The organism is Streptomyces sp. NPDC051364, from assembly GCF_040682115.1.
Classification (GTDB): Bacteria; Actinomycetota; Actinomycetes; order Streptomycetales; family Streptomycetaceae; genus Streptomyces.
In genome coordinates, this window is record NZ_JBFBAH010000005.1 from 1 (window position 1) to 56,760 (window position 56,760).

48 protein-coding genes (1 of these 48 only partly in view) are annotated in these 56,760 nt (G+C 72.4%); 17 read left to right on the plus strand and 31 right to left on the minus strand.

All coding sequences use genetic code 11. From position 1 onward, the window contains the following. Positions 1 to 367: 367 nt before the first annotated feature. Positions 368 to 1,375, minus strand: coding sequence for a stage II sporulation protein M (locus AB0M76_RS12085; protein ID WP_365952781.1), 1,008 nt, complete (start codon positions 1,373 to 1,375; stop codon positions 368 to 370). A gap of 111 nt (positions 1,376 to 1,486) precedes the next feature. Between AB0M76_RS12085 and AB0M76_RS12090 the strand changes: the two genes are divergently transcribed. Together AB0M76_RS12090 and AB0M76_RS12095 are read left to right on the plus strand one after the other, a co-directional pair. Further along, positions 1,487 to 2,488 (plus strand): RDD family protein, encoded by a 1,002-nt coding sequence (locus AB0M76_RS12090; protein ID WP_365952782.1) that lies wholly within the window; start codon positions 1,487 to 1,489, stop codon positions 2,486 to 2,488. After that, on the plus strand, positions 2,485 to 2,778 hold the full coding sequence (locus tag AB0M76_RS12095; RefSeq protein WP_365952783.1) for a hypothetical protein: 294 nt from the start codon (positions 2,485 to 2,487) through the stop codon (positions 2,776 to 2,778). The genes AB0M76_RS12090 and AB0M76_RS12095 overlap by 4 nt, the downstream gene beginning before the upstream one ends. Positions 2,779 to 2,824: 46 nt before the next feature. Here the strand turns inward: AB0M76_RS12095 and AB0M76_RS12100 are convergent, their stop codons facing one another. Together AB0M76_RS12100 and ahcY are read right to left on the minus strand one after the other, a co-directional pair. After that, complete coding sequence (locus AB0M76_RS12100) at positions 2,825 to 3,445, minus strand: hypothetical protein (RefSeq protein ID WP_365952784.1); 621 nt, start codon at positions 3,443 to 3,445, stop codon at positions 2,825 to 2,827. Between the two features lie 89 nt (positions 3,446 to 3,534). Next, positions 3,535 to 4,971 carry an adenosylhomocysteinase gene (gene ahcY, locus AB0M76_RS12105; RefSeq protein ID WP_365952785.1) on the minus strand — a complete coding sequence of 479 codons (1,437 nt, stop codon included), beginning with the start codon at positions 4,969 to 4,971 and terminating at the stop codon, positions 3,535 to 3,537. Positions 4,972 to 5,313: 342 nt separating this feature from the next. Here ahcY and AB0M76_RS12110 point away from each other — a divergent pair, with 342 nt between their 5' ends. Then, positions 5,314 to 7,407 (plus strand): fructose-specific PTS transporter subunit EIIC, encoded by a 2,094-nt coding sequence (locus AB0M76_RS12110; protein WP_365952786.1) that lies wholly within the window; start codon positions 5,314 to 5,316, stop codon positions 7,405 to 7,407. Between the two features lie 50 nt (positions 7,408 to 7,457). Then, positions 7,458 to 8,165, plus strand: coding sequence for a signal peptidase I (lepB, locus tag AB0M76_RS12115; protein ID WP_365952787.1), 708 nt, complete (start codon positions 7,458 to 7,460; stop codon positions 8,163 to 8,165). An 81-nt stretch (positions 8,166 to 8,246) separates the two neighbouring features. On the opposite strand, the gene AB0M76_RS12120 is transcribed toward lepB, so the two are convergent. From AB0M76_RS12120 to AB0M76_RS12145, 6 genes are all read right to left on the minus strand, one after another. Beyond that, positions 8,247 to 9,182 (minus strand): cation diffusion facilitator family transporter, encoded by a 936-nt coding sequence (locus tag AB0M76_RS12120; protein ID WP_365952788.1) that lies wholly within the window; start codon positions 9,180 to 9,182, stop codon positions 8,247 to 8,249. A 93-nt stretch (positions 9,183 to 9,275) separates the two neighbouring features. Then, the gene (gene manA, locus AB0M76_RS12125; RefSeq protein ID WP_365952789.1) at positions 9,276 to 10,433 is read right to left on the minus strand and encodes a mannose-6-phosphate isomerase, class I; all 1,158 of its coding nucleotides are present in this window, start codon (positions 10,431 to 10,433) and stop codon (positions 9,276 to 9,278) included. A 43-nt stretch (positions 10,434 to 10,476) separates the two neighbouring features. Next, complete coding sequence (locus AB0M76_RS12130; RefSeq protein ID WP_365952790.1) at positions 10,477 to 11,610, minus strand: SIS domain-containing protein; 1,134 nt, start codon at positions 11,608 to 11,610, stop codon at positions 10,477 to 10,479. A gap of 201 nt (positions 11,611 to 11,811) precedes the next feature. Continuing rightward, a complete protein-coding gene (locus AB0M76_RS12135; protein WP_266666493.1) occupies positions 11,812 to 11,997 on the minus strand; it encodes a Trm112 family protein in 186 nt (61 codons plus the stop codon). 99 nt (positions 11,998 to 12,096) lie between these two features. Further along, complete coding sequence (locus tag AB0M76_RS12140; RefSeq protein ID WP_365952791.1) at positions 12,097 to 13,467, minus strand: phosphomannomutase/phosphoglucomutase; 1,371 nt, start codon at positions 13,465 to 13,467, stop codon at positions 12,097 to 12,099. 76 nt (positions 13,468 to 13,543) lie between these two features. Continuing rightward, positions 13,544 to 13,924: a DUF3499 domain-containing protein gene (locus tag AB0M76_RS12145; RefSeq protein WP_266666489.1), complete on the minus strand. Its 381-nt coding sequence runs from the start codon at positions 13,922 to 13,924 to the stop codon at positions 13,544 to 13,546. 138 nt (positions 13,925 to 14,062) lie between these two features. On the opposite strand from AB0M76_RS12145, the gene AB0M76_RS12150 reads away from it, so the two are divergent. Beyond that, complete coding sequence (locus AB0M76_RS12150) at positions 14,063 to 14,542, plus strand: metallopeptidase family protein (RefSeq protein ID WP_266666487.1); 480 nt, start codon at positions 14,063 to 14,065, stop codon at positions 14,540 to 14,542. Between the two features lie 53 nt (positions 14,543 to 14,595). Here AB0M76_RS12150 and AB0M76_RS12155 read toward each other — a convergent pair whose 3' ends face one another. The 3 genes from AB0M76_RS12155 to AB0M76_RS12165 all read right to left on the minus strand — a co-directional run bounded on the left by AB0M76_RS12155 (position 14,596) and on the right by AB0M76_RS12165 (position 20,234). After that, positions 14,596 to 16,074: a DUF5719 family protein gene (locus tag AB0M76_RS12155; RefSeq protein ID WP_365952792.1), complete on the minus strand. Its 1,479-nt coding sequence runs from the start codon at positions 16,072 to 16,074 to the stop codon at positions 14,596 to 14,598. Continuing rightward, positions 16,071 to 19,703, minus strand: a complete 3,633-nt coding sequence (locus AB0M76_RS12160; RefSeq protein ID WP_365952793.1) for a glycosyltransferase family 2 protein — start codon at positions 19,701 to 19,703, stop codon at positions 16,071 to 16,073. Before AB0M76_RS12160 ends, AB0M76_RS12155 begins: the two co-directional genes overlap by 4 nt. A 267-nt stretch (positions 19,704 to 19,970) precedes the next feature. Next, a complete protein-coding gene (locus AB0M76_RS12165; RefSeq protein ID WP_003983763.1) occupies positions 19,971 to 20,234 on the minus strand; it encodes a WhiB family transcriptional regulator in 264 nt (87 codons plus the stop codon). Positions 20,235 to 20,880: 646 nt separating this feature from the next. On the opposite strand from AB0M76_RS12165, the gene AB0M76_RS12170 reads away from it, so the two are divergent. From AB0M76_RS12170 to AB0M76_RS12180, 3 genes are read left to right on the plus strand one after another with little or no spacing between them, the layout of a single operon-like run. Then, on the plus strand, positions 20,881 to 21,390 hold the full coding sequence (locus AB0M76_RS12170) for a cysteine dioxygenase family protein (RefSeq protein ID WP_365952794.1): 510 nt from the start codon (positions 20,881 to 20,883) through the stop codon (positions 21,388 to 21,390). A gap of 53 nt (positions 21,391 to 21,443) precedes the next feature. Further along, positions 21,444 to 22,403: a 2-phospho-L-lactate transferase gene (gene cofD, locus AB0M76_RS12175; RefSeq protein WP_365952795.1), complete on the plus strand. Its 960-nt coding sequence runs from the start codon at positions 21,444 to 21,446 to the stop codon at positions 22,401 to 22,403. Beyond that, positions 22,400 to 23,731, plus strand: coding sequence for a coenzyme F420-0:L-glutamate ligase (locus tag AB0M76_RS12180; RefSeq protein ID WP_365952796.1), 1,332 nt, complete (start codon positions 22,400 to 22,402; stop codon positions 23,729 to 23,731). The genes cofD and AB0M76_RS12180 overlap by 4 nt, the downstream gene beginning before the upstream one ends. Before the next feature lie 11 nt (positions 23,732 to 23,742). On the opposite strand, the gene AB0M76_RS12185 is transcribed toward AB0M76_RS12180, so the two are convergent. After that, positions 23,743 to 24,801 (minus strand): DNA-3-methyladenine glycosylase 2 family protein, encoded by a 1,059-nt coding sequence (locus AB0M76_RS12185; protein ID WP_365952797.1) that lies wholly within the window; start codon positions 24,799 to 24,801, stop codon positions 23,743 to 23,745. 149 nt (positions 24,802 to 24,950) lie between these two features. Further along, a complete protein-coding gene (locus AB0M76_RS12190) occupies positions 24,951 to 26,375 on the minus strand; it encodes a peptidoglycan recognition protein (protein ID WP_365952798.1) in 1,425 nt (474 codons plus the stop codon). Between the two features lie 140 nt (positions 26,376 to 26,515). Between AB0M76_RS12190 and AB0M76_RS12195 the strand changes: the two genes are divergently transcribed. The 4 genes from AB0M76_RS12195 (at position 26,516) to AB0M76_RS12210 (ending at position 32,395) form a co-directional block, all read left to right on the plus strand. Further along, positions 26,516 to 27,268: a TIGR03089 family protein gene (locus AB0M76_RS12195; protein WP_365952799.1), complete on the plus strand. Its 753-nt coding sequence runs from the start codon at positions 26,516 to 26,518 to the stop codon at positions 27,266 to 27,268. A 204-nt stretch (positions 27,269 to 27,472) separates the two neighbouring features. After that, on the plus strand, positions 27,473 to 28,681 hold the full coding sequence (locus AB0M76_RS12200; protein ID WP_365952800.1) for an LCP family protein: 1,209 nt from the start codon (positions 27,473 to 27,475) through the stop codon (positions 28,679 to 28,681). A 224-nt stretch (positions 28,682 to 28,905) separates the two neighbouring features. Then, on the plus strand, positions 28,906 to 30,642 hold the full coding sequence (locus AB0M76_RS12205; protein ID WP_365952801.1) for an LCP family protein: 1,737 nt from the start codon (positions 28,906 to 28,908) through the stop codon (positions 30,640 to 30,642). A gap of 229 nt (positions 30,643 to 30,871) precedes the next feature. After that, entirely contained in the window at positions 30,872 to 32,395 is a 1,524-nt protein-coding gene (locus AB0M76_RS12210) for an LCP family protein (protein WP_365952802.1), read from the plus strand. An 89-nt stretch (positions 32,396 to 32,484) separates the two neighbouring features. Here the strand turns inward: AB0M76_RS12210 and AB0M76_RS12215 are convergent, their stop codons facing one another. Next, positions 32,485 to 33,513 (minus strand): glycosyltransferase family 2 protein, encoded by a 1,029-nt coding sequence (locus tag AB0M76_RS12215; protein WP_365952803.1) that lies wholly within the window; start codon positions 33,511 to 33,513, stop codon positions 32,485 to 32,487. A gap of 174 nt (positions 33,514 to 33,687) precedes the next feature. Here AB0M76_RS12215 and AB0M76_RS12220 point away from each other — a divergent pair, with 174 nt between their 5' ends. Continuing rightward, positions 33,688 to 35,211, plus strand: a complete 1,524-nt coding sequence (locus AB0M76_RS12220; RefSeq protein ID WP_365952804.1) for an LCP family protein — start codon at positions 33,688 to 33,690, stop codon at positions 35,209 to 35,211. 18 nt (positions 35,212 to 35,229) lie between these two features. On the opposite strand, the gene AB0M76_RS12225 is transcribed toward AB0M76_RS12220, so the two are convergent. Beyond that, complete coding sequence (locus tag AB0M76_RS12225; protein WP_365952805.1) at positions 35,230 to 35,781, minus strand: acyl-CoA thioesterase; 552 nt, start codon at positions 35,779 to 35,781, stop codon at positions 35,230 to 35,232. A gap of 106 nt (positions 35,782 to 35,887) precedes the next feature. Between AB0M76_RS12225 and AB0M76_RS12230 the strand changes: the two genes are divergently transcribed. Further along, positions 35,888 to 37,243: an LCP family protein gene (locus AB0M76_RS12230; protein WP_365952806.1), complete on the plus strand. Its 1,356-nt coding sequence runs from the start codon at positions 35,888 to 35,890 to the stop codon at positions 37,241 to 37,243. A gap of 63 nt (positions 37,244 to 37,306) precedes the next feature. Here AB0M76_RS12230 and AB0M76_RS12235 read toward each other — a convergent pair whose 3' ends face one another. Together AB0M76_RS12235 and AB0M76_RS12240 are read right to left on the minus strand one after the other, a co-directional pair. Next, positions 37,307 to 38,389, minus strand: a complete 1,083-nt coding sequence (locus AB0M76_RS12235) for an NDP-sugar synthase (protein ID WP_365953175.1) — start codon at positions 38,387 to 38,389, stop codon at positions 37,307 to 37,309. Between the two features lie 113 nt (positions 38,390 to 38,502). Continuing rightward, a complete protein-coding gene (locus AB0M76_RS12240) occupies positions 38,503 to 39,660 on the minus strand; it encodes an acyl-CoA dehydrogenase family protein (RefSeq protein ID WP_365952807.1) in 1,158 nt (385 codons plus the stop codon). Positions 39,661 to 39,887: 227 nt separating this feature from the next. Between AB0M76_RS12240 and AB0M76_RS12245 the strand changes: the two genes are divergently transcribed. After that, positions 39,888 to 41,231: a UDP-glucose/GDP-mannose dehydrogenase family protein gene (locus AB0M76_RS12245; protein WP_266666456.1), complete on the plus strand. Its 1,344-nt coding sequence runs from the start codon at positions 39,888 to 39,890 to the stop codon at positions 41,229 to 41,231. Positions 41,232 to 41,271: 40 nt separating this feature from the next. Here AB0M76_RS12245 and AB0M76_RS12250 read toward each other — a convergent pair whose 3' ends face one another. The 4 genes from AB0M76_RS12250 to AB0M76_RS12265 all read right to left on the minus strand — a co-directional run bounded on the left by AB0M76_RS12250 (position 41,272) and on the right by AB0M76_RS12265 (position 45,378). Beyond that, positions 41,272 to 42,420 (minus strand): dipeptidase, encoded by a 1,149-nt coding sequence (locus tag AB0M76_RS12250; protein ID WP_365952808.1) that lies wholly within the window; start codon positions 42,418 to 42,420, stop codon positions 41,272 to 41,274. A gap of 92 nt (positions 42,421 to 42,512) precedes the next feature. Next, positions 42,513 to 43,709: a dipeptidase gene (locus AB0M76_RS12255; protein ID WP_365952809.1), complete on the minus strand. Its 1,197-nt coding sequence runs from the start codon at positions 43,707 to 43,709 to the stop codon at positions 42,513 to 42,515. Then, positions 43,706 to 44,242, minus strand: coding sequence for a 5-(carboxyamino)imidazole ribonucleotide mutase (gene purE, locus AB0M76_RS12260; protein WP_365952810.1), 537 nt, complete (start codon positions 44,240 to 44,242; stop codon positions 43,706 to 43,708). Before purE ends, AB0M76_RS12255 begins: the two co-directional genes overlap by 4 nt. Beyond that, a complete protein-coding gene (locus AB0M76_RS12265) occupies positions 44,239 to 45,378 on the minus strand; it encodes a 5-(carboxyamino)imidazole ribonucleotide synthase (protein ID WP_365952811.1) in 1,140 nt (379 codons plus the stop codon). The genes purE and AB0M76_RS12265 overlap by 4 nt, the downstream gene beginning before the upstream one ends. A 224-nt stretch (positions 45,379 to 45,602) precedes the next feature. Here AB0M76_RS12265 and AB0M76_RS12270 point away from each other — a divergent pair, with 224 nt between their 5' ends. Beyond that, entirely contained in the window at positions 45,603 to 46,157 is a 555-nt protein-coding gene (locus AB0M76_RS12270) for a GtrA family protein (protein WP_365952812.1), read from the plus strand. Between the two features lie 52 nt (positions 46,158 to 46,209). On the opposite strand, the gene AB0M76_RS12275 is transcribed toward AB0M76_RS12270, so the two are convergent. Continuing rightward, on the minus strand, positions 46,210 to 47,475 hold the full coding sequence (locus tag AB0M76_RS12275; RefSeq protein WP_365952813.1) for an ATP-binding protein: 1,266 nt from the start codon (positions 47,473 to 47,475) through the stop codon (positions 46,210 to 46,212). Positions 47,476 to 47,487: 12 nt separating this feature from the next. Continuing rightward, positions 47,488 to 48,165, minus strand: a complete 678-nt coding sequence (locus AB0M76_RS12280) for a response regulator transcription factor (protein WP_030865957.1) — start codon at positions 48,163 to 48,165, stop codon at positions 47,488 to 47,490. Positions 48,166 to 48,659: 494 nt separating this feature from the next. On the opposite strand from AB0M76_RS12280, the gene AB0M76_RS12285 reads away from it, so the two are divergent. Next, entirely contained in the window at positions 48,660 to 50,153 is a 1,494-nt protein-coding gene (locus AB0M76_RS12285; RefSeq protein WP_365952815.1) for an oligopeptide:H+ symporter, read from the plus strand. Positions 50,154 to 50,231: 78 nt separating this feature from the next. On the opposite strand, the gene AB0M76_RS12290 is transcribed toward AB0M76_RS12285, so the two are convergent. The 7 genes from AB0M76_RS12290 to AB0M76_RS12320 all read right to left on the minus strand — a co-directional run. Continuing rightward, positions 50,232 to 50,582: a hypothetical protein gene (locus tag AB0M76_RS12290; RefSeq protein WP_365952817.1), complete on the minus strand. Its 351-nt coding sequence runs from the start codon at positions 50,580 to 50,582 to the stop codon at positions 50,232 to 50,234. A 144-nt stretch (positions 50,583 to 50,726) separates the two neighbouring features. Further along, positions 50,727 to 52,010, minus strand: coding sequence for a hypothetical protein (locus tag AB0M76_RS12295; RefSeq protein ID WP_365952818.1), 1,284 nt, complete (start codon positions 52,008 to 52,010; stop codon positions 50,727 to 50,729). A gap of 14 nt (positions 52,011 to 52,024) precedes the next feature. Next, positions 52,025 to 53,125, minus strand: coding sequence for a hypothetical protein (locus tag AB0M76_RS12300; protein ID WP_365952819.1), 1,101 nt, complete (start codon positions 53,123 to 53,125; stop codon positions 52,025 to 52,027). Further along, positions 53,122 to 54,108 (minus strand): hypothetical protein, encoded by a 987-nt coding sequence (locus tag AB0M76_RS12305; protein ID WP_365952820.1) that lies wholly within the window; start codon positions 54,106 to 54,108, stop codon positions 53,122 to 53,124. The genes AB0M76_RS12300 and AB0M76_RS12305 overlap by 4 nt, the downstream gene beginning before the upstream one ends. A gap of 17 nt (positions 54,109 to 54,125) precedes the next feature. Then, the gene (locus AB0M76_RS12310; protein ID WP_365952821.1) at positions 54,126 to 54,788 is read right to left on the minus strand and encodes an LPXTG cell wall anchor domain-containing protein; all 663 of its coding nucleotides are present in this window, start codon (positions 54,786 to 54,788) and stop codon (positions 54,126 to 54,128) included. A 180-nt stretch (positions 54,789 to 54,968) separates the two neighbouring features. Beyond that, complete coding sequence (hutI, locus tag AB0M76_RS12315) at positions 54,969 to 56,147, minus strand: imidazolonepropionase (protein WP_365952822.1); 1,179 nt, start codon at positions 56,145 to 56,147, stop codon at positions 54,969 to 54,971. 128 nt (positions 56,148 to 56,275) lie between these two features. Beyond that, positions 56,276 to 56,760, minus strand: partial view of a formimidoylglutamate deiminase gene (locus tag AB0M76_RS12320; protein WP_365952823.1) — the end only. Its footprint extends 856 nt past the window's final position; only the last 485 of its 1,341 coding nucleotides appear in the window; its start codon lies beyond the right edge, outside the window — the gene reads right to left on this strand; its stop codon occupies positions 56,276 to 56,278.

The window sequence follows — 56,760 nt, forward strand, 5'->3', positions numbered from 1 at the left end:
GTAACACTTACTGGGGCTTTCCTCCGGGCTTCGTTCTTCGTTTCCGACTCTATCAGACTCTTTCGTGTCCGATTCCCGGTCGAAGCGGGGTTCGCTTTCCAGGTCTTCGCTTTCGCGTTTCCCTTTCCGGCGATGCCGACTCTATCAGAAGTCTTCCACCGGATTTCCCGGCTTCGAATTCCTGGATGAGGAGTCGACTGTGCCCCAGCGGAATTCAATTCCTTGGGGGCGAGAGAGACATTAGACGATCGATGCCGAACTTGTCCAGTTCGAGGCAACCGTCTAAATCTACCTCCCCACGGCGCCTGTGTCAACAGTCGCTGCGGGACGACGAGGAGACTAGCAGCTCAGCGGGGTCGTACGCACATCAGGCCGCGGTCGGCAGCGTGGCCGTCTGGTCGGCGGCCTCCACGTCGCCCGCCTCGCCGGCTCGCGACGCCCGGCCGCCCAGGACGTAGACGTACGCCACGAACGCCGCCTCGGCGACGACGCCGATCGCGATGCGGGCCCAGGTCGGGAGGCCGGAGGGGGTTACGAAGCCCTCGATCAGTCCCGATATGAACAGGACCACCGCCAGGCCTATCGCCATCCCCAGCGCGGCGCGGCCCTGCTCGGCGAGGGCGACGCGGCGGGTGCGGGGGCCCGGGTCGATGACCGTCCAGCCGAGGCGGAGGCCCGTGCCCGCGGCGACGAAGACCGCGGTCAGTTCGAGCAGGCCGTGCGGCAGGATCAGGCCGAGGAACACGTCCAAGCGGTCGGCCGAGGCCATCAGGCCGATGCCGGTTCCGAGGTTGAGCATGTTCAGGAAGAGGATCCAGAGCACCGGAATCCCCAGGAACGCGCCCAGGACCAGGCACATCGCGGCCGCCTGCGCGTTGTTCGTCCAGACCTGCGCGGCGAACGAACCCGCCGGGTTGCTCGAGTAGTACGTCTCGTACCCGCCACCCGGCTTCGTGAGCGCCTTCAGGTCGTCCGGGGCCGCGATGGCGCTCTGGACCTCCGGGTGGGTGGCTATCCACCAGCCCATGAGCACCGCGATCGCGACGGAGACCAGGGCCGTCGGTATCCACCAGTGGCGGCTGCGGTAGACCGCGGCCGGGAAGCCGACGGTGAAGAAGCGGGCCGCATCGCGCCAGCCACCGCGGCGGGCGCCGGTCACCGTGGCACGGGCGCGGGCGACGAGCTGGGTCAGCCGGCCCGTGAGCCTGGGGTCGGGGGCGCTGGACTGGATCAGGGAGAGGTGCGTGGAGGCCCGCTGGTAGAGCGCGACCAGCTCGTCCGCCTCGGCGCCCGTCAGTCGGCGGCCGCGGCCCAGCAGCTGTTCGAGGCGGTCCCATTCCGCCCGGTGGGCCGTCACGAAGACGTCGAGATCCATCCGGTTACCGCTCCCCTGCCCCAGGACCCTGCTTCTGCACACTCCTACCGTGGTCAGCTTGGCAGACTGGACGACCTAGGGGCGGGTCCGGTCACGGGAAAGGTGTGCAGGGTGAGCGATCTGGTGACGGGGGACGCGGTCGTCCTGGGTTTGCGGCCGGCGAGGCTGCCGAGCCGGGCGCTGGCGATCTTCCTCGACCTGCTCTTGTACCTCACCGGGTACCTGATCATCTCGATCGGGCTGACCTTCGCGACCGCCTCGCTGGACGTGGCAGCGCAGGCCGCGGTGTCGGTGGCGAGCTTCGTCCTGGTGCTGGTCGGCGTACCGATCGCGGTGGAGACGCTGTCCCACGGGCGCTCGCTCGGCAAGCTCGCCTGCGGGCTGCGGGTGGTGCGCGACGACGGCGGGCCGATCCGCTTCCGGCATGCGCTGGTGCGCGGGGCGATGGGGGTCGTGGAACTGCTGGGGACCTTCGGGGCCGTGGCCTGTATCGCGTCGCTGGTGTCGGCGCGGGGACGGCGGCTCGGGGACGTGTTCGCGGGGGCGCTGGTTGTCCGGGAGCGGGTGGCGGGGGCGCCGGTGATGCCCATGCCTCCGCCGCCGCCGTGGCTGGCCGGGCGGTTCTCCGGACTGGATCTGTCGGCCGTGCCGGACGGGCTGTGGCTGGCGATACGGCAGTACCTGACGCGGATGAACCAGCTGGACCCGCAGGTGGGCGCTGCGATGGCGGCGAAGCTCGCCGACGATCTGGTGGCGCGTACGGGGACGCCGCCGCCGGTGGGGGTGCCGGCTGCAGCGTTCCTGATGGCGGTGGTGCACGAGCGGCAGACCCGGGACGCGGCCCGCGCCTTCGGCACCGGTCCCGGTGCGCCCGGGGTGCCCGGGGCGGTGGCGGGCCTGCCCGGGATGCCTCCGGGGATGCCCCCCGCGTGGGGGCACCCGGCTCCCGGGGCGTCCGCACCCCAGGCCGTACCGCAGGCCGTACCGCACGCGGGTCAGCCGGCCCCGGTCCCGGGCGGAGCACCCGCAGTGCCCGCCGCCCCGGTGGTGGCGCCCGCTCCGGCGGCTCCCGTGCCGCCGCGGCCCGCGACCGGGTTCGCGCCCCCGGCGTGATCGCCCAGTGCCGCGTCACGGGCATCGAGGACGAGGCCCCGGCGCGGCCGGGCGTCGAGGAGCTCCGGGAGCTGATGCGGGACGAGAGCATCGGGGGCCAGGTGAGCATCGGCATCGTGCCGGAGGGCGGCGGGCACGTCGTCACCGGCGGGACCGGCTTCCCGGTCTCCGTCAGCCGCGCCCACCTGTGGTGCCCGGAGTTCGAGGAGTCCCTCGCCTGGTACGCGAAGGAGGCCGCGCCTTCGGCGACGTGCGCGGTCGAGTGGAGCCACCCGGACGAGGAGCACTGACGCGGGGCCAGGGCCACGGAGCCGGGCCGGGGAGTGCCGGGCCGCTTCAGTCCTCGGGGAAGGCCGAGGGCGGGGTCTCCAGGTGTTCGAGCTCGATGCCCGGGGCCGCGAGGACCACGTCCCCGGCCAGGTGGATCGTGTGGACCTCGCCGGTGTCCAGAGCCGTCACCCGGTACTCGTCCACCACGAGCGGCCCGCTGTCCGTCGCGTGCTCGGCGCGCCCCAGCAGCGCCCAGGCCTGGTCGACCGTACGGGGGGCCAGCACCGGGTCGGTGAGTGCGACGAGCCGGACCCGGGTGGCGGGTGCGCCGGGGGTCAGGCGCAGGAGGCGGGCCGTCGCGACGAGGAAGGCCGGCGAGGTGCCGGTGAAACCCGCGGCGGGGACGTTGCCCTCGGTGGCCTCGGTGCCGGTGGGGTCCGAGCGCACCCAGGTGACTCCGTCGATGGCGGCGCCGCGGACCTGCCAGCTGGAGGCGTTCACCTCGAGGCGGATGGGGCGGCCGAGTTCGTCGACCGCCAGGTCGACCGAGCCGCGGTGGTCGCCGTCCGGGCCGGTGAGCTGGGAGACGTAGCGCCAGCCGGAGGGGCCGGGGGCGCAGTGGAAGTGCTCCTCGCCGAGGGGGGTGTGGTCGTGCGGGTCGTGGAGCGAGTAGCGGCCGCGGGGCATCGTGTCGGTCCTTGCCTGAGTACGGGGCAGGCCCCCGGCATCTCCGCCGGGGGCCTGCGTGACGTGCTGTCGCTACCGCCGCGTGGGGATCAGTAGCGGTAGTGGTCCGGCTTGTACGGGCCCTCGATCTTGACGCCGATGTAGTCGGCCTGCTCCGGGCGGAGCGTCGTGAGCTTGACGCCGAGGGCGTCGAGGTGGAGGCGGGCGACCTTCTCGTCGAGGTGCTTGGGCAGCACGTAGACGTCGGTCGGGTACTCCTGCGGCTTGGTGAAGAGCTCGATCTGGGCCAGGGTCTGGTCCGCGAACGAGTTCGACATCACGAACGACGGGTGGCCGGTCGCGTTGCCCAGGTTCAGCAGACGGCCCTCGGAGAGCACGATCAGGACCTTGCCGTCGGGGAACTTCCAGGTGTGAACCTGCGGCTTGACCTCGTCCTTGACGATGCCCTCGATCTTGGCCAGGCCGGCCATGTCGATCTCGTTGTCGAAGTGGCCGATGTTGCCCACGATCGCCTGGTGCTTCATCTTGGCCATGTCCGAGGCCATGATGATGTCCTTGTTGCCCGTGGTCGTGATGAAGATGTCCGCCGTCTCGACGACGTCGTCCAGCGTCGCGACCTGGAATCCGTCCATCGCCGCCTGCAGCGCGCAGATCGGGTCGATCTCGGTGACGATGACGCGCGCGCCCTGGCCGCGAAGGGACTCGGCGCAGCCCTTGCCGACGTCGCCGTAGCCGAAGACGACCGCGACCTTGCCGCCGATGAGGACGTCGGTGGCGCGGTTGATGCCGTCGATGAGGGAGTGGCGGCAGCCGTACTTGTTGTCGAACTTCGACTTCGTCACGGCGTCGTTGACGTTGATCGCCGGGAACAGCAGCGCGCCCTCGGCCATCATCTCGTACAGGCGGTGGACACCGGTGGTGGTCTCCTCGGTGACACCGCGGATCTCGGACGCGAGCTGCGTCCACTTCTGCGGGGTCTCGCCGAGGGTGCGGTTCAGCAGGGTGAGGATGTAGCCGTACTCCTCGGAGTCCGCCGTGGACGGGTCCGGGGCGGAGCCGACCTTCTCGAACTCGACGCCCTTGTGCACGAGGAGGGTGGCGTCACCACCGTCGTCGAGGATCATGTTCGGGCCGCCGGTGGGGGTGTTCGGCCAGGTCAGCGCCTGCTCCGTGCACCACCAGTACTCCTCCAGCGTCTCGCCCTTCCAGGCGTAGACGGGGACGCCCTGCGGGTTCTCCGGGGTGCCGTTCGGGCCGACGGCGATGGCGGCGGCCGCGTGGTCCTGGGTGGAGAAGATGTTGCAGGAGGCCCAGCGGACGTCGGCGCCGAGGGCGACCAGGGTCTCGATCAGGACGGCCGTCTGCACGGTCATGTGCAGGGAGCCGGTGATGCGGGCGCCGGCCAGCGGCTGGGCCTCGGCGTACTCGCGGCGGATCGACATCAGGCCGGGCATCTCGTGCTCGGCCAGGGTGATCTCCTTGCGGCCGAAGGCGGCAAGGGAAAGGTCTGCGACCTTGAAGTCCATGGGTGCTGCTCCTCATGGTTCGAGAGGGTGGGTACGGCTGAGCCGCGCATCGCCTGTGGGGACGGTGCACGGAGCACTCAGTCCGTCGGGGGCCCTCTCTCCCCTCGGCCGGTCGCGAGGACCGCCCGACCGCCATCAGCAGCGACGCCTGACACTGATGACGAATCTACACCGATCGGCGGAGCGCGCCCCAGTGGGCAGGGGAAGAAGTCGCTGCTTGGGCGGCCGTATCGACGGCCGGACGAACGGCCGCGCAAACAGGGGCCGTCGGCGGGCGATATTCAGGTCTTCGGTCTTTTGAACCGCCCCCAGCCTGTTGGACGATGCCGGAGGATCACTCGTATGCGCGTGGACGTGAAGGAGATTTCAGTGACCGCTCCGGCCGACTCTCCCGGTGACGGGACCGCAGGCGGGCGCAAGCGCCCGAAGCTGCTCGCCGTCACCGCGTGCCCCACCGGGATCGCGCACACGTACATGGCCGCGGAGAAGCTCCGGCAGGCCGCCGCGCGCCTCGGCGTCGACATGAAGGTGGAGACGCAGGGCTCCATCGGGGCCGAGAACGTGCTCTCTGACAACGATGTCAGAGAGGCGGACGGGATCATCATCGCCGCGGACAAGGAGGTCGACCGCGAGCGGTTCGCCGGCAAGCGGGTGCTGTCCACCGGCGTCGCCGACGGCATCCGCCGGCCCGAGGAGCTGATCGAGCGCGTGCAGAGCGCGCCGGTGCAGGAGGGTACGGCGGCCCCCGCGGCGGGCGGGGGCGGCGGCAAGGAGCGCAGCCTCGCGTACAAGGCCCTGATGAACGGCGTCAGTTACGTGATTCCGTTCGTGGTGGTCGGCGGTCTGCTGATCGCCGTCTCGCTCGCGCTGGGCGGGCACGCCACGTCCGAGGGGTACGTGATCCCCGAGGGCACCTTCTGGGCCCACGTGAACGCCATCGGCGGCATCGGCTTCCAGCTGATGATCCCGATCCTGTCCGGCTACATCGCGTACGCCATCGGCGACCGGCCGGCGCTCGTGCCCGGCATGATCGGTGGTTTCATCGCGAACACCGGGGCGCTGTACGACTCGAAGGCGGGCGCGGGCTTCATCGGCGCCATCGTGACGGGCTTCCTGGCCGGCCATCTCGTCCGGTGGATCAAGAAGGTCAAGGTCCCCAAGGCCGTCCGGCCGATCATGCCGATCATCGTGATCCCGATCGTCGCGACGACGACGCTGGGCCTGTTCTTCGTCTACGTCATCGGCAAGCCGATCTCCTGGGTGTTCGAAAACCTGACGAGCCGGCTGTCGGACATGGCCGGGACCAGCGCGGTCCTGCTCGGCGCGATCCTCGGCCTGATGATCGCCTTCGACATGGGCGGCCCGGTCAACAAGACGGCGTTCCTCTTCGGTACGGGGCTCATCGCCTCCGGGAACTACGCGGTCATGGGCATGTGCGCGGCGGCCATTCCGGTCATGCCGCTGGGCCAGGGCCTGGCTACGGTGCTGCGCCGCAAGCTGTACTCCGACCAGGAGCGCGAGACCGGTATGGCGGCGCTGTTCATGGGGATGTTCGGCATCTCGGAGGGCGCGATCCCGTTCGCGGCGGCGCGGCCGGCGATCGTCATCCCGGCGAACATGCTCGGTGGTGCGGTGGCCGGTGCGATCGCCGGTGTGGCGGGCGTGGGCGACCACGTGCCGCACGGCGGTCCGGTCGTGGCGGCGCTGGGTGCGGTCAGCGGCGTGGGCTGGTTCCTCGTCGCGGTCGTGGCCGGCACCGTGGTCACCGCCCTGACCACCAACGCGCTCATCGGCCTCAAGGAACGCCGGGGCGAGGCCGCCGCCGTGGCGGCCGCTGTGCCGCCCCCGGCCCCCGAGCCGGTGCTCGCCGGGGTCGGCGCGGGTAGGGGTACGGGCACAGGGACCGCGACGGCTACCGCAGCCGCTGCCGTTCCGGCCGGCGGATCGACAGCGGCTGCGGATGCGGCTGCGGCTGCGCCCGAGGTGCTCTCCGGGTACGTGACCGGGCAGACCGTAAAGACGGCGCTGGCGTCCGGCACGAAGGAGGCGGCCATCCGCGAGATGGCCGAGATGCTGGCCGCGACCGGCAACGTCCGGGACGTGGACGAGCTCGTGCGGGTCGCCCTCGCCCGGGAGGCGCAGGGCACGACGGGTCTCGGCGAGTCCATCGCGATCCCGCACGCCAAGACGGACGCGGTGGCGCGGCCCACGGTGGGCTTCGCCCGGTCCGACGCGGGCATCGAGTGGGGCTCGCTCGACGGGACGAAGGCCCGGCTGGTCTTCATGATCTCGGTGCCGGAGGCCGCCGCCGGCGACGAGCACCTGCGGATCCTGGCGCTGCTGTCCCGCAAGCTCATGGACTCGGACTTCCGGGACCGGCTGCAGTCCGCCCCGGACGGCCCGGCGATTCTGGACGTGCTCCGCGAGATCCGGTAGCCCTTACGATCTCCTGCGCACGTACAGCAGTTCGGCGAGGGGACACGCACATGGAGCGCAAGCCGGGGCGCAGACTCGGGATCTGGGCAGTGGCGCTGCTGGTGCTCGGCGCGGTGACGGCCGTCGGGGTGACGGTGGTGACCGCCGTCTTCGTTAGGGACGGGTACGTGACCCGCTCCGTCCCGAGCGAGTCGATGGTCCCGACGTACCGGCCCGGGGACAGGGCCTACTTCACGGTCGTCGACGGGAGCGGCGGGAGCGGCGGGAACGCGGCGAACGGCATCCGGCGCGGCGACATCGCCCTGATCTCGGCTCCGGCCTGGGTTCCGTCGGGGGACATCCTGAAGCGGGTGGTGGCCCTCGGCGGCGACCGGATCTCGTACAGGACGGGTGAGCCCACGCTGAGGCTCAACGGCGTGCCGCTCGACGAGCCGTACCTGAAGGACCGGGGCACGCCGGCGACGCGCCCCTTCGATGTGACCGTGCCCGAGGGGCGGATGTTCGTGATGGGCGACAACCGCGGCAATTCGAACGACTCGCACGTGCAGCTCTCCGACCACAACGGGACCCTGCCGGTCTCCGCGGTCCGGGGCAAGGCCGTCGCGGCGCCCGTGAGCTTCCGGGCGGCCGGCGTGGCGAGCCTCCTGGGGACCGTCCTGTTCCTCGTCGGCGGCGGGCTGGGCATCGCGGCCCTCGTGGCGCGCAAGCGGGCACGCCGGGTGCCGCAGGTGCAGCAGGTGGGCGCGGTCCACTGGTAGCGCCTGCTCGCCCGTCCATACGCAGGAAGGCCCCAGCGGCGCAGATGCGCCGCGGGGGCCTTCCTGCGTACAGGGGCCGCGTCAGGCCTTGGCGGAGGTGTCCGACTCCGCGCGGTAGATGTCCGGCTCCAGGTAGATCACGCGGGCGATCGGGACCGCCTCGCGGATCCGGGCCTCGGCGGCGTTGATGGCGTCCGCCACCTGCGTCGCGGTGTCGTTGCCCTCGACCGCGATCTTTGCGGCGACCAGGAGCTCCTCCGGGCCGAGATGGAGGGTCCGCATGTGGATGACGCGGGTGACGACGTCGCCGTCGACGAGCGCAGCCTTGATCTTCTCGATGTCCTCCGTGCCCGCGGCCTCGCCGAGCAGCAGTGACTTGGTCTCGGCGGCCAGCACGACCGCGATGACGAGCAGCAGGGTGCCGATGCAGAGGGTGCCGATGCCGTCCCAGACGCCGTCGCCCGTCGCGAGCGCGAGGCCGACGCCGCCGAGGGCGAGGACCAGACCGACGAGTGCGCCGAAGTCCTCCAGCAGGACCACCGGAAGCTCGGGGGCCTTGGCGCGCCTGATGAACTGACTCCACGTGAGCGTGCCGCGGATCTCGTTCGACTCCTTGATCGCCGTACGGAAGGAGAAGCTCTCGGCGATGACGGCGAAGACGAGCACGCCGATCGGCCAGTACCAGGCCTCGATGGGGTGCGGGTGCTGGACCTTCTCGACGCCCTCGTAGATGGCGAACATGCCGCCGACGGTGAAGAGCACGATGGAGACGAGGAAGGCGTAGATGTAGCGTTCGCGCCCGTACCCGAAGGGGTGTTGCGGTGTCGCCTCGCGCTGGGCCTTCTTTCCGCCGAGGAGCAGCAGCCCCTGGTTCCCGGAGTCGGCCAGCGAGTGGACGCTTTCCGCGAGCATCGACGACGAGCCGCTGAAGACGAAGGCCACGAACTTGGCTACAGCGATGGCGAGATTGGCGGCGAGTGCCGCCACGATCGCCCTGGTACCGCCCGACGCGCTCATGGGTTTCCGGAGTCCCTTCCTCTGTACGGCGCCCCTGCCCGGGGCGCCGCGCTACGGCGGCACATTGTTGCAGCAGTAGCCCCGGACGCCACGTCAGAGGGCGACGGTGGCGCGGAAGATCGTACCGATTCCGGACAGTTCGACCTTTTCGCCTGCCGGGACGAAGACCGACTCTCCGGGGGACAACGTCACTTCGCCGGCCTTCGGACGGCCCGCCGTGCAGAGCAGGATCTGCGGGGCGTCGTCCGGGAGGGTGTGCGGGGCCGCGCCGGCGGCCAGGGCGAAGCGGGAGAGGCGGAATTCGTCGATGGGGCACTCGTAGACCTCCTCGCCGTTGCCCTCCGGGCGCTGCACGGCCGGGTCGCCGGGCTCGAACCGCACGATCTTCAGGAGCTCGGGCACGTCCACGTGCTTGGGGGTGAGTCCGGCGCGCAGCACGTTGTCGGAGTTGGCCAGCAGCTCCACGCCGAGGCCGTCGAGGTAGGCGTGCGGGACGCCCGCGCCGAGGAACATGGCCTCGCCCGGCTGGAGTCGGACGTGGTTGAGGAGCATGGCCGCGATCACGCCCGGGTCGCCCGGGAAGTGGTGCACGAGCGAGGCGTACGGCGCGTACGGGCCCCCGAGGCGTTCGATCGCGGCGCCCGCCTCGGCCACCGTACGGGCCATCTCGGCGCGGTCCGCGGTCAGTACGGCGGTGAGCATCTCGCGCAGGGCCGCCTCCTCCGGGTGGGCCCGGAGGAGGTCGACGTACGGCACGAGGGAGTTGACGCCGAGGCCCGCGAGCAGGTCGGCGGCCTCCAGCGGCGGGCGGAAGCCGCACAGGCCGTCGAAGTGCGTGAGCGCGCAGATCATCTCGGGCTTGTGGTTGGGGTCCTTGTAGTTGCGGGAGGCCGCGTCGACGTGGATCCCGCGGCGCTCCTCGTCGGCGTAGCCCTCCTTCGCCTGCGCGAGGTCGGGGTGGACCTGGAGGGAGAGCGGGGCCCCGGCCGCGAGGATCTTGAGGAGGAAGGGCAGCCGGGGGCCGAACCTGGCGACGGCGGCCGCGCCGAGCTCGCGCTCGGGGTCGGCGGCGATGACGTCCGCGAGGGTGGTCTCGCCGGCGCCGCGGTCGAGGCGGGACGGGGCGCCCGGGTGCGCGCCCATCCACATCTCGGCCTGGGGCTCCCCGGTGGGTGCCACGCCGAGGAGCTCGGGGATCGCGGTGGTCGATCCCCAGGCGTAGGGGCGGATCGTGTTCGTCAGGCGGTCCATCTTCGTCCGTCTTCCTGGATGAAGGGCCGGCACGGTGGTGTGCTCAGCCGTGTCCCCTGGTCGCCAGCGCCAGGTAGGCGGTGGCGAAATCCGTGACGGCGAGGAGTTCGGCGAGCTGTTCCAGTTCGCTGCCTTCCTCTGGTTCGAGCTCGCTGATGGCCGTGTCGTGGCTGAGGGCGAGCTCGCGCGCGGCCGGGGCGGCGGTGAGGCCGCCCGTGGGCCGGTCGCGCAGCAGGACGATGCGGGCACGGAGGGCCTGGGGCTCCTCCACCCGGTCACGGAAGAAGTCTCCGGGATCGGCGCCGGCGGCGAAGGAGCCGGCGAGCAGGACCCCGTGGGCGGGCAGCGCCTCGGGGAGGTCGGCGGCCAGTGCGGGGCGGCCGGCGAGTTCGGCGAGCGTGGCGGCGAAGCGGCGGCCGGCGGGGCCCGCGCCGGCGCCCTCGCTCCAGATGAGCGGGAGGGTGTCGGCGAGCTCGGCGGCGAGGGTCTTGGCCGGGTTGGAGTACGTGGCGATGGCCGGTCCGCAGCGCTCGGCGGTGCGGTCGAGCCGGTCGGCGACGCCCTGGAGGGTGTCCGGGGCGGCGGTGATCAGCCCGACCTTGTCGAGGAGCAGCAGCAGCGGGATCAGCAGGGCCCACAGGGCGCCGGGTCCGGCCGCGGCGGATTCGTCGTACTCCTGGTACGGGGCCTTGGCCATCGGTACGAGGAGCCCGTGCGCGCCGTCCACGGCCTCGCTCAGCGGGGAGCGCTCGGGCGCGACGGCGACGACGGTGCAGCCGCGCCGGTAGGCCTGCTCGGCGAGGACGGCGAGCCCGGGTTCGGTGCCGTCGGTGGTGGCGATGAGCAGCAGGTCGACGGAGCCGGCCCAGCCGGGCAGTGCCCAGCGCAGGGCGCCGGCGGCGTGTGCGACGCCGGTGGGGTGCAGGCGGGTGACGGGTGCGGAGGCTCCGGCGAGGGCGCCGAGCAGGTCGGCGACGCCGGTGGCGGCGGTGCCGGGGCCTGCGATGAGGACGGCGCGGGGCCGGCCGTCGGGGCGCAGGTCGCCGAGGCCTGCCTCGGTCGCGTGCCGGGCTGCGGTACGGACTCTGGCCCCGGCCTCGGCGGCGCCGCGGAGCAGGCCGCGGCGGTCGGCGCGGGCGAGTTCGTCCGGTGCGTCGAGGAGCGACTCGTCGAGCATTGCGGCCTCCGGCTGACAGCTGGTTCAGAAGGGCGGGCGACTCGGTTGCTCGGGCGCCCGGCGCTGCGACGGGCGCCCCGTGGTGGCAGAAGGGCGGGCGACTCGGTTGCTCGGGCGCCCGGCGCTGCGACGGGCGCCCCGTGGTGCCTGTGCGGTGCCCGCGCAGCCTGGGGCTGGACGCCCCGAGTGCCGGGCGGCGGCTCAGGCGGGGCGGCGGGCCTCGTCGATGAGGAGCACCGGGATGCCGTCGCGGACGGGGTAGGCGAGGCCGCAGTCCCGGCCGGTGCAGATCAGCTCGGGAGCCGCTTCGTCGGCCGACTTGTCCTCGAGGGGCGAGTGGCAGGCGGGGCAGGCGAGGATCTCCAGAAGGCCGGCTTCGAGCGGCATGGGGCGGTTCCCTTCGAACATGCGGATTGGGCGAGGTCAGCGTACCGCCGGGCCGCACGTCGCGCGGCCCGGCGGTGACACGGTGTTGTGAGAGGCGACCTAGGCGCGGACGAGGGCGAGGACCTCGTCGCGGACCTTGACGAGGGTCGCGGGGTCGCGGGCTTCGACGTTGAGGCGCAGCAGCGGCTCGGTGTTGGAGGCGCGCAGGTTGAACCACCAGTCGGCGGAGCTGGCGGTCAGGCCGTCGAGCTCGTCGAGGGTGATGCCCTCGGCGGTGCCGTACGCGTCCTTGACGGCGGCGAGCCGGCCGGCCTGGTCGGCGACGGTGGAGTTGATCTCGCCGGAGCCCTCGTAGCGGTCGTAGGAGGCGACCAGGTCGGAGAGCGGGCCGTCCTGGCCGCCGAGGGCCGCGAGGACGTGGAGCGCGGCGAGCATGCCGGTGTCCGCGTTCCAGAAGTCCTTGAAGTAGTAGTGCGCGGAGTGCTCACCGCCGAAGATGGCGCCGGACTTGGCCATCTCCTCCTTGATGAAGGAGTGGCCGACGCGGGTGCGGACGGGGGTGCCGCCGTGCTCGCGGACGACCTCCGGGACGGACCAGGAGGTGATCAGGTTGTGGATCACGATGCCGGTGCCGCCGTTGCGGGCCAGCTCGCGGGCCGCGACCAGGGCGGTGACGGCGGACGGGGAGACGCCCTCGCCACGCTCGTCGACGACGAAGCAGCGGTCGGCGTCGCCGTCGAAGGCCAGGCCGAGGTCGGCGCCCTCGGCCTTCACGCGGGCCTGGAGGTCGACGATGTTCTTCGGGTCGAGGGGGTTGGCCTCGTGGTTCGGGAAGGTGCCGTCCAGCTCGAAGTACATCGGGACGACGTCGAGGGGCAGGCCCTCGAAGACGGTCGGGACGGTGTGGCCGCCCATCCCGTTGCCGGCGTCCACGACCACCTTCAGCGGGCGGATGCTGCTGAGGTCGACGAGGGACTTGAGGTGCTCGGCGTACCCGGCGAGGGTGTCCTGCTCGGTGACCGTGCCCGGGAGGGTGCCGTCGGCGACGGCCGGGGCGCCCTGGTCGGACCACTTCTCGACGAGCTCGCGGATGGCGGAGAGGCCGGTGTCCTGGCCGACGGGGGCGGCTCCGGCCCGGCAGAGCTTGATGCCGTTGTAGCGGGCCGGGTTGTGCGAGGCCGTGAACATCGCGCCGGGCAGGTCCAGCGTGCCGGAGGCGTAGTACAGCTGGTCGGTGGAGCACAGCCCGATCAGGGTGACGTCGACGCCGCGGGCGGCGGCGCCGCGGGCAAAGGCGCCGGACAGGGCGGGCGAGGAGGGCCGCATGTCGTGGCCGACGACGATCGCCGTGGCGCCGGTGACCTCGACGAAGGCGGCACCGAACAGCTCGGCCAGCGACTCGTCCCACTCGTCCGGTACGACACCACGTACGTCGTACGCCTTGACGATGTTCGAAAGATCTGCGGCCACTGCCTGCCCTCCTGAGGTGCTGTGCGTGGGGCAAACCTACCCTGCACGGAGAGCGACTTTTCAGACCATGTGTATGTCAGGAGTCGGGCGAACGCAGGACGCGCAGGTGTCCTCGGCGGGTCTCCCCGGTGTTGCCGCCGCCGCTGCCCTGCCGGGTTCCGCCGGCCTCGGCGGCGCGGTCGTGGGGGCGGGCCGCTTCGCGGACGGCGTTGGCCAGGGCTTCGAGGTCGTCGCCGCTCGGGCGGGACGGCGCCGAGCCGTCGGTGAGGCGCACGACGTCCCAGCCGCGCGGGGCGGTCAGGCGCTCGGAGTGCTCGGCGCACAGGTCGTAGCAGTGGGGTTCCGCGTAGGTGGCGAGCGGGCCGAGAACTGCGGTCGAATCGGCGTAGACGTACGTCAGTGTCGCGACGGCAGGGCGGCCGCACGCAGTGCGCGAACAGCGACGTACAAGGCTCACGACGTTGGACGGTACCGCACTCTTGACCGGGCCGCGACGACTCTCCCGTGGGCCACTCCCCCGTGTCGTGCCTGCGGCGGGGCGCGGCGGGTCCGGAAACCCCCGGGTGGGAGGGGTTGCGGGGGCTACGCTGCGGGGGTGACGGACAGCCCCCTGCCCCCCGGCCCGCCCCGCCCTGCCGAGCCTCCCGCCGAGCCGCGGCCCCGCCGTCGCGACCGGCACGGGCGCGGGATGCGCGGGCCGCTGGCCCCGCCGCAGGTGCCGCTGTCGGCGAGCCGGGCGGAGCTGTTCGGGGACCTCGTGCGGGACTCGGTCGAGCGGCTGGAGCGGCGCTGGCCGCAGCTGGCGGAGGTGGAGTTCGTGGTCGCGGACGTCCCCGGGCCGCCGGGCGGTCCGGACGCCGGCTGGAACGACGAGGCGGTGCCGCTCGGGGCGCTGTCGGAGGCGGCGGGGACGGGGCGGCCGGCGCGGGTCGTGGTGTTCCGGCGGCCGGTGGAGATCCGCACGAAGAGCCGGGACGAACGGGCGCTGCTCGTGCACGAGATCGTGGTGGAGCAGGTGGCCGAGCTGCTGGGGCTGTCCCCGGAGACGGTGGACCCGCGGTACGGCCAGGACTGACGGGCCGTACCGCAGGCGCGAATCGCCGGGCCTAGTCGTGGCCTAGTCGTGGCCTAGTCGGTCAGGACCGTGAGGTCCTGGGTGGCCTTGGGGACCGAGACCATCGCGTGGTCGTACGACAGCGGCTGGATCGTGAACATCGGGGTGCCCTCGTGGGGCAGGGTCAGGGTGCGGGCCGCGTACACGGGGCCGCCGGAGACGGTCTCGACCGTCAGCGCGTAGGCGCCCTTGGCCCCGGCCGGGGCCAGTGACACCGTCTGCGTCGTGCCCGCCTTGACCGTGACCTCCTTCGAGGCCGGCTCCCCTGCCTCGGTGCCCGGCGAGGCCGTCACCTTCACCTTCGCGTCGGTTCCGCCCGCCGCCGTCAGCGAGAGCACCGTCGCGTTCTCGTCGGCCCGGTTGTCGGCGACCGTGGCGCGCGTCCCCACCGGCCCGGTCGCGGGGACGAAGCCCAGTTCCTGCTTGGCGCCGCTGCCGCGGACCACGCGGACGGCCGCCACCACCGGCACGGCCTTCTTGTCGTTCGCCGGGGCCAGCAGGAGCGAGCCCGCCTCACCGCGGGTCACGTCCTTCAGGTCGAGGCTCGTCGTCATGCCGCCCTTGAGGTGCAGCTGCTCGTTGCCCGCCGGGCTGATCGAGCCGTTCGGCCCGGCCAGCTTGACGGTGAGGTCCGCGTCCTCCTCGCCCGGCGCGAAGGCGACCAGCCGTACGGAGGTGGCGTCCGTCGGGATCCCGGGCAGCACCAGCGAGCCCGCCGGGTCGGTGGAGGCCGGCAGCCAGTCGGCGCCCACCCCCTCCTCGCCGACCTGCACGGAGGCGCCGACCCGGCCCGCCCGGGTCGTCACATGGGCGGTGACGTCCGCGAGCTGGGCGCCGGGGGCGAGGGAGGCCAGCGAGACGGACTTGGTGGACTTGGGGTCGATCCGGATGTTCTCGCCGGTGCCGCCCTCGGACTTGACCGCCCCGTCCGGGCCGAACATCTTGATGTCGATCACGGCCGCGGTGTCGTCCGGGTTGGTGAGGTGCACGTAGTCCTCGCGCCCCTTGGCCGTACTCGCGCCGGGGAACCAGAAGTCGGTGCCGGGCGCGGTGCAGCCGACGCCGAGGACGCCGCGCGCCCGGCCGACCGAGACCTTCGTGGTCTGCTGCGCGGTCCAGCCGGGGGCCAGGATCCCGTCGGCGACACCCACCAGTGCGGGCGCCTCCGCGCCGGAGGCGGCGGCCCCGGCCGGCTTGCCGCGCTCCTTGAGCTCGAGCACCGGCTTGGCCTCCTTGGTCGCGCCGAGGAGGCGGGCCGTGCCCTTGCCGCCCCCGGCGGCGCCGGGGGTGATCGCCGTGTACGTGGTCTCCGCGATGTCCGAGGAGCTGGGCGCCGGGCAGACCAGCGCGGACCGCTCCACCGGCATCCGGGCCGCGGCCGCCGTCCGGTCGTCGGCGGCCGGGGCGGCGGGGGCGGTGAGGTATCCGACGCCGGTGACGGCCGCCAGGGCCGCGGCCACCGCCGCCAGCGTCAGGGGTGCGCGCTGCTTCACTGCTGGGGGCTCCCGTCCGGACGCGGGTCGTGCTGTCCGTAGGTGTCGTACGGCTGCTCGTACGGCGGGTAGGGGTACGGCTGCTGCTGAGGCTGCTGCGGGTACCCCTGCGGGTCGTCGTAGCCCTGCTGCGGGTAGGGGTACTGCTCGTGCTCCGGGGCCTGGGCGGGCGCCGGCACGTACGGCTGCTGGGGCTGCTGGTCGTACGCGTAGCTCTGGTCGCCGTAGGCCTGGTAGGCGTACGTCTCCTTCCCGTACACCGGCTGCGCCGGGATCTCCGCGTACGGATCGGCGACCGCGCCCGAGGGCTCCTCGGCGGCGGCCGTCGCGGCAGCCGCGGACTCCGCCTCGGCGCGCAGCCGGCGGGCCCGGCGGCCCTCTCCGGCCTCGCCCGCGGCGGACCCGTAGGCGGCCTCCGCCTCCTCCTCGGGCAGGTCGTCGTCGAGGCTCGTCCGGCGGCCGGGCAGGGCCATCACGAGCAGCACGAGCGCGAGCAGGCCCTGGGCCCAGTGCCAGGCGGTCCGGGTCAGCGCGTCCTCGTGGACGAGGTCGAGGCGGCCGCCGGCGGCGGGCAGTTCGAAGCCTTGTGCCCAGCCGTCGAGGGTCTTGGGCTTGAGGGGCTTTCCGTCGAGGGTGGCCTGCCAGCCGGGGGCGGCCCGGTCTGCGATACGCAACACTCGACCGGCACCGCCCGCCTCGCCCGCCGGGATCTTGGTGTGGGCCTCGACGGGGCCGGAGGCGACCGGGATGGGGGCCTCGCCCGGCTTGCCGGAGACGATGGCGGCGCGGGCGACCTGGCGGTCCACGCGCCACAGGGCGCTGCCGTCGAGCTGGCTGAGGCGGCTGAGGCCAGGGGTGGCGTCGAGGACCTTGCGCATCTGCTGCGGGGCCCCGTCGCGGACCAGGATGTAGCGGATGGCGAAGCCGCTGAGCTGGTCGGTCTGGTCGGCGCCGGAGCCGGCGACGAGGCTGGAGACGACCTTGTCGAGCTGGGGGCTGCTGCCGGCCGCGGCGGCGAGTTCGGCGTCGCCGAGGCGGCCGCCGGAGCCGCGGACCAGGGTGTAGGAGACGGTGGCGGGCGAGGTACCGCCGAGGACGAGGGTGCGGGCCTGGTCGCGGGTGCCGCTCTCCTCGGCGACGAACGCGGGGACCTGGACCGGGTCGCGCCGCTCCAGCGGGCCGTCGGCGCCGCTGATCATCCAGCCGGCGGCGCCGAGCAGCGGGCCGGCGACGGCGCCGAGCGCGATCAGCGCGGCCAGCGGCTGGCGCCAGCCGAAGCTGCTGGCGGCGACGCGTTCCTTGGCCCCCTCGGCGCCGACGGCGGCGGCCGCGAGGAGGGCCAGTCCGTAGACGAGGGTGGCGGGCCCGGCCCAGCCGCTCCGGTTGACCACGACGGCCAGGAGCAGGGCGGCCAGGGCGGCGGCCCAGGCGGTGCGGACGGCGAACCGGCGCTCGGCGCGCAGCAGGGCGGCCAGGGCGGCGAGGACGATGCCGATGAGCAGCAGGCCGCCGGCGGTACGGGGGCCGCCGGGGCTGATGCCGAGGAGGTCCAGGGCGGTGGCCGAGCCGGATCCGTACGGCAGGCCGGCCTCGTGCAGGAGCCGGCCGGGGTGCATGAGCAGGGTCAGGGACCAGGGGGCGAGCACGAGGAGCGGGACGGCGAGGGTGGCCGGCAGCCGCAGGCCGTACGTCTTCCACTCGGCGCGGCGCAGCACGAGGGCGGCGGTGCCGAGGACGGCGGCCAGCAGCCACACGACGGGGGTGAAGGCGGTGGCCAGGGTCAGCAGGAGGGTGTACGTCCACACCGGGCGCCGGCTGCCCCGGTCGCCTTCGGCTCCTCCGAACCCGAAGGCGGCGACCGCCGAGCGGGCGATGAGCGGGAGCAGGATCGCGAGGACTGCGGTGCCGAGGCGGCCGCCGGCGAGGGCGCCGGTGACGGCGGGCAGGAAGGCGTAGGCGACGGCGGCCCAGGCGCGCAGCAGCCGGGAGTCGACGAGCGGCCGGGAGGCGAAGTAGGCGGTGAGCCCGGCGAGCGGGACCGAGCAGACCAGCAGCAGGGTCAGCGCCGCGCTGGTGGAGCCGAACAGCAGGGTGGCGAAGGCGCCGAGGACGGCGAGGTACGGGGGCGCTCCGGCGGTGGAGCCGGCGGCGACGGGCTGCCAGTCGTCGGTGTAGCTGCGCCAGAGGGCGAGCCCGCTGTCGGGGGCGGGCAGCAGGGCGCCGCCCATGAGGGAGCCGCCGCCGAGCAGGGCGCGGCAGGCGATGACGGAGACGAGCAGGAGGAGGGCGAAGAGGACGGGCGCGGGGTTGCGGGCGATCCGCTTGAGGCGCGCGAACTGTTCGATCTCGAGGTAGTCGGCGTCGTCGCCGCCGGGGCCGGACTCGACGGCTCCGCCGTGCCGGCCGATGGCGGCCGTGTCGGTGTCGCGGTCGCCGCCGAAGTACCCGGCGAGCTGTTCGGCGTTGGCCCGCAGGCTCGCGCCGGGCGGCGGGAACAGGGGGCGCAGTTCCTTGGCGGGGACGGCGGGGCGGCCCCGTCTGCGGCGGGCGCCGAGGATCCGGCCGGGGCGCAGCAGGGTGGCGAGGAGGCCGGTGATCTCGTCGACGGCCTGCCCGGGGGCCTTCCCGACGAGGTAGGCGAGGGTGCGGAGCACGGTGCCGACGAGGAGGCGCAGCAGGACGTACGGCAGGGCGCGGCCGGAGCTGTTGGCGAGCACCGTGTAGACGGCGCCGGCCTTGTCCACGCGGTGCGGGCTGGCGCTCGTACGTCCGGCGCAGTCGACGGTGCGGCGTTCGCGGGCGGAGGCCTCGGCGTGCCGCAGGACGGCGTCGGGGGCGACGAGGACGGTGTGGCCGGCGCTCTGGGCGCGCCAGCAGAGGTCGACGTCGTCGCGCATGAGGGGCAGGCGGCGGTCGAAGCCGCCGAGGGCCTCGTACACGTCGCGGCGCACGAGCATGCCGGCGGTGGAGACGGACAGGACGGGGCGGACCTGGTCGTGCTGGCCCTGGTCCTGTTCGCGGCGGTCGAGGCCGGTCCAGCGGCGGCCGCTGCGGGCGATGGTGACGCCGGCTTCGAGGAGCTGCTTCTTGTCGTACCAGCCGCGCAGCTTGGGGCCGATGACTGCGGCGTCGGGGTTGTCCTCGGCGACGCGCAGCAGTTCGGTGAGGGCGTCGGGCTCGGGGGCGCTGTCGTCGTGGAGCAGCCAGAGCCACTGGACGGGTTCGCCGTGGGGAAGTTCGGGGAGGTCGTAGGCGTCGTCGCGCCAGGTGCGGCTGACGGGGTCCCAGCCGCTGGGGCGCTTGAGGTACGGGAGGTCTTCGGGGCTCAGGGTGCCGGCGGTGCGGGCGGCTTCGTCGACGGCGGCGCCGAAGCCGGTGCGGCGGGCGAGGTGGAGGACGCGGTCCTCGCCGAGGGCCTCGCCGAGCAGGCGCGCGGATTCGTCGGCGCTGCCGGTGTCGGCGGCGACATGGCTCTGCGCAGGGCGTTCCTGGCCGAGGAGGCCGGCGAGCGTCCTGGGCAGCCAGCGGGCGCCGTCGTGGGTGACGAGGACCGCGGTGACCACGTGCCGGGGGAACTCGGGTGTGGCGGCAGCCTGGTGGGAGGCCGTCGACTGGCTGTGCAGGGACATCGCTCTACTGGCCCTCCGGCCTGGGGGTCCCCCCGGACGCGGTCCGGGGAGTGGGTCCGGGGGTGGTTGTGCTCCCGGAGGCTGCTGGACAGCGCCCCACACTAACGGCTGGGAACACAGCGGTCCGCCTCCTGCGGGGAAGGTGCAGGAGGCGGACCGTTTGCTCTGCTCATTGCTTTGTTCTGAAGCTTTGTTCCGGAGCGTGTTCTGCGTACCGACCGGTGTTGCCCAGTGTTGCGCTGTGTTGCTCCGTGTTGCGCTGCGTACTCAGACGGCTGCTTTTTTCAGCCGTCGGCGTTCGCGCTCGGACAGGCCGCCCCAGATGCCGAATCGCTCGTCGTTGGCGAGGGCGTACTCGAGGCATTCGGAGCGGACTTCGCAGGCGAGGCAGACCTTTTTGGCCTCGCGGGTGGAGCCGCCCTTCTCGGGAAAGAAGGACTCGGGGTCGGTCTGGGCGCAAAGAGCGCGCTCCTGCCATCCGAGCTCTTCGTCCGCCTCCTCGACCAGCAGTTCCTGAAACAGCTCGGTCATGTGCGCCCCTCGCTCTGTCTGTGCGTCCCCGTGGTGGTGCCGTTACTGATCGCTACGTAACGACACGAGTGAAATTACAAGTGGGCCGCTCCAGCGCAGTCAAGCCGAGATCTGCTATTGGGCCCCTTATTCACTCTGCGGAACCAAGCGTATGCAGAAAGTGTTCATATCGCCAAAAATCGTGACACATGCCACTGGCGCCCCACTGTGCCCCTGTTCACCCGCAATCGACGTGCCACTCCGCGGTGTGGTTGCGATCAAGCCAAAGAAGCGGCACGGATCACATTCCGGTCACGGAGCGGCGTGTCGTCGTCCGGGCGGTTCGGCGGGCTCCGGCGTGACGTGGAGCGCCACCTCCCCTGCATCGGTATGCACAAACCTTTCTCCGAGCACAGCAACCGGATCAGATGAAACTTTCGCGACAAACGAGGCATTGGGTTGACAGTCCGGCCCCCGACCCGGTCTCCTTGTTCCCATGTCAGTGACCTCAGCAGCCACCCGGACCCCCATTCGTGGGTTCCTGTGCGCTGCCCAGGTTCGCTGTTGCTGTTGCTGCTGTTGATGCCTTCGGAGCCCCGGCTCCCCTGAGCTCCGGCCACCCCCACAGCGACCGCCAGCACGACTGACATCCATCGAGGACTCCCCGATGAACACCACTCCCGTATCCGTCGAGAGCGACCTCCAGATCGCCGGCGACATCCTCTCCGTCCAGCACCTCCTGCAGCCCGCCCGCGAGCACCCGGCCACCGTCGCCGAGTTCGCCGGCCTCGCGCGCACCATCGCCGCGAACCGCGCCGAGTGGGGGCACCTGGTCGAGTACGACGCCACCACCCGCTGGTACCACCGGCTGCGCACGGGCCCCGGCTACGAGGTCTGGCTGCTCAGCTGGGTCCCCGGCCAGGGCAGCGGCCTGCACGACCACGGCTCCTCCTCCGGCGTCCTGACCGTCCTCGACGGCGAGCTCACCGAGCACGGCCCGCGCGGACCGCTCGCCCTCGGCGCCGGCTCCCAGCGCGTCTTCGCCCCCGGGTACGCCCACGAAGTCGTCAACGACGGCCTCGACGGAGCGGTCAGCCTGCACGTCTACTTCCCGGGCCTGACCGAGATGCCGATGCACAACTGCTCCCCGGCCCGGCCCGAGGCCCTTTCCGTCTGACGCGACCGGACCACGTCCGACCTGGCCGGGCCGCGCCTGACAGACTGCGCTGCATGCGCATTGTTGTTCTGGCCGGCGGCATCGGCGGCGCCCGTTTCCTCCGCGGACTCAAGTCGGCGGTTCCCGACGCGGACATCACGGTCATCGGCAACACCGGTGACGACATTCACCTGTTCGGGCTGAAGGTGTGCCCCGATCTGGACACGGTGATGTACACCCTCGGCGGTGGCATCAACGAGGACCAGGGCTGGGGCCGCACCGACGAGTCCTTCACCGTCAAGGAGGAGCTCGCGGCGTACGGGGTCGGACCCACCTGGTTCGGCCTCGGCGACCGCGACTTCGCCACCCACATCGTCCGTACGCAGATGCTCGGCGCGGGCTACCCGCTGAGCGCCGTCACCGAGGCGCTCTGCGACCGCTGGCAGCCCGGGGTCCGGCTGCTGCCCATGTCCGACGACCGTGTCGAGACCCACGTCGCCGTGAACGACCCCGACACCGGCGAACGCCGCGTCATCCACTTCCAGGAGTACTGGGTCCGGCTGCGCGCCTCGCTCGACGCCGAGGCCGTCGTACCCGTCGGCGCCGAGCAGGCCAAGCCCGCTCCCGGCGTGCTCGAGGCCGTCGCGGCCGCCGACCTGATCGTCCTCCCGCCGTCCAACCCGGTCGTCTCGGTCGGCACCATCCTCGCCGTTCCCGGCATCCGCGAGGCCGTGGCCACTGCCGGGGCGCCCGTCGTCGGCCTCTCCCCCATCGTCGGGGGCGCGCCCGTGCGCGGGATGGCCGACAAGGTGCTCGCCGCCGTCGGCGTCGAGTCCACCGCCGCAGCCGTCGCCCTGCACTACGGGAGCGACCTGCTCGACGGCTGGCTCGTGGACACCTCCGACGCGGACGCGGTCGCCGAGGTGGAGGCCGCCGGGATCGCCTGCCGCGCGGTGCCGCTGATGATGACCGACCTGGCCGCCACCGCCGCGATGGCGCGCGCCGCGCTGGAGCTCGCGGAGGCTTCCCGGTGAGCGTCCCCTCCGTTCCCTCCGTTCCCTCCGTTCCCTCGTATCCCTCGTACGAGGTGCGCGCCGTCGCCGGGATCCCGGAGGTCCGCCCCGGCGACGACCTCGCGCGGCTCATCGCTGCGGCCGGGCCGGGGCTGCGGGACGGGGACGTCCTGCTGGTCACCTCGAAGATCGTCTCCAAGGCGGAGGGCCGGATCGTCCGCGCCGATTCCCGCGAGGACGCCATAGACGCGGAGACCGTACGGGTCGTCGCGCGCCGGGGCCCGCTGCGGATCGTCGAGAACCGGCAGGGGCTGGTCATGGCGGCGGCCGGCGTCGACGCCTCGAACACCGAGCCGGGCACGGTGCTGCTGCTGCCCGAGGACCCCGACGCCTCGGCCGCCGCGATCCGCGCCGGCCTGCGCGAGCTGCTGTCCGTCGACGTGGGCGTCATCGTGACCGACACCTTCGGGCGGCCGTGGCGCACCGGGCTCACGGACGTGGCGATCGGCTCGGCCGGGGTGCGGGTCCTGGACGACCTGCGCGGCGGTACGGACACCCACGGCAATCCGCTGAGCGCGACGATAGTGGCCACGGCGGACGAGCTGGCCGCGGCCGGAGACCTGGTCAAGGGCAAGGCGGCCGGGCTGCCGGTGGCGGTCGTACGCGGACTGGGGCACGTACTGGGCGAGGGTTCGGCGGCGGCCGACCTGGTGCGCTCGCCGGCCGACGACATGTTCCGGCTGGGCACCTCGGAGGCGGTACGGGAAGCCGTGACGCAGCGCCGTACGGTACGGGCCTTCACGGCGGAGCCGGTGGACCCGGGCGCGGTCCGCCGGGCGGTGGCGGCGGCCGTGACGGCCCCGGCGCCGCACCACACGACGCCGTGGCGGTTCGTCCTGCTCGAGTCGGCGGCGGCGCGGCTGGAGCTGCTGGACGCGATGCGGGACGCGTGGGTCGAGGACCTGCGGCGGGACGGCAAGTCCGAGGAGTCCATCGCCAAGCGGGTGCGGCGCGGGGACGTGCTGCGCCAGGCCCCGTACCTGGTGGTGCCGTGCATGGTGACGGACGGCGCGCACGACTACGGGCACGCCCGGCGCGATGCGGCGGAGCGGGAGATGTTCGTGGTCGCGATGGGCGCGGGCGTGCAGAACTTCCTCGTCGCGCTGGCCGGGGAGCGGCTGGGCTCGGCGTGGGTGTCCTCGACGATGTTCTGCCGGGACGTGGTGCGCAAGGTGCTCGGGCTGCCGCAGGGCTGGGACCCGATGGGCACGGTGGCCGTGGGCCACGCGGCCGAGGCCCCCCGGGAGCGGCCGGCGCGGTCGGCGGACGAATTCATCGAGGTCCGGTAGCGGGCGGCCGGTCAGAGCTTCCCGATGTCCGTCTTCCGCATCCTCGGGGCGCGGCGGGGCGGCGCGTGGCCCGCGAGGAGGATCAGGCGGGCCGCGCGGTGGCGCTGGCCGGCGTACGGGGCGAGCAGCTCCAGCATGGCGGCGTCGTCGGCGTCCCGGTTCCCGGCGAGGGCGTAGCCGATGATGCCGGGCAGGTGCAGGTCACCGGTGGTGACCGCGTCGGCGGCGCCGTTGCTGCGCTGGAGGGTCTCGGCGGAGGTCCACGGGCCGATGCCGGGTACGGCCTCCAGCCGGGCGGCGGCCTGCGGGAGCTCCATCGCGGCGGCCTCCTCCAGCCGGTTCGCCACACGGGCGCAGCGGACGATCGCGGCAGAGCGCTTGGCGTCGACGCCGGCCTTGTGCCAGTCCCAGGACGGGATCAGCGCCCAGGTCCGGGCGCCGGGCATGACGTACAGGCCCTGCGGGCCGTGCTCGGGGCCGGGAGCGGGCTCCCCGTACTGGCACACCAGGCGCCGCCAGGCGCGGTACGCCTCGTCGGCGGTGACCTTCTGCTCCAGGACGGTCGGGATCAGGGACTCCAGGACCAGTCCGGTACGGGTGAGGCGCAGGCCGGGGCGGCGGCGGTGGCTGGCGTGCAGGAGGCGGTGGCGGGGGACGAAGGCGGCGGGGTCGTCGCCGTCGCCGAGGAGGGCGGGGAGGCCGTCGAGCATCCACTCGGCGCCGGGGCCCCAGGCCTCTGCTTCGGCGGTACCGGTGCCTTGGCTCAGTGCCACGCGGAGGGTGGCCGGGCCCTGGGGGGTGCGGGTGGTCTTCCAGACGGAGCCGTCGGGGGTGGTGCGGAAGGTGGGGTCGCCGGGGCCGCGTCTGAGCGGGCCGAGCGTGAGCCCGAGGTCGACGACCCCCGCGGGGGTCCAGGTTCGGGCCAGGGCCCGGGCCCCGGTCGTGGCGGGCCCGGTTTCGACGCCGGGCCCGGCGGTGGCTGCGGCTGCCGCTGCCGCTGCCGCTGCGGGCACGGTGGTGCGGCCGCCGCGGACGGCGGTGCGGGTGAGGGGGTCGAAGCGGCCGGCCATGCCATTGAGCGTAGCCCTGCGGGGCCGGTCCCCCACCCGCCGTTCCAGCTTTCCCCGGGCTCCGCCCGGACCCCGCACGGCTGCGGCGCTGCTGCTGGGGGCTCTGCCCCGGACCTCCGCGCCTCGGGCGCCGGCGGATCCAGATCTTGCTAGGGCCGGCCTTGGAGCTTGGCCGATGAGGTGCGGGTCGGGGGGAGTTGGCCGTACAGGAGCTTGCCCGGGCATTCCGTGGCGAAGCCGTCGCGGTGGCCCGAGATGACGTTCAGCTTCACGTTCGTGCCCTTCGCGAAGAGGTTGCCGCCGCCCGACTTCAGGGTGGTCTTCGCCCGCGGGTCCCGGTTGAACAGCCCGAGCTTCCACGCCGTCAGCTGGGCCACCGCCTTCACCGCGGCAGCGGGCGGCGCGGTGGTCGTGTACGTGCCGATCACCGCGATGCCCATGCTGTCCGTGTTGAAGCCCATGGTGTGCGCGCCTTGCACCGCCTTGGCGACGCCGCCCGCCCGGCCCTCGTACACCGTGCCGCACTTGTCGACGGCGAAGTTGTAGCCGATGTCGCGCCAGCCGCTGCTGACCACGTGGTAGCGGTACAGGCTGCGCAGCACCTTCGGGGCGTCCTTGCAGGTGTAGTTGTTGCCCGAGGCGCTGTGGTGGACGAAGGCCGCCTTGACCGTGCTCGTGTAGACGAAGCCCGCCTCGCGCAGGGATTCGTCCGCGCCCCAGCCCAGCCGCGTGACGATCCGCGGCCGCGGGCCGATGTACGGGCGGGCCGCCGCGCTGAGGGTGCCGTCGCTGGCGAGGACCGCGTCGGCGGTGGAGTCCGCCTTGTTGAGCTCGGCGATCTCCTTCGCGCCGAGCGGGGCCAGCGGGACGTTCGCGGAGGAGGACTCCGCCGTCTCCATGGTCATGCCCGGCGGGGCCTCCACGTCGCCCTTTTCGTCGCCCTCGGGCTCGTCGGACGTGCCCGAGGCGCCGTTCTTGGCGTCGACCACCGTCACCGGGTCCGTCGCGCCCGGGTCGATGAGTTCGATCCGCATGCCGGACGGGAGCCGGGCCGCCGCGCGGGGGGCCGGGGCTCCGGGTTCCGCCTGGACGCGGACCTCGACCCCGTCGGAGTCGCCGACCCACAGCGGGGCCGTGCTGCCGCGGACCCGGCCGGTGCCGCTCTCCGCGCTTCCGAGGTCGGGGGCGTGTTCGCTGTTGTGGGTCTCGACGTCCTGCCAGTCGGACCAGGTCCCGGTCGCCACCGCGCGGGTGCGGACCTGGACCCGGCCGAACAGCTGGGTGCTCGCGTCGTCCCAGACGACGCCGACCAGCGAGAACCTCTTGACCTCGCGCGGCGGCAGAACCTGGGTCTCGGGCAGCCGCGGCGAGGCGCTCATGCCGGGGACGCCGGGGGACCGGTCGGCCGCGGGCCCCAGCGGGGCGAGCGGCAGCGACTGGGTGGACCCGGCTGGGGCCACGGGGGCGGCCGCGCTCATGGACGGCGCGGCCAGGGCCGGAGTGGAGAGCGCGAGCGGCAGGGCCAGGGCTGCGGCCGTCGCGACACCGATCGAGGAAGCAAGGAATCCATGCATGAAAGCGATGCTGAGCACACTCACCACGAAGCGCCATCGGAGAACTGACGGCCCGTCCGATCCGGGGCGCGTGTCCCTCGTCCGTACGGAGGACCCGGTGCCCGCCGTACGGGCGAGGGCCCGCGCGTAGGCTGGGGCGGGTGAACGCCACTGACCGCACCCCTGCCGACCTGCTGCGATCCGCGCTCGCCGCCGATCCGGGCCGCCCTCTCGTCACCTTCTACGACGACGCCACGGGCGAGCGCGTCGAATTGTCCGTCGCCACCTTCGCCAATTGGGTGGCCAAGACAGCCAATCTGCTCCAGGGCGATCTGGGCGCCGAGCCCGGTGACCGGCTCGCACTGCTGCTCCCCGCGCACTGGCAGAGCGCCGTGTGGCTGCTCGCCTGTGCCTCGGTCGGGGTCGTCGCCGAGGTGGGCGGGGATCCGGCCGACGCCGATCTGGTGGTGAGCGGGCCCGACACCCTGGAGGAGGCCGCAGCCTGCTCCGGCGAGCGGGTCGCGCTCGCGCTGCGGCCGCTGGGCGGGCGCTTCCCGCAGCCGCCCGCCGGGTTCGCGGACTACGCGGTGGAGGTGCCGGGGCAGGGCGACCGGTTCGCCCCGTTCGTCCCCGTGGACGCGAACGGCCCGGGGCTGGTGGTCGGCGGCGAGGAGCTCTCGTACGTACGGATCGTCGAGCGCGCCCGCGAGGACGCCGCGAAGCTCGGCCTCGGCGCGGGTTCGCGGCTGCTGTCCGGGCTCGGCTACGACAGCTGGGACGGGCTGTCGGCGGGGCTGTTCGCCGCGCTGGCGGCGGGCGGGTCCGTGGTGCTGTGCCGGAACCTGGACCGGCTGCCGGCGGACGGTCTGGCGCAGCGGACCGAGAGCGAGCGCGTCACCCACACCGCCGCCTGACGGGGTCCTGGCGCGGGGCTGCGCCGTCACCCACTCCGCCCAACGGCAGGGCCGGGCGATCTGTCACCCGCATGGCCCTAGACAGGGGCCTGCCCCCGGGCCGCCCCGACGGGCCGGGGGCACGATCGGCAGAGGCCGTGCATCCACCCGTACGGCCCGCACATGTCACCGACACAGCCGGTGCGGCGAGGGGACGGAACGCGAGTGACGGACAGCGCAGGCATACCGGGCGGCACCCGGGCCGGCGGAGGCTCCTCGAAGCCTCCGCGCGGCCGCCGGCGCCGTCTGCTGCGCTGGATCGGGCTCGGGCTGGCCCTGCTGGTCCTGGCCGGGGCGGCCACCGGCTGGTGGCTCTACCGCAAGCTCGACGCGAACATCACCGAGGACACGTCCGCGGCGGCCGAGCTCGAGCGCTACGAGCGGGAGCGCCCCACGCACCTCGCGGGCGGCGCGCAGAACATTCTGCTGATCGGCTCGGACTCGCGCTCCGGTGAGGAGAACGCCCGGTACGGGCCGGACCGGGGCACCGAGCGCTCGGATACCGCGATCCTGCTGCACCTGCCCGCCGACCGCAGGAGCGCGACGGCGGTCTCGATACCCCGGGACCTGATGACGCAGATCCCCGCCTGCCTGACGGAGGGCGGGAGCCGGACCACCGAGCGGCTCGCTCAGTTCAACTGGGCGTTCCAGTGGGGCGGGGCCGCCTGCACGATCCGTACGGTGGAGAAGTTCACCGGAATCCGGATCGACCACCACATGGTGGTGGATTTCGGCGGGTTCAAGAAGATGGTCGACGCGGTCGGCGGGGTGGAGGTCTGCCTCAAGCAGCCGATGAACGACCCCGAGGCGAAGCTGAAGCTCCCGGCCGGCCTGCAGACCCTGCACGGGGAGCAGGCCCTCGGCTTCGTGCGCGCCCGCTACAGCCTGGGCGACGGCAGCGACACCGAACGGATGGAGCGCCAGCAGCAGTTCCTCGGCTCGCTGGTCAAGAAGGTGCAGAGCAACGGGGTCCTGCTGAACCCGGGCCGGCTGTACCCCCTGCTGGACGCGGCGACCTCCTCGGTGACCACGGACCCGGGGCTGGCCTCGCTGCGCGACCTGTACGAACTGGTTCGGGGCATCCGGGACATACCGGCCGAGCAGGTCAAGTTCCTGACGGTGCCCCGCCGCCCGTACGCCGCCGACCCGAACCGGGACGAGCTGGTGCAGCCGGACGCGGACCGGCTCTTCGAGCAGCTGCGGACGGACAGGCCGCTGAAGGTGACCCCGCCGACGGCCGAAACCGAACGGCGCCGGGAGACCGCCCGCGCCGCCGAACCCGAGGCCTCCGCACCCCCGTCGGGAACCGGCTCCGCCCCGGCTCCCGTCCCCACCTTCACGGGAACCACGGCGGGCACGGCCGATTGCCGGTAAAGCAATCCCAAAAGGCGGTGCCCGAACAGAAGGGGTTGGGGGGTTTGGCCCGTTATAAGGGGAGTGGAATTTGTCACCACCATGGTTTGCAGTTGACCTGGCCGGATAGGGTGAGCGATCCGGTGCCCCGGCCAGCAAAGAGGCCGTGCACCAGCAGCCGGATCGTTGACCGGGCGTCTTGGGGGAGGCGCGTCGCGAGGCACCGACGGAGGATTCGAGCAACCGTGGATGCGCAAAGCCGTGGGCGGGCGGACGAGATCGACCCCGCAGACCAGTGGGTGCTCAATCCCCGCACAGGCAACTACGAACTGCGACTGGACCGCTCCGCTGCGCAGCAGCAGCCCTCGGTCGCAGCGCCCCGCAGACCGTCCTCCGCCCGCCCCGGAGCGCCGGCAGCCCCCAAGGCCCCGTCTCCGGCGGTGCCCGGGCCGCGGCGCGGCGAGGGTCCGCCCGGGCGGCGCGGCGGACGTCCGCGCAAGGGCGGCGGAGGCGGCGGCCGGCGCAAGAAGATCCTGGTCGTCACCGGCGGCACCCTGGCCTTCCTGCTGGTCGGTGCTTCGGTGGGCGCGTACCTCTACTACGACCACCTGAACAACAACCTCAAGGTCACCGACGTCGGCGATGCGGGCACGGGCGGGTTCAAGAAGGACCAGCCCATCAACATCCTGGTCATCGGCACCGACAAGCGCAGCGGCGCGGGCAACGAGGGCTACGGGGATGCGGAGAGCGTCGGCCACGCCGACACCACGATCCTGTTCCACGTCGCCAAGGACCGCAGCAACGCCACCGCGCTGTCCATCCCGCGCGACCTGATCACGAACATCCCGGCGTGCCCGACGAAGCAGCCCGACGGTACGACGAAGACCATCCCCGGCGAGAAGGGGACCCGGTTCAACATCAGCCTCGGGCAGGAGGGCCGCGACCCGGGCTGCACCATGCGTACGGTGAAGGAGATCACCGGGGTCACCATCGACCACTTCATGATGGTCGACTTCAACGCGGTGAAGGTGCTGAGCACGGCGGTCGGCGGCGTTCCGGTCTGCCTGGCGAAGGCCGTGGACGACAAGGACTCCAAGCTGAAGCTGGACGCCGGCGAGCACCGGCTGCAGGGCGAGCAGGCCCTGGCCTTCGTACGGACCCGGCACTCGTTCGGCAACCACGGCGACCTCGACCGGATCAAGACCCAGCAGCAGTTCCTGGGCTCGATGATGCGCGAGATGAAGTCGAAGGAGACGCTGACCAGTCCGAAGAAGTTCTTCTCCCTCGCGGAGGCGGCCACCAAGTCGCTGAACGTGGACTCGGGCATAGGATCCATCGACAAACTCACCAACCTCGCCGGTGAGTTGAAGGACATGGACCTGAAGAACATCACCTTCACCACGCTCCCGGTGCTCGACAACCCGGCCGAGCCCGAGGGCAAGAAGGCGACCGTCGTCGTCGACCAGCGCCTGGCCGATCCGCTGCTGAAGATGATCCAGGGCGACGTCTCGCTGACGGAGGTCGAGAAGAAGGAGCAGGCGGCGAAGGACGCGGCCGACGCGGAGGCGAAGGGCAAGGCGGACGCCCTGCTCCAGGGCAACCGCGCGCCCGCGGGCGACGTACGGGTGGATATCTACAACGGCGGCGGCCCCGGGGGATCGGCCTCCACCACCCTGACCTGGCTGCAGAACAGCAAGGGCGTGAACAAGGCCAGCAACCGCGGCAATGCGCCCGCGAAGGTCGACGCGACCCAGCTGGAGTACGCGCCCAACCAGGCCGACCAGGCCCGGGCGCTGGCCGACATGATGGGCCTGCCGGCCACGGCACTGAAGATGGGCTCGGCGGACGCCGCGCCCAAGACCCCGATGAAGCTGACGCTCGGCGCGGACTACAAGGGGGCGGGGGTCTCGCTGACGGCGCCGCAGAAGGCGCCGGAGGACATTCAGCGGGTCGAGGCCGACAAGGCGGTCTGCGCCAAGTAGGCCGAGCAGGGCAAGAAGGCCGGACAGCCCGGACCGGCTGTCCGGCCGGGGCCGGCCTGTGCCGGTGGACCGGCACACCACGACACGAAGTGAATCTTGAGGGGGACGTGTGAGGCACAGCAGCGTGCGAGGGGAGGGGGCGCCCGCCCAACCCGGCGGTGACATATCCGGCGGCGGATCCGGCAGCAGCGGCCACAAGCGGCGGGGACGTCGGCGCGTGGTGCGCTGGGTGTCCTCCGTGCTGTCGTTCCTCATACTCGCGACGGCGGCGGGCGGCTACCTCTACTACCGCCACCTCAACGGCAGCATCAAGACCGACGCCCTGAACCTCGGCGAGACCAAGCTGGGCGGCTCCAAGCCCAACGCCTTCGGGCAGACCCCGCTGAACATCCTCCTCATCGGCTCCGACGCCCGTGACGACGCGGCCAACCAGGCCCTCGGCGGGGCCAGCGACACCTTCGACGGCCCGCCCCTCGCGGACGTGCAGATGCTGCTGCACCTGTCGGCGGACCGCAGCAACATGTCGGTCGTGTCGATGCCGCGCGACACGATGCTGATGATGCCGAAGTGCACCGAGCCGGGCGGCAAGGTCCACCAGGCCAGCAAGGGCCTCGTCCAGACCAACGAGTCCCTCAGCCGGGGCGGGCCGGGCTGCACGGTCGCCGCCTGGCAGGAGCTCACGCACATCCCGATCGACCACTTCATGATGATCGACTTCAAGGGCGTGGTGACGATGGCGGACGCCATCGGCGGCGTCCCGGTCTGCGTCCAGCAGAACGTGGAGTCGCGCACCAGGGACGGCAAGGGCTCCGGCCTGAAGCTCCCCGCCGGGACGAACACCATCCAGGGCGAGCAGGCCCTGCAGTGGCTGCGCACCCGCTACGGCTTCGAGGACGGCACCGACCTCGGCCGCACCCACGCCCAGCACATGTACATGAACTCGATGGCCCGCGAGTTCCGCAAGAACGCCAAGCTCAGCAACCCGGTGAAGCTCAACAGCCTGGCGCAGGCGGCGATCAAGGCCATGGTCGTGGACCCCGGCCTCAACAAGATCGACAAGCTGTACGACCTCAGCATGGAGCTCAAGAAGGTCCCCACCGGGCGGATCACCATGACCACCATGCCGTGGGTGTACAGCACCCGCGAGGAGGGCCGGGTCGAGCCCAAGCCGGTCGAGGCCGAGGGCCTGTTCCAGATGGTCCGCGAGGACATCGCGCTCGACGGCAAGGGGTCCGGGAACCCGGCCGCCACCCCGGGGGCGCCGGCCGCCTCCGGATCTCCCGCCGCCTCCGGCTCCCCCGCGGCCCCGTCCCAGCCGGCCGCCGACCCGGCCGCACCTCCGGCGAAGATCCCGGTCACCGTGCGCAACGCGACCGGCGGCAAGGACGGCACCCAGACCCGGGTCAAGGGCCGGGCCGACGACGTCGCCGCCATCCTGGCCGGCAAGGGCTTCACCAAGGCCCTCGCCACCACGCAGACCGCGGCCGAGGACACCACCGTGATCCGCTTCTCGAGCCCGGACCAGGCGGGTGACGCGGCGGCCGTGGCCACCGCGCTCGGCCTGCCGGCGAGCTCCGTGGAGAAGTCCGACGACGTCACCGGGATCGTCCTGTTCGTCGGCAAGGACTGGCGGACCGGCAACGCGCCGACCCCGCCGCCGCCGGCCCCGACCAAGGCTCCGGACTCGGCCCGCCCGCTCAACGGCGACGACGACAAGGAGTGCATGGCGATCCAGCCGGGCTTCACCTGGTAGCGCCTGCACGTGAAGGGGCCCGGGGTGCTGTCGGCCGACAGCACCCCGGGCCCTTTCGTGTCATGCGTACGCGGCGGTCGCCGGCCTGCTCAGACCTCGCTGGCGAGGTCGCGGCGCACCGCCGGGCGGCGGCTCGCGATGACCTTGGCCGCGAGCGAGCGCGGGCTGGTCAGGAAGCCGAAGCCCCAGGACATGTGCATCGTGGCCATGGCCACCGGGATCTGCGCCCGCGCCTTCGGGGACAGGCCCTTGCCGGCCGGGATCGAGCCGACGGTGATCGCCGCGAGGTAGCCGGCCGGGACCACGAAGCCCCACGGGCTGACGACCGCACCGGCCACGACACCGGCGGCGATCGCGCACAGGGCGGTCGGCGAGGCCAGGTAGCGCAGGTTGATCGAGCCCGAGTGGTAGCGGGCCACCACGTGCCGCCAGCGGCCGTAGTCCTTGTACTGCTTGGCGAGCGCCCGTACGGACGGCCGCGGGCGGTACTGGACCTTCAGCTCGGGCGAGAACCAGATGAGCCCGCCGGCCTCGCGGATGCGGAAGTTCAGCTCCCAGTCCTGGGCGCGGATGAACTCCTCGTTGTATCCGCCGGCCAGCTCCAGCGCCTCGCGGCGGAAGACGCCCAGGTAAACGGTGTCGGCCGGGCCGGCCTTGCCCCCGGTGTGGAAGGCCGCGTTGCCGACGCCGATCTTCGAGGTCATCGCGGCGGCGACGGCGTCCTCCCAGGCGTTCTCACCCTCGGCGTGCATGATGCCGCCGACGTTCTGCGCACCGGTCTCCTCCAGGAGGCGGACCGCGGTGGCGATGTAGTTCGGCGAGAGCATCCCGTGGCCGTCGACGCGTACCACGATGGGATGGCGCGAGGCCTTGATGGCGGCGTTGAGGGCGGCCGGGGTGCGGCCGGAGGGGTTCGGAACGGTGACGACGCGGGGGTCCTCGCGTACGAGCTCGGCGGCGATCTCGTCGGTGCGGTCCTTGGACGGCCCCAGCGCGATCACCACCTCCATCTCACCGGCGTACTCCTGTCCGAGGATGTGGCGGACGGAGTCACGCAGATGGCGCTCCTCGTTGAGCACCGGCATGATCACCGAGACTGCGGGCTGCTGGGCGGGCATGTGGTCCTTCACGGTCGGGTATCGGTGTCACGTTACCGCGTACGGGGGAAACGGGTGCGCGCCGCATGATCGGTATGGACAGAGGCTGATCGTATGGGCCTACTGTTCTGACGATCTGCCCGCTGTGTCTGGTTCGTTCCTGTCGGCCCCTGCTGCCCCGCGGAGGTGTCCCCCGTGCCCCAGCCACACCGCCCCACCCGACCCGCCCGGCCCCCGCAGCCGCAGCGCGCGCGGCGCGGCGGTGGTCCGGCCCGGCACCGGGCGGACCGGCCCCGGTGGGGGGTACGGCTGGCGGCCGGACTGGCCGTGGCGGTGCTGGGCTCCGGGGCGATCGGGCACGCGGTGATGACCGGCGTGGACACCGGGATCGAGCGGGTGGACCCCTTCAAGGACATGAAGAACCGGCCGCAGGCCGGGCACGGCCTGAACTTCCTGCTGGTCGGCACCGACGGCCGGGACAAGATCACCCCGCAGGACAAGCGCGAGTACCGCCTCGGCGGCGCCCCCTGCCACTGCACCGACACCGTCATGCTGGTCCACCTCTCCGCGAACCGGCAGCGGGCCAGCGTCGTCAGCCTGCCCCGCGACAGCTACGCCGAGCTGCCCGCGCACCGGGACGAGTCCAGCGGGAAGCAGCACGGGCCGCACGCCGTGAAACTCAACGCTGCGTACGCGGAGGGCGGGCCGCAGCTGACCGTGCGGACCGTCGAGAGCATGACCCGGGTGAAGATCGACCACTACCTGGAGGTCGACTTCACCAGCTTCATGAAGACCGTCGACGCGATGGGTGGCGTTGAGGTCTGCACCGCCAAGGCCCTGCACGACCAGAACACCGGCCTGGCCCTGCTGCCCGGCACCCACCGGCTCAGCGGCGGACAGGCCCTGCAGTACGTGCGCTCGCGCCATGTGGACGGGGCCGCCGACCTCGGCCGCATGCAGCGCCAGCAGCGGTTCGTCGCCGCCCTGGTCAAGCAGGCGACCGGCGGCGGGGTACTGCTGAACCCGGTGAAGTTCAAGGAGGTCAGCTCCACGCTGCTGGGCTCGGTCCGGGCCGACCGGGGCTTCGGATCGGAACAGATGCTGGCCCTGGGCCAGGCCCTGCGCGATTTCACCCCGGCCTCCTCGGAGTTCGCCTCGGTGCCGATCGGGAACCCCTCGTACCCCGTCAAGGGCATCGGCTCGACGGTGAAATGGGACGAGCCGAAGGCCACGAAGCTCTTCGAGGCGCTGCGCCTGGACCGGCCGCTGGCCCCCACCGCACCGGGGCCGGGGCGGGCGAAGGCGCAGGGCCAAGGGCAGTCCGGGCGCGGGGCGCAGCAGCAGCCGGTGCCGGTGGACGTGCCGCCGCAGCAGATCCGGGTGCAGGTGGAGAACGGGACCCGGATCGACGGGCTGGGCGGGCGGGTGGACACGGCACTGCGCGCCACCGGCTTCGACACCACCCGGGCCCCGGTGGGCGGCGCGAGCCGCGACGTCAAACGCACGGTGATCGCGTACGACCCGCGCTGGGACCGCTCGGCCCGTACGGTCTCGACCGCACTGCCCGGCAGCGAGCTGCGGGCGGTGGCGGGCCAGGGCCGGACGGTCCTGGTGATCGCCGGAGCGGACTACCGGAAGGTGGTGCCGGTCCGGCCGGAGGACCCGAATCAGGGCCAGTTCGGGGTGGTCACGGGCGACCAGGTGGTCTGCGGCGGGTAGCCCGACCGGGGGCCGGGCTCAGCCGTGGTCGAAGCCCTGGGCCGCGCGCTCCTCGCGCAGCGCCATGATCGCCCGGCGGCGGGCGAGCCGGTGCGTGCGGCGGATCTGGGCCTCCTGGTTGCGGCGCCGGTCCTGGTCGGTCTCGGGGAGCACCGGCGGGACCGTACGGGGCTTGCCCTCGGCGTCCACGGCGGTGAAGACGAGGTAGGCGCTGCCGACCTGGGTGGCGGGGGTCGACTCGTTCCACCGCTCGGCCAGGACCCGTACGCCGATCTCCATGGAGGAGCGTCCGGTCCAGTTGCACTGGGCCTTCACGTGGACCAGGTCGCCGACGCGGACCGGTGCGAGGAAGGCCATCTCGTCCATGGACGCGGTGACGGCGGGCCCGCCGGAGTGGCGCCCGGCGACGGCGCCGGCCGCGTCGTCCACCAGCTTCATGATCACACCGCCGTGCACCGTGCCGAGGAGGTTGGTGTCGTTGGCCGTCATGATGTGGCTGAGGGTGGTCCGCGAGGCCGAGATCGGCTTGCCCTGCAGGTCGCCAGCCGTCTCGCCCGGTATCTCTGTCATACGGACACCCTAAAGCCGACGCCGAGGCATCAGCTCTGCAACAGCACCGGAACGAAGCTCCGCCCGGACTGTCGGGCACCCCGTCCGGCCAGGCATCCTAGGCGGCATGAGTGAGTGGCCCCAGGGGCGCAACGACAGCGGCGACGACCGGTACGGACACGGCAGCGCACAGGCGCAGCCGGAGGGTGCCCGGCGGATGCCGCATGTCCAGCGCCGGCAGCAGCGGCCGGTGCCGCCGCAGCAGCAACCGCAGCGACCGGCGCAGCCGCCGGCCCGGCCCGGGCAGCCGCCCGCGTACGGGGTACCTCCGCAGCAGGCCCCGGGCCACGACACATACGGCGGCTACGACAGCGGCTACAACACCGGCCAGGTCTACGGGAGCCCGCAGACCAGCCCGGCGGGTCCGGGCGGCCCGGGTGCTCCGAGCGGGCCCGGTGGCCCCGGGGGTCCCGGCGGGCCGGGCCGCCGGCCGGCCGGGCCGGCCCCGGACTGGCGCAGGCGGATCAAGATCGGCTCCATCGTGCTGGTCACGGCGCTGCTGGCGACCACCATCGGCACCTACTTCTGGGCCGACTCCAAGGTGCGCCGCGAGGTCGACCTCTCCAAGGTCATCGAGCGCCCGAAGGAGGGCGACTGCACCACGTACCTGATCGTGGGCTCCGACAGCCGCGAGGGCCTGTCCGACGAGGACAAGAAGAAGCTCCACACCGGCTCGGCCGAGGGCAAGCGCACCGACTCGATGATGATCCTGGCGGCCTGCTCCAGCGGGAACACCATGATCTCGCTGCCGCGCGACTCGGACGTGGAGATCCCCTCCTTCGTCGGCTCCCAGTCGGGCAAGAAGTTCCCGGCGCAGGGCAGGCACACCAAACTCAACGCGGCGTACGCGGAGGACGGCCCGGAGCTGCTGGTGCGCACCGTGGAGCACAACACGGGGCTGCGCATCGACCACTACGCGGAGATCGGCTTCGCCGGTTTCGCGAACATCGTGGACGCGCTCGGCGGTGTCGACATGAACATCGAGAAGGGCTTCAAGGACGAGAAGTCGGGCGCCGACTTCAAGGCCGGCGAGCAGACGCTCAACGGCGAGCAGGCCCTCGCCTTCGTCCGGACCCGGTACGCGTTCGCCGAGTCGGACCTGGCGCGTACGAAGAACCAGCAGAAGTTCCTGGCGACGCTGGCCAACCAGGCGGCCACTCCGGGCACGATCCTCAACCCGTTCAAGCTGTACCCGGTGCTGGGCGCGGGCCTGGACACGCTGATCGTGGACAAGGACATGTCGCTGTGGGACATGGCCGACATGTTCTTCGCGATGAAGGGCATCAGCGGCGGCGAGGGCGTGTCGATGAACATGCCGATCGCGGGCGAGCGCGGCGGCAACCTGCTCTGGGACAAGGCGAAGGTGCAGCAGCTCGTCAAGCAGATCCAGAACGACGAGAAGGTCACCGTCACGGCCAACTAGCGGCACTGGCCGGACACGAAGATGCCGCCGCCCTCACGTGGTCGGCGGCATCTTCGTGTGCTGTCAGCGGTCGGAGGAGAAGCGGACGGCGGCGGAGGGCAGTTCGGCCCCGCACCACACCCGCGCGCCCGCGCGCAGTTCGTTGTCCGAGCCGACGACGGCTCCGTCCCCGAGGACCGCGCCGTCCAGTACGGTGCGCGTTCCCACCGAGGCGCCGACGCCGATCAGGCTGGCGCGGACCCGGGTGTCCGGGCCGATGACCGCGTCGTCGAGCACGATGGAGCCCTCGACGACCGCGCCCGCGGCGATACGGGCCCCGGCGCCCACGACGGTGCCTCCGGAGAGCTTGGCTCCGGCCGCCACCTCGGCGCCCGGGAGCACCAGGGACTCACCGCGCGGGCCAGGGACGGCCGGGGAGGGGACGACTCCGCGTACGAGGTCGGCCGAGGCCTGGACGAAGGATTCGGGCTTGCCGAGGTCCAGCCAGTACGTGTTCTCGGTGACCCCGTGGAGCCTGGCCCCGGAGGCGAGCAGGCCGGGGAACGTCTCCCGCTCGACGGAGACGGGACGCCCGGCCGGAATCGAGTCGATGACACTCCGCCGGAACACGTAGCAGCCGGCGTTGATCTGGTCGGTGATGATCTCCTCGGGGGTCTGCGGCTTCTCGGTGAAGGCCAGCACCCGCCCCTCGGAGTCGGTGGGGACCAGGCCGAAGGCCCGCGGGTCCTCCACCCGCACCAGGTGCAGCGAGACGTCGGCGGCGGCCGCCCGGTGCGAGTCGACGAGCCCGGCGATGTCCAGGCCCGTGAGGATGTCGCCGTTGAAGACGAGGACGGAGGAGTCCGGTCCGCCGGTCAGCCGCTGCGCGGCGTTGCGGATGGCTCCGCCGGTGCCGAGCGGCTCGTCCTCGACGACGTACTCGAGCGAGACGCCGAAGGCGGAGCCGTCACCGAAGTACGGCTCGAAGACCTCGGCGAGGTAGCAGGTGGCCATCACGATGTGCGTGACACCTGCGGCGGCGGCCCTGGCTATCTGGTGGGCGAGGAACGGAACCCCGGCCGCGCGCACCATCGGCTTGGGGGTGTTGACCGTGACGGGGCGCAGACGCGTCCCCTGCCCCCCGACCAGCAGGATGGCTTCCAAAATTGTTTCTCCCCACCCGGTTCGGGAGTCCGAAGGTCTCCAAAGTTAGCCCATCCGGGAGGCGGCACAGGCCGGAGGCGGCTGAATCGTGCTGCCGCCTCCGGCCGGCAGGGCTGCTACGGCAGGTTGCGGGCCATGACGATCCGCTGGACCTGGTTCGTACCTTCATAAATCTGGGTGATCTTCGCGTCGCGCATCATGCGCTCGACCGGGTAGTCGCGGGTGTAGCCGTAGCCGCCGAGGAGCTGGACGGCGTCCGTGGTGACCTCCATGGCCGCGTCCGAGGCGAAGCACTTCGCCGCCGCGCCGAGGAAGGTGAGGTCGGCGTCGCCGCGCTCCGAGGCGGCGGCCGCCTGGTAGGTCAGCGCGCGCGCGGCGGCGATCTTCATCGCCATGTCCGCGAGCATGAACTGCACGCCCTGGAAGTCGCCGATCGGCTTGCCGAACTGCTTGCGCTCCTGGACGTAGCCCTTGGCGTAGTCCAGGGCGCCCTGGGCGATGCCGAGCGCCTGGGCGGCGATGGTGATGCGGGTGTGGTCGAGGGTCTTCATCGCGGTGGCGAAGCCGGTGCCCTCGGCGCCGATCATGCGGTCGGCGGGGATCCGCACGTTGTCGAGGTAGACCTCGCGGGTCGGGGAGCCCTTGATGCCGAGCTTCTTCTCGGGGGCGCCGAAGGAGACGCCCTCGTCGGACTTCTCGACGACGAAGGCGCTGATGCCCTTCGACCGCTTCTCGGGGTCCGTCACGGCCATGACCGTGTAGTACTCGGAGACGCCCGCGTTGGTGATCCAGCGCTTGACGCCGTTGAGGACCCAGAAGTCCCCGTCGCGCACGGCGCGGGTCTTCATGCCGGCGGCGTCCGAGCCCGCTTCGGGCTCGGAGAGGCAGTACGAGAACATGCCGTCGCCCTTGGCCAGCGGGCCGAGGTACTTCTTCTTGAGGTCCTCGGAGCCGGAGAGGATCACCGGGAGCGAGCCGAGCTTGTTCACGGCCGGGATCAGGGAGGAGGAGGCGCAGACGCGGGCCACCTCCTCGATCACGATCACGGTGGCGAGGGCGTCGGCGCCGGCGCCGCCGTAGATCTCGGGGACGTGGACGGCGTGCAGGTCGTTGGCGACGAGCGCGTCGTGGGCCTCCTGCGGGAAGCGGGCTTCCTCGTCGACCGCGGCTGCGAACGGCAGGATCTTCGCCTCGGCGAGCGAGCGGACGGACTCGCGGAGCATGTCGTGCTCCTCGGCCGGGCGGTACAGGTCGAAGTCGGCAGAACCCGCCAAGACTCTCACTCCCCAAGTGTGATGCGTGTGCGATGCGCGTGTGATGCGCGTGCACTGCGTGATGCTAACTACCGTTAAGTAACCCAAATCTTAGTGTCCGGCGTCATGGCAGCGATATGTACGAGGTACGTGAGCTGCGTGACAGCCGTGTCTCCTGGGGAACGTCCCCGCGGACCGGCCCGACTATGCTCAGTGGCCGCAAACGGCCCCGCACCTCTGGAGCACCCATGGCCCCCCTCAGGATCACTGTGATCGGCACCGGCTACCTCGGCGCGACCCATGCCGCGGCGATGGCGGAGCTGGGCTTCGAGGTGCTCGGGCTGGACGTGGTGCCGGAGAAGATCGAGATGCTGGCCGCGGGCCGGGTGCCGATGTACGAGCCCGGCCTCGAGGAACTCCTCGCCAAGCACGTCGAGGGCCTGCCGGGCTCCACCGGGCGGCTGCGCTTCACCCAGTCCTGGGAGGAGGTCGGCGCCTTCGGCGACGTCCACTTCGTCTGCGTGAACACCCCGCAGAAGCACGGCGAGTACGCGTGCGACATGTCGTACGTCGACTCCGCGATGCAGTCGCTGGCCCCGCACCTGACCCGGCCGGTGCTGGTCGTCGGCAAGTCCACCGTGCCGGTGGGCTCGGCGGAGCGGCTCGCCGCGAAGCTGGCCGAGCTGGCCCCGGCGGGCGCCGAGGTCGAGCTGGCGTGGAACCCGGAGTTCCTGCGGGAGGGCTTCGCCGTGCAGGACACCCTGCACCCCGACCGGATCGTGATCGGCGTCCAGGGCGACCGCGCCGAGAAGCTGCTGCGCGAGGTGTACGAGACGCCGATGGCGGAGGGCACCCCGCTGGTGGTGACCGACTTCCCGACGGCCGAGCTCGTCAAGACCGCCGCCAACTCTTTCCTCGCCACGAAGATCTCCTTCATCAACGCGATGGCGGAGGTCTGCGAGGCCGCCGGCGGCGACGTGGTCAAGCTGGCCGAGGCCATTGGTCACGACGAGCGGATCGGCGCGAAGTTCCTGCGCGCCGGCATCGGCTTCGGCGGCGGCTGCCTGCCCAAGGACATCCGGGCGTTCATGGCGCGCGCCGGCGAGCTCGGCGCGGACCAGGCGCTGACCTTCCTGCGCGAGGTCGACTCCATCAACATGCGCCGGCGCGGCCACATGGTCGAGCTGGCGCGCGAGGCCGTGGGCGGGTCCTTCCTCGGCAAGCGCGTCGCGGTCCTCGGCGCCACCTTCAAGCCGGACTCGGACGACGTCCGCGACTCCCCCGCCCTGAACGTGGCCGGACAGATCCACCTCCAGGGCGGCCAGGTCACCGTCTACGACCCGAAGGGCATGGACAACGCCCGCCGCGTCTTCCCGACCCTCGGGTACGCGGACTCGGCGCTGGAGGCGGCCCGCGGCGCGGAGGTCGTCCTGCACCTCACCGAATGGCGCGAGTTCCGCGACCTCGACCCGGTGGAGCTGGGCGAGGTCGTGACCGACCGCCTGATCCTCGACGGCCGCAACGCCCTCGACACCGACCGCTGGCGCGCGGCCGGCTGGACGTACCGCGCGATGGGCCGCCCGCGCGCCTAGGTTCTGCCGGCTTGCGCCGCCTGCGCCGCCGTGAGCCGCCTTACACCGGTCTGCGGTGCTGGGCGGCGCGGGCCGTGAATTCCGCGTCGCGCAGCACCCGCTGGGCGTTGTCCCAGGCCAGCAGGGCCAGGTCGGTCTCCGACCAGCCCCGCTCGAGCAGTTCCGCGATCAGCCGCGGATAGCCCGAGGGGTCGGTCAGGCCGGTCGGCCGGGGGGTGCCCTGCTCGGAGCCGAAGGTGGCGCCGAGGCCCACGCAGTGCGGGCCCGCGACGGCCCGTACGTGTTCCACGTGATCGGCGACCGCGTGCAGCGAGTCTCCGGTCTGTTCGGCGTCGAACGTCACCATCGCCAGACCGTTCGCCGCCCGCAGGGCCAGCAGCACCTCGTCGGTCACATTGGCCGGATGCGGGTTCAGCGCCGCCGCCGCGGTGTGCGAGACGATCACCGGGGCCTTGGAGGCCCCCGCGAGCTGGCAGGCCACCTCCGGCGTACAGCCGGTCAGGTCCACCAGCATCGCCAGCCGGTTCATCTCCCGGACCACCTCGTGGCCGAAGGGCGTCAGGTCATGGTGGGCCCAGGGCGCTCCCGCGGGCGCGAGGACCCGTACGCCCAGGGCGTGGAACGCACGCAGGGCGCCCAGCGAATCGGTCAGCGTACGGCCGGACACGGGACCCAGGAACGAGGCGATCCGGCCCCGGTTGCGGGCATCGGCCATGTCGTCCGCGGTCAGCGCGAGGCACAGGCCGTCGGGGTAAAGGCGCATCAGGGCGAGCGCCACGTCGATCTGTTCGAGGGTGTCGGACACCATGTGGTCGGCGGCCGCGGCCTCGCGCGGCGGCAGCAGCGACCAGAACTGGGCGCCGACCCCGCCGGCGCGCAGCCTCGGGATGTCGGTGTCGACACCGGAGTCCGGGGTGTCGATGTCGTGGTACGGGCTCTGGCGCAGGGTCCAGACCAGTGTGTTGTGCCCGTCGGCGACGGGATGCACGGACAGCAGGGCGACGGCCCGCTCCAGGGCGCTGCCCGGTACCGCGGCGGGCAGGTCCTCGGCTCCGACGGAGCCGGGGCCCGCGGGGGCCGTATCGGCGGCGTAAGCGGTGTGCGCGGTGTACGCGGCGTTCTGTTCATCCTGCAGGTCGGCCATGGCGTTCGCTCCGGTCTCGGCGGCAGCAGGGAGGGATGCTGCCACGGTGACACGCCGGACGGCCGGATCGCCCGGCGGATGTGGCGTTCGGGTGTAACCCGCAGGTCACACCCCTCGCCACAGCCACCGGGCGGCGGCTACAGGACCGCGTTGGAGGGGCCGCGGGACGCCGAGAGGTCGCGCGCCACCGCCTCGGCGTCGCGCAGCGCCCGTACCGCATTGGACCAGGTCAGCTTGGCCAGGTCGGCGCGCGACCAGCCGCGCGTGAGCAGCTCCGCGATCAGGTTCGGGTAGCCCGCCACGTCGTCCAGCCCGGCCGGGGTGAAGGCCGTGCCGTCGTAGTCGCCGCCGATGCCGATGTGGTCGACGCCCGCCATCTCGCGCATGTGGTCGAGGTGGTCGGCCACCGTGGCGGCGGTGGCCACCGGGCGCGGACGCTCCGCCTCGAAGGCGCGGTGCAGGGCCATCGCCTGGGGCGAGGTGTCCAGGTGGTGGAAGCCGTGAGCCCGCAGGTTCTCGTCCGCGGCCAGGGTCCACTCGACCGCTGCCGGGAGGATGAACTTCGGTACGAACGTGGCCATCGCGACGCCGCCGTTGGCCGGCAGCTGCGCCAGCACGTCGTCCGGGATGTTGCGCGGGTGGTCGCACATCGCCAGCGAGGACGAGTGCGAGAAGATCACCGGCGCGGCCGAGACGGCGAGGGCGTCGCGCATCGTCGTCGCGGCGACGTGCGAGAGGTCGACGAGCATGCCGATGCGGTTCATCTCTCGGACGACCTCGCGGCCGAAGTCGTTCAGGCCGCCGTGGCGCGGCTCGTCGGTCGCCGAATCCGCCCAGTCGATCGTGTCGTTGTGCGTGAGCGTCATGTACCGCACGCCCAGCTGGTGCAGGGCGCGCAGCGTGGCGAGCGAGTTGTTGATGGAGTGGCCGCCCTCGGCGCCCATCAGCGAGGCGATCCGGCCGTCGGCGCGGGCCGCCTCCATGTCGTCCGCCGTCAGCGCCCGCACCAGGTCCGCCGGGTAACGGTCGATCAGCTGGGCGACGGCGTCGATCTGCTCCAGGGTGGCGCTGACCGCCTCGTCGCCGGCGAAGTCGGAGCGGACGTAGACCGACCAGAACTGCGCGCCGACGCCGCCGGCGCGCAGCCGCGGGATGTCGGTGTGCAGCCGGCCGCGCTGGTCGCCGGCGATGTCGCGCTGCGCCAGGTCGTAGCGGACCTGCTCGCGCAGGGCCCACGGCAGGTCGTTGTGCCCGTCGACCACCGGGTGCTCGGCGAGCAGTTCGCGGGCCTCGGCGAGGCGGTCCGCTGCCACGGACGTGTGCGCCGCGCTCACTTGCCGAACCCGAAGGACTCCGCGCCCGCGACCTTCGTCCGCAGCCGCTTGCCCTTCTCGGTGGCCTGGTCGTTCAGCTCCTGCTGGAAGTCCTTCATCCGGCCGAGCAGCTCGGGGTCGTGGGCGGCCAGCATCCGTACGGCCAGCAGCCCGGCGTTGCGCGCCCCGGCGACGGAGACGGTGGCGACGGGAACCCCTGCGGGCATCTGGACGATCGACAGCAGGGAGTCCATGCCGTCGAGGTACTTCAGCGGCACGGGGACGCCGATGACGGGCAGCGGGGTCACCGAGGCGAGCATGCCGGGCAGGTGGGCGGCCCCGCCGGCGCCGGCGATGATCGCCTTCAGGCCGCGCTCGGCGGCCTGCTCCCCGTACGCGACCATCTCGCGCGGCATCCGGTGCGCGGAGACGACGTCGACCTCGTAGGGGATCTCGAACTCGTCCAGGGCCTGGGCGGCGGCCTCCATGACGGGCCAGTCGGAGTCCGAGCCCATGACGATGCCGATGACGGGACCTGCGGGGGAGGTGCTCATACGGTGATCGTTCCTCTGAGGTAGCCGGCTGCGTGGCGTGCGCGTTCCAGCACATCGTCCAGGTCGTCGCCGTAGGTGTTGACGTGGCCGACCTTGCGGCCGTGTTTCACGTCCTTGCCGTACATGTGGATCTTGAGCTGCGGGTCGTGGGCCATGCAGTGCAGGTACGCCGCGTACATGTCGGGGTAGTCACCGCCGAGCACGTTCGCCATGACCGTCCAGCGGGCCCGGGGGCGGGGGTCGCCCAGGGGGAGGTCCAGGACCGCGCGGACGTGGTTGGCGAACTGGGAGGTGATCGCGCCGTCCTGGGTCCAGTGGCCGCTGTTGTGCGGGCGCATCGCCAGTTCGTTGACGAGGATCCGGCCGTCGGCGGTCTCGAACAGCTCCACGGCCAGGTGGCCGGTCACGCCGAGCTCCTTGGCGATGCGCAGGGCGAGGGCCTGGGCCTCGCCCGCGAGCGCCTCGGACAGGTTCGGGGCGGGAGCGATCACCGTGTCGCACACGCCGTCCACCTGGACGGACTCGACGACCGGGTAGGCCACGGCCTGGCCGTGCGGGGAGCGGACGATGTTGGCCGCGAGCTCGCGGACGAAGTCGACCTTCTCCTCCGCGAGGACCGGGACGCCCGCCTTGAAGGGGGCCTCCGCGTCCTCGGGGGTGCGCACGAACCACACGCCCTTGCCGTCGTAGCCGCCGCGCACGGTCTTGAGGATGACCGGGAAGCCGCCCACCTCGTCGGCGAAGGCCGCCGCGTCCGCCGGATCGCTCACGATCCGGTGCCGGGGGCTCGGGGCGCCGATCTCGTCGAGTTTCGCGCGCATCACCCCCTTGTCGGCGGCGTGCATCAACGCGTCGGGCCCCGGGCGGACGGGAATGCCGTCCGCTTCCAGGGCCCGCAGGTGCTCGATGGGCACGTGCTCGTGGTCGAAAGTGATCACATCGCAGCCGCGCGCGAAGGCGCGCAACGTCTCCAGGTCGCGATAGTCGCCGATGACGACATCGCTCACGACCTGGGCCGCCGAGTCCTGTGGGGTGTCACTGAGGAGCTTGAATCTGATGCCGAGGGGGATGCCCGCCTCGTGGGTCATGCGGGCGAGCTGTCCGCCGCCGACCATGCCGACTACCGGGAACGTCACCCCTCCAGAGTATCCGCCGGTATTCCGCCATCCGGACCTGACCCTGGCCCGTTCTGGTCGACGCGCGTAGCATTCGCGCCCCTGTGTGCGGTGCGTCGCACGGTGTGCGAAGGCACAGACGGGCCGATGGGACGACACTTAGCATGGCTGGGTTGACCGAAGGCGGCAGACGCCTCCACGGACGCCTCCGCGCGGGGCGGCGAAGGACAGGACCGATCCATCACATGAGCACCCCGCAGCAGGGATCCGCCCTCGATCGCCTCCGCGGCTTGGGCCGCGAGGTCGCGAAGTTCGGGGCCGTCGGCGGCGTGGGCGTGCTGGTCAACCTGGGTGTCTTCAACCTGATCCGCCACACGACGGACCTGCAGGTCGTCCGGGCGAGCGTCATAGCCACCATCGTGGCCATCGTCACCAATTACATCGGCTTCCGGTACTTCACCTACCGCGACCGCGCGCGCACCGGGAGCTCCCGCGAGCTGCCGCTGTTCGCGGCCTTCAGCGTGATCGGCCTGGTGATCGAGAACGGCGTGCTGTACACGGCCACCTACGGGTTCGGCTGGGACGGCCCGCTCGCCACGAACGTGTTCAAGTTCATCGGCATCGGCACGGCCACCGTGTTCCGCTTCTGGTCGTACCGGACCTGGGTCTTCAAGGCCCTGCCGGAACCCGCGCCGACTGCGGCCCAGGCGCCGGCCCCGGCCTCGGTGGTCGCCGCGCCGCGCGGCGGGGCCGAGAGCGGCCCGAGCGCCACACGCGCCCCCGAACCCGCCGGCAAGTAGGCCGTACGCGCCCCTGCGGGCGCCCGGCCGGCTCGGCGCACTGCCCGCCGGCTCAGCGAACCGTCTGCTCCGGCTCCGGCCGCTCCGGCGGCGTCCGGCTCAGGAACAGCGCGAACACCGGCGGCTGCGTCTGCAGCAGCTCCAGGCGACCCCCGTCGGCCTCCGCGAGGTCCCGGGCCACCGCCAGACCGATCCCGGTGGAATTGCGCCCGCTGATCGCCCGCTCGAAGATCCGGTTGCCCAGGTCCGGCGGGACCCCCGGCCCCTCGTCCGTGACCTCCAGCACCGCCTGGTTCCCGATCACCCGGGTACGCAGCGCGACCGTGCCGCCCCCGTGCATCAGCGCGTTCTCCACGAGCGTGGCCAGCACCTGCGAGACCGCGCCCGGGGTGCCGACGGCCCGCATGCCCGTCTTGCCGGAGCGCACGATGGCCCGGCCCGCGCTGCGGTAGGCCGGCCGCCACTCCTCCACCTGCTGCTTGACGACCTCGTCCAGGTCGAAGGGGACAGCCGAGCCCGTCCGCGGGTCCCGCGAGTTCGTCAGCAGCCGCTCGACCACGTCCGTGAGCCGCTCCACCTGGGTGAGGGCGATGGTCGCCTCCTCCCGTACGGTCTCCAGGTCCTCGGTGACCGTGATCTCCTCCAGCCGCATCGACAGGGCCGTGAGGGGGGTGCGCAGCTGGTGCGAGGCGTCCGCGGCCAGCCGCCGCTCGGCGGTCAGCATCCGGCCGATCCGCTCGGCGCTGGAGTCCAGCACGTCCGCGACCCGGTCCAGCTCGGGGACCCCGTACCGCTTGTGCCGGGGCCGCGGGTCGCCCGATCCCAGCCGCTCGGCGGTCTCGGCCAGGTCGGTGAGCGGGGAGGCCAGCCGGTTGGCCTGCCGTACGGCGAGCAGGACGGCCGCCACGACGGCGAGCAGCGCCACCGCGCCGACCACGGCCAGGGTCCGTCCGACCTCGCGGGTCACCGTGGAGCGGGACTCCTCGACGACGACGATCTCGCCCTGCTCGCCCTTGGCGGTGCCGCGGATGACGCTGTCGGGGATCCGGTCGCCGACATCCACCGGCGGCTGCCCGGGGACGGTGATCCGGGCGTAGCGGCCCATGTCCAGCTGCTCGGCGAGGGCCTGGGCATCGATGGGCTTGTGCTCCAGGACGCTCGCCTCGACGATGCCGACCAGGCGCAGCGCCTCGGACTCGATGCGGTCCTGGGCGCTGCTGGTGATCGTCCGGGTCTCCACGATCACGAGGGAGACCCCGAAGACGGCGATGACGACGAGCACCACGGCGAGCGTGGAGTTGATCAGACGGCGGCGCATGCTCCGGTGCCGCTAGCTCTTCTCGAAGCGGAAGCCGACGCCCCGGACGGTGGCGATGTAGCGCGGGTTCGCGGCGTCGTCGCCCAGCTTCTTGCGGAGCCAGGAGATGTGCATGTCGAGGGTCTTGGTGGAGGACCACCAGGTGGTGTCCCACACCTCGCGCATCAGCTGGTCGCGGGTGACGACCCGGCCGGCGTCGCGGACCAGGACCCGCAGCAGGTCGAACTCCTTGGCCGTGAGCTGGAGCTCCTCCTCCCCCATCCAGGCGCGGTGCGACTCGACGTCGATCCGTACGCCGTGGGTGGCGGGGGCCTGGGTGGCGTCGTTGGCGCCGCGCCGCAGCAGGGCCCGGACCCGGGCCAGCAGCTCGGCCAGGCGGAAGGGCTTGGTCACGTAGTCGTCGGCGCCGGCGTCCAGGCCGACGACCGTGTCGACCTCGTCCGCCCGGGCGGTGAGCACCAGGATGGGGAAGCCGTGGCCCTCGGCGCGCAGCCGGCGGGCGACCTCGAGGCCGTCCATGCCGGGCAGGCCCAGATCCAGGACGACGAGATCGACGCCGCCCTGCAGTCCCGCGTCCAGGGCGGTGGGGCCGTCCTCCCGGACCTCGACCTCGTACCCTTCCCGGCGCAGGGCGCGGGCCAGGGGCTCCGAGATGGATGCGTCGTCCTCGGCGAGCAGTACACGCGTCATGTGGGTGATGGTAGTCCGCGGGGACGATGTGGAGGGGCGCACCTGCACACCCCTGCCGATCTGGTCTTATGTCTGAGGGCGGCCTTCGAATGTGGCCAAACGGTTCCCTGCCTGCCTGTGATCCATCTCTCAAGTCCTTTCATATGCCGCAGTGTCGTGTCGTATGGTGGCGAGACGCCTGATGCACTACCTCTGAGACCTTTGCGCCGAAAAGCGAGCCGAAGGTCTCGATTCTGTCCGGATCGATCAGGGGGTCTTGACGACCTTCCTCTTCGACTTCGGTGACAGTGAATGACCTGTGGGCCGGGCCCCGCGCGCGAAGGATGCGCCTGGGGCGTGGATCCCGGTTACGGATATCCCGCTGCCCCCCTCCTCAAGGGACGGGGGCAGACCCCTGGGCGTGGGGTGGGACACCCGTCGCCGGTGCCGGCCACCCCCCACCGGGCGCTGTTCCGCTCACGAAGCGAAGCGTCCCGACCAAGCAAGGATCGACGATGGCTTCCAGCCTGACGAGGGACTCGGCCGCTGACGGCGAGAAGACCTTCCTCGGCCACCCCACCGGCCTGGCCTTCCTCTTCATGACCGAGATGTGGGAGCGCTACAGCTTCTACGGCATGCGCGCGCTGCTCGTGCTCTACCTGGCCACGAACGTGGCCGACGGTGGGCTCGGGATGAACGACGCGACCGCGGTCGCGATCTACTCCGTCTACAACGCGATGGTCTACCTGCTCGCCCTCCCGGGCGGCTGGCTGGGCGACCGCGTCTGGGGTGCCCGCAAGGCTGTGGCTGTCGCGGGTGTCGTCATCATGACGGGCCACTTCCTGCTGGCCGTGCCGGCGACCGTCTCGTTCTTCATCGGCCTGGCGCTCATCGCGGCCGGTTCCGGCGTGCTGAAGGCCAACATCTCCACGATGGTCGGCCAGCTGTACCGGGACGAGAACGACCCGCGCCGTGACGGCGGCTTCACGATCTTCTACATGGGCATCAACCTCGGTGCCTTCGTCGCCCCGCTGACCATCGGCTGGGTCGGCCAGGAGGTCAACTGGCACATCGGCTTCGCCATGGCCGGTGTCGGCATGGCCCTGGGTCTGCTGTTCTACTTCATCGGCTTCCGCCACCTGAACCCGGTCTCGAACCAGGTTCCGAGCCCGCTGAGCGCCGAGGAGAAGTCCTCGGTCGTCAAGAAGGGCCTGATCTGGCTGGGCGTCGCCGCCGCTGCCTACGCGGCCATCGGCCTGGCCGGCATCTTCACGATCAACTACGCCCTGTGGCCGCTGACCATCGCCGGTCTCATCCTCCCGGCGTGGGCGATCCTGCGGATCAAGCGCGACAAGGACCTCTCGGTGGTCGAGCGGTCCCGCATGTCGGCGTACGTCTGGTTCTTCGCCGCCGCCGCGATCTTCTGGGCGATCTACGACCAGACCGGCTCCACGCTGGCCCTGTTCGCGAAGGACAGCACGGACAGCACGCTGTTCGGCTTCTCGTTCCCGGAGAGCTGGTTCCAGTCTCTGAACCCGCTGTTCGTGATGGCGCTCGCGCCGGTCTTCGCCTGGCTGTGGGTGGCCCTCGCCCGTCGCTCCAAGGAGCCGACCACCCTCGCGAAGTTCTCCTTCGCGCTGGTCATGATCGGTGCCTCCTTCGGCGTCATGATGGTCGCCCAGGGCCTGGCCGGCGGCGACGCGAAGGTCAGCCCGATGTGGCTGGTCGGCGTCTACTTCATCCAGACCGTCGGCGAGCTCACCCTCTCCCCCGTCGGCCTGTCGCTGACCACCAAGCTGGCGCCGCAGAAGTACGGCTCCCAGATGATGGGTGTCTTCTTCCTCGCGGTCACCGCCGGTGACTCGACCATCGCGCTGCTCCAGCTGCTCGGCGCCCCGACGGACACCCAGGGCTGGTTCGCCACCCAGGGCGTGCTCGCCGTCCTCGCCGGCATCGCGATCTACATGTACCGCAAGAAGGTCCAGCCCCTCATGGGCGGCGTGCACTGACGCACCCCCCGTACGCGCGCAGCGGCCCGGCACACCTCCTGGTGTGCCGGGCCGCTGCGTTGTACGGCGGGAGCGGATTCAGGCGCCCTTCACCTCGGAGGTGAACCCCACGAGGAACGACTTGAAGCCGCACCCGACCTTGGCCTTCGATCCCGTCGACGTCCATCCGCTGTGGTACGTGCGGCGGACCACGTGTTCCCGCACACCCTGCACCGTGTCGCACGTGATCACGGCGCGATGCACCGCACCGGAGGGAAAGCGTCCCTTGCAGGCGGACGTGACGTTGGGCCGGCCCAGCCGGTCCATGTCGGCGGTCGCGCGACAGCCTCCTTCCATGCCGCCGGCAGGCGCGGCCGCGGCGATCGGGGCGCCGGACACGCCCAGGACCATGGCGGCGGCCACTGCCGCGAAGACGGATGTGAGCTGCATGCATGGCTCCGTTCATCCAGCGGATTCCGACGTTCCGCTCTGGCGGCCGAAGCTATCCGGCGCAGCGCCGCCGGGACCGCAAAGCCGTGCGCGCCACACCCGCACGGGGGACGTGCACGGCTTCGGCCGCTCGTGCCGATGCGGCTACCGCGTGCCGCGCAGGCGGCGCCACGGGGTGAAGGTGAAGACCGCGCCGCCGAGCAGGATCACCGTGCCCGCGACCAGGGCGAGGGCCTTGATGCCGCCCTCGTCCTCGGCGCCCGTCTCGGCGAGACCGCCCGAGGCGGTGGTGGAGCCGGTGGTGGTCGGCGAGCCGGAGCCGCCCTCCTGGGCCGTGGTGTCGAGCTCCAGCGAGACGCCACTGCTGGCCGCCTTGCAGGGCACGTTGATCGGCGTGGCCCCCGGGGCCATCGTGACGTCGATCGTCAGCTGGTCCGGGCTCAGCGTGACCTTGCCGGTCTTGCCGGGCTTGTAGGTGCCGGTCATGTCGCTGAGGCTGACCGGGGCCTTGTCCGGGATCGGCTCCGCGTTGGCCGGGCCGGAGACCTTGACCACGCCGCTGTCGGCGCCGCCGAGCTTGATGTTCATCGAGGGCTTGAGGGCCCCCGCCGGCAGGGCCATCGGGCTGGCCATCGCGCCCTTGGCGGTCTTGACGGTCAGGTCGTAGCTGCCGCCGTTCTTCTTGGCGTTGATCGTGACCGGGGTCTTGATGCCGCCGGGAACGACCGGACCGCAGTCGAAGGCGACCTCGACGGGCTTGCCCGGGAAGTCGGTCTGGCCCCCGCTGCCACCGCTGGTGGACCCGCCACCGGTGGATCCACCACTGGTCGATCCACCGTTCGTGGATCCGCCGTTCGTGGATCCGCCGTTCGTGGACCCGCCGTACGTCGTGCCGCCGCTGGTGCCGGCCGCCACGTCGATGGTGGCCCCGACGCCCACGTCACCCGTGGGTGCGCACTTGGTGACGAAGGTGCCGAAGGAGAAGGTGACCGCGACGTCGTACTTGCCGGGGGTCAGCGTGATCTTGCCCGGTTTGGTGAGCTTCAGCTTCCCCTTCATCGTGGACATCTGCATCGGGGCCTTCTTGGGGATCGGCGGGTTCTTCTTCTCCCCGACGACCTTCAGCTCGCCGCCCCCGCCGCCCACCGTGATCCAGCCGGTGGGCTGGACCGAGTCCTGCGGGATGTCCATCAGGTCCGTGTTGTTCGAGGCCGGCTTCACGGTCTCCCAGGACACGTCGACCTCGTCACCGACCTTCGCCGAGGCCGGAGCGCTGACCTTGGCGGTGGTCTCGCCCTCCACCGGGTCGCCGCCGCCTGCCGGCGGCACGCACTTGACGTTGAACTTGGTCTCGGCCGCCTGGGCAGGAGTGGCCCCGATGGCTATACCGGCGCCGCCCAGCAGCAGCGCGATCACGGCCGCGCTCACCCTCCGTTGGGTCTTCACAAATGTCCTTTCGTCGTCGGACTGTTCTCAGACGGTGCGGACGCCTGTGGTACGTGTGGGGATCTCGGCCCCGGCGCGCTGTCCGGGGTGAACCACGGCAGGACCGCCGTGGGGGTCTGGGGGGAGTCCGACGCAGCAGCAGCCGCAGCCGCCGACCCGGACTCCGCGGCCGGGAGCGGCGCCTGCGCACCCCGGTGGCGGCCGACGGCCGGAGCCGTACGCGGCCGGACCCTGTCCACGACGGCCATGCCGATACGGAAGACCGCGGCCGGGATCACCAGCAGGAGCAGGCCCCAGAACAGCAGGACTCCGTACGGGCGGTCCACGCCCCAGGGCTGGGTGGCCACGACCGTGTCGCCGTACTTGAGGGAGACGGTGTAGTCCCCGTGGGCCCCCGCCGCGAGGCTGACGTCCAGCCGGACCTCCGCCTTGCCGCCCGGCGGGATCGTGCCCTTCCACCGGACCTCGTCCCACAGCGGTGCGAACACCCCGTGGGCGGTGCCGAGCTGGAAGACCGGGTCCTTGACCGGGGCCGAGCCGAGGTTGCCGACGGTGACCGTGAACTTCCGGCCGGGCGGGGCGCCGAACCAGGTCAGCACCCCGTCCTCGCCCTCGAGCCGGACCCCGGTGAGCATCGCCAGGCGCGGCGTGCCGGACTCGGCCGGCAGCTCGGCCACCGGGTGGTCGGTGATCTTCAGGGGGGCGGCGACGGTGGACTGGTCCCCGTTGACGGAGGTGACGTTCACGACGCAGGGGCAGGGCTTGGGCGGTGCCACCACGGGCAGCCGGGCGGTGAAGTGCCCGTCGTCGCCGACCGAGACCGCGGTTCCGTCCGCATTGGCGCAGCTGTTGGTGCCGCCGATCATGTTCTGCCCGCAGACCAGCAGCATCACCAGGGTCTTGGCCCGCCAGCCGGTGCCGGTGACGGTGATCTCCGTGCCCTTGGCGGCCTCCTGGAGCGAGAGCGCCACGGCGGGCTTGCCCTCGGCGGCCACCGCGGCCGGGGCCGGGAACAGGACCAGTGCGCACAGCGCCAGCCCCGCCGCGAGGAGGGCCCCGACCCTGCCGCCGACCGTTCCGCCGACCTTGGCGCTCACCTGGATGCTCCCGTCAGCTCGTGTTCCGGTGCCCGGTTCCCCGCGGGTACGGGCTCCTCGTACGCCGGCGGCTCCCTGCGGCTGCGCCGGTTCCGTACGAGGAGCAGCGCGGCCGCGGTGACCCCGCCGAGGCCGAGCAGCCCGGCGCCGGTCCGGGCTGCGATCCCCCAGGGCACGAACCGCGCCGAGGCGGTGGCGGTGGCCGGGGCGGCGCCGGGGGCGGTGACCGTGAGGGTGAGGTCGACGTCGTCGAGGACCGGGGCTCCGGGCCAGGGCTCGGTCAGCGACACCCGCTGGCCGGGGAGCAGCTCCACCGGCAGGGCGCGGGCGGTCCGGCCCGGGACCTCGCCGAAGAGGCCCTCGGCGCGCAGGGCCAGTTCGGGAGCGAGGGCCACGTTGCCGCGGTTGACCAGGGTGTACGCGACCACCGCGCGGGCGCCCTTGCCGCGTACGGAGACGTCCTCGACCGTGAGGGCGGCCAGCGTCGGGCCGCCGACGCGCAGGTCGACCCGTACGCCCACCTCGCGGCCGTCCTCGGTGGCGACCACGGCGGCCGGGTGGTCGCCGGGGAGGGCGGCGGGCGGCAGGGTGACGGTGAAGGGGACCACCGCGCGGGTGCGGGGCGGGATCTTCACGGTGGCGGCGGCCCCGAAGCTGATCCAGGACCCGGCGCCGGCCGATTCCTGCACGGGACGCACGGCGAAGGCGCCGCCGGCCGTGTTGTAGGCGTCGGCCCCGCGCAGGGTGACGGTGTGCTCCCGGCCGGAGGTGTTGGTCAGGGCCAGCCGGTCCTCGAGGACGGTGCCTGCGGGGCCCGCAAGGTAGAAGGACGGCCGGGCCGCTGCGGCGCTGCCCGCGGCGGGCTCGGCGGTCCAGCCGGGCTCGTCCGCGGCGGCGGCGCCCGGAGCCCCGAGCAGCAGGGCCGCGGCGAGCAGCGCGAAGCACAGGCGCCGGACGGAACCGATGGTGTGGAGCACGGGCATGGCCGGGGGTGCTCCGTTCAGGACCGGGCCCGCTGGCCGCGCCGGGTCAGCCAGAGCACGCCGGCGGCGCCGGTGAGCAGCACGGTGCCGCCGAGGGTGCCGAGGGCGAGGGCGGAGTCGGTGGGTCCGGTCTGCGGGAGGGTGTCTTCCGGGGTGCCGCCGGACTGCGGACCCGCCGTCACCTCCAGCTCCAGGGACGGCTTGGGGCTGTTGCCGGGGGTGCAGGTGGTGGTGGTCCCCAGCGCCTTGATGGTGAGCACGCCCGCGGTGAAGGTGACCTTGCCGCTCTTCTTGGGGGTGTAGGTGCCCGAGAGGTCGGTGATCTTGATGGGGGTGTTGGCGGGCACGGCCTCGGGGTTGGGCGGTCCCGACACCGGCACGGACGCCTTCTCCGCCCCGTCGGCCATGATGACGGCGCTGGGGCTCATCGCGCCCTTGCCGAGTTCGACGGGGCTGGACGAGACGCCCTTCTGGAAGGACATCGTCAGCTTGTAGCCGTCGCCCTCCTTGACGGCCTTGATGTCGATGGGCGACACCGCCGATTTGTCCCCGATGGGGGTCTTGCAGTCGTACGCGACGTCGACGACGTCGGCGTGGGCTGCGGGGGCGGCCAGCAGGACCGCCGTTCCGGCCAGCGCGGAGGCCAGCGCAAGCGCGGTGGAGCGTTTCCGGTCGGACACCTTCGTCTTCCCCTCGGGCCATAAGTTACTGACGACACATCAGATTGGTGGCTCAAGGTACGCCCGGGACCTTACGGAGGGAAGACACAGGACAGGCCTGGATCCACGGCCTTTCGGCCGCCTGGATTCAGGCCATGTCCGGGCGTATCGGCGGTCGTTCAGACGTCGTTCAGACGTCGTTCAGGCGGCTCGGACGCCTCGCTGCCAGACGGCGGAGACGAGCGGGACACCGGGGCGGTACGCCAGGTGGACGTGGCTCGGAGCCTCCAGGAGGGCCAGGTCGGCGCGGGCTCCGGGGGCGATCCGGCCGATGTCGGTGCGGCGCAGCGCCCGCGCACCGCCGGCGGTGGCCGCCCACAGCGCCTCGTCCGGGGTCATCCGCATGTCCCGGACCGCGAGCGCGATGCAGAACGGCATGGAACTCGTGTACGAGGAGCCCGGGTTGCAGTCGGTGGACAGCGCGACGGTGGCGCCCGCGTCGATGAGGCGGCGGGCGTCGGGCCACTGGGCGCGGGTGGAGAACTCGGCGCCGGGCAGCAGCGTCGCGACGGTGGTGTCCGCAGCCTGTACGAGGGCGTCGACGTCGGCGTCGGTGAGGTGGGTGCAGTGGTCGGCGGAGGCCGCCTCCAGCTCGACGGCGAGCTGCACGCCGGGGCCGTAGGACAGCTGGTTGGCGTGGACGCGCGGGATCAGCCCGGCGGCGGCGCCGGCGGTGAGGATCGCGCGGGCCTGGTCGCCGTCGAAGGCCCCCTTCTCGCAGAACACGTCCACCCAGCGGGCGTACGGGGCGCAGGCCGCCAGCATCTCGCCGGTGACGAGGTCGACGTAGCCGGCCGGGTCCTCGGCGTAGTCGGGGGACACGATGTGCGCGCCGAGGTAGGTGACCTCCTCGGTGTGCGCGGCGGCGATGCGCAGGGCGCGGGCCTCGTCCTCGACCGTGAGGCCGTAGCCGGACTTGGTCTCAAACGTGGTGGTGCCCTGGCGGCGCGCCTCGTCGAGGTGGCGCAGCAGGTTGGCCTCGAGCTCGGCGTCGGTGGCGGCGCGGGTGGCGGCGACGGTGGTGCGGATGCCGCCGGCGGAGTAGCTGCGCCCGGACATCCGGGCGTTGAACTCGGCGGTGCGGTCGCCGGCGAAGACGAGGTGCGAGTGGGAGTCGACGAAGCCGGGGATGAGGGCTCGGCCCTGCGCGTCGAACGCGGAGTCGGCGGCCGGCGCGCTGTCGGCGGGGCCGACCCAGGCGATGGTCTCGCCGTCGATGACGACCGCCGCGTCCTGGACCAGGCCGAGGGGGCTGCCGTCGCCGAGGGCGGGGTCGTTGGTGACGAGGCTGCCGATGTTGGTGACGAGGGTGGTGGTCATGGTTCCTCTCGAGGTTTCTCTCCCCGCCCCGCCCTTTCTCCGTTTCCCGGGCTCTGCCCGGACCTGGTCCTCGAACGGGTCCGGGCAGAGCCCGGTTTCGGGACGGGGCGGGGTGGGGGACAGCAACGTCAGCCGCGGAGGGCGGCGATGGACTCGGACAGGGCCGACGGGACATCCGGGACGAGGGTGTGCGACCCGTCGCGGACGATGTGGCGGCCGCCCACCACCGTGTGCCGGACATCGGCGGCCGTCGCCGCGAAGACGGCCGTCTCCGCGCCGAGCCTCGGCAGCGGCCCCGCCGTACGGACGGAGTCCAGGGCGATCGTGGTGAAGTCCGCGAGCGCACCCGCCTCCAGGCGCCCCGCGTCGGCCAGACCAAGGGCCGCATGGCCATCGGCGGTGGCCGCCGTCAGCAGCGCGTTCGCCGTCCAGTGGCCCCGGGTCCGGCTGCGCAGGCGCTCGTTGAGCTCCATCGCCCGCGCCTCCTCCAGCAGGTCGATCACCGCATGGCTGTCGCTGCCCAGCGAGAGCGGGCTGCCCGCGTGCTGGAGCCGCCGGGCCGGGCCGATGCCGTCGGCGAGGTCCCGCTCCGTCGTGGGGCACATGCACGTAC

What these genes read in the sequence shown, in the direction of transcription:
- AB0M76_RS12085 (WP_365952781.1), bottom strand. Translation starts at nt 1,375, where the DNA reads ATGGATCTCGACGTCTTCGTGACGGCCCACCGGGCGGAATGGGACCGC.
- AB0M76_RS12100 (WP_365952784.1), bottom strand. Translation starts at nt 3,445, where the DNA reads ATGCCCCGCGGCCGCTACTCGCTCCACGACCCGCACGACCACACCCCC.
- ahcY (WP_365952785.1), bottom strand. Translation starts at nt 4,971, where the DNA reads ATGGACTTCAAGGTCGCAGACCTTTCCCTTGCCGCCTTCGGCCGCAAG.
- AB0M76_RS12110 (WP_365952786.1), top strand. Translation starts at nt 5,314, where the DNA reads ATGCGCGTGGACGTGAAGGAGATTTCAGTGACCGCTCCGGCCGACTCT.
- lepB (WP_365952787.1), top strand. Translation starts at nt 7,458, where the DNA reads ATGGAGCGCAAGCCGGGGCGCAGACTCGGGATCTGGGCAGTGGCGCTG.
- AB0M76_RS12120 (WP_365952788.1), bottom strand. Translation starts at nt 9,182, where the DNA reads ATGAGCGCGTCGGGCGGTACCAGGGCGATCGTGGCGGCACTCGCCGCC.
- manA (WP_365952789.1), bottom strand. Translation starts at nt 10,433, where the DNA reads ATGGACCGCCTGACGAACACGATCCGCCCCTACGCCTGGGGATCGACC.
- AB0M76_RS12130 (WP_365952790.1), bottom strand. Translation starts at nt 11,610, where the DNA reads ATGCTCGACGAGTCGCTCCTCGACGCACCGGACGAACTCGCCCGCGCC.
- AB0M76_RS12135 (WP_266666493.1), bottom strand. Translation starts at nt 11,997, where the DNA reads ATGCCGCTCGAAGCCGGCCTTCTGGAGATCCTCGCCTGCCCCGCCTGC.
- AB0M76_RS12160 (WP_365952793.1), bottom strand. Translation starts at nt 19,703, where the DNA reads ATGTCCCTGCACAGCCAGTCGACGGCCTCCCACCAGGCTGCCGCCACA.
- AB0M76_RS12165 (WP_003983763.1), bottom strand. Translation starts at nt 20,234, where the DNA reads ATGACCGAGCTGTTTCAGGAACTGCTGGTCGAGGAGGCGGACGAAGAG.
- AB0M76_RS12170 (WP_365952794.1), top strand. Translation starts at nt 20,881, where the DNA reads ATGAACACCACTCCCGTATCCGTCGAGAGCGACCTCCAGATCGCCGGC.
- cofD (WP_365952795.1), top strand. Translation starts at nt 21,444, where the DNA reads ATGCGCATTGTTGTTCTGGCCGGCGGCATCGGCGGCGCCCGTTTCCTC.
- AB0M76_RS12185 (WP_365952797.1), bottom strand. Translation starts at nt 24,801, where the DNA reads ATGGCCGGCCGCTTCGACCCCCTCACCCGCACCGCCGTCCGCGGCGGC.
- AB0M76_RS12190 (WP_365952798.1), bottom strand. Translation starts at nt 26,375, where the DNA reads ATGCATGGATTCCTTGCTTCCTCGATCGGTGTCGCGACGGCCGCAGCC.
- AB0M76_RS12215 (WP_365952803.1), bottom strand. Translation starts at nt 33,513, where the DNA reads ATGCCCGCCCAGCAGCCCGCAGTCTCGGTGATCATGCCGGTGCTCAAC.
- AB0M76_RS12225 (WP_365952805.1), bottom strand. Translation starts at nt 35,781, where the DNA reads ATGACAGAGATACCGGGCGAGACGGCTGGCGACCTGCAGGGCAAGCCG.
- AB0M76_RS12230 (WP_365952806.1), top strand. Translation starts at nt 35,888, where the DNA reads ATGAGTGAGTGGCCCCAGGGGCGCAACGACAGCGGCGACGACCGGTAC.
- AB0M76_RS12245 (WP_266666456.1), top strand. Translation starts at nt 39,888, where the DNA reads ATGGCCCCCCTCAGGATCACTGTGATCGGCACCGGCTACCTCGGCGCG.
- purE (WP_365952810.1), bottom strand. Translation starts at nt 44,242, where the DNA reads ATGAGCACCTCCCCCGCAGGTCCCGTCATCGGCATCGTCATGGGCTCG.
- AB0M76_RS12270 (WP_365952812.1), top strand. Translation starts at nt 45,603, where the DNA reads ATGAGCACCCCGCAGCAGGGATCCGCCCTCGATCGCCTCCGCGGCTTG.
- AB0M76_RS12275 (WP_365952813.1), bottom strand. Translation starts at nt 47,475, where the DNA reads ATGCGCCGCCGTCTGATCAACTCCACGCTCGCCGTGGTGCTCGTCGTC.
- AB0M76_RS12280 (WP_030865957.1), bottom strand. Translation starts at nt 48,165, where the DNA reads ATGACGCGTGTACTGCTCGCCGAGGACGACGCATCCATCTCGGAGCCC.
- AB0M76_RS12285 (WP_365952815.1), top strand. Translation starts at nt 48,660, where the DNA reads ATGGCTTCCAGCCTGACGAGGGACTCGGCCGCTGACGGCGAGAAGACC.
- AB0M76_RS12290 (WP_365952817.1), bottom strand. Translation starts at nt 50,582, where the DNA reads ATGCAGCTCACATCCGTCTTCGCGGCAGTGGCCGCCGCCATGGTCCTG.
- AB0M76_RS12305 (WP_365952820.1), bottom strand. Translation starts at nt 54,108, where the DNA reads ATGCCCGTGCTCCACACCATCGGTTCCGTCCGGCGCCTGTGCTTCGCG.
- hutI (WP_365952822.1), bottom strand. Translation starts at nt 56,147, where the DNA reads ATGACCACCACCCTCGTCACCAACATCGGCAGCCTCGTCACCAACGAC.